A 57,671-nucleotide genomic window follows, 5' to 3' on the forward strand; every position below is an offset into this window, starting at 1 on the left:
CCAGGAGACCCTGCTGGAGGACGACTCGATCTACGACGACGGTGGCGCCTCCTCCGGCCTGCTGACCCTGACCGCGCTGGGCTCCAGCGTCTCCGACGGCTACGCGGCGACGCTCACCATGGGCGTCAGCACCGCCTGACGATCAGGCACTGACGGGCTGCCGCTCCTCGGCGTGCTCGGACTCCGCCGCCTTCTCCTGACGGTAGGCGCGGATCGAGTACGTCAGGGCGGCGGCCCAGACCGCGTACAGCACCACGTACACCGTCGCGCTCAGAGAGCCGCTCGCGGCGATCCAGTCGCTCTTCAGCAGCGTACGGACGTTGGTCACGATGATGACGCCGCCGACCGCCGAGCCCAGGACGCGCGGCGGGACCAGGCGGACCAGCCAGGCGGCGATCGGGGCGGCGACCAGACCGCCGAGCAGGAACGCGAGCACCCAGGTCCAGTTCAGGGCCTGTGAGCCGAGCGAGAACAGGAAGCCGAGGCTGGCGGCGACCGCGACCAGGAACTCGCTGGTGTCGATGGAGCCGATGACCTTACGGGGTTCCATCCGGCCACTGGCCAGCAGCGCGGGCGTGCCGACCGGGCCCCAGCCGCCTCCGCCGGTCGCGTCCAGGAACCCGGCGACCAGGCCGAGCGGGGCGAGGAACCGCTTGCGCAGGGGCTTGCCCAACTGGCCCTTGGGAAGGCCGCGCAGGGTGAAGCGGGACATGACGTAGACGCCGAGGCCGAGCAGGATCAGGGACATCACCGGCTCGGCGACCTCGGTGGAGAGCTTCGAGAGGACCGTCGCGCCGAGGAAGGAGCCCACGGCTCCCGGGACGCCGATCTTCGCAACCACCTTCCAGTCGACGTTGCCGAACCGCCAGTGCGAGGCACCCGACATCAGCGTGGTGCCGATCTCGGAGAGATGGACCGTGGCCGAGGCCGCGGCCGGGTTGGTGCCCATCGCGAGCAGCAGTGTGGTGGACGTCACGCCGTAGGCCATGCCGAGGCTGCCGTCCACGAGCTGGGCGCCCAGGCCCGCGAGGGCGAGCAGTATCAGCGTGCGCATTCAGTGCGTCCCGTCTTTCCCCAGGTTTCCTACCGGGTGGATAGGAATGAACGGGACGCGACACTAGGGCGTCAATCTGAGTGTCTGCTGAGACCGCGATGAGGACGGTTCACAGGAGCGAACCTCAGGGGTTCTCCCAGGCCGCCGGTTCCTCCGCCAGCGCGCGCACGGGCGCGGGCAGCGCGTCGGCCGCGATGTCGGCGACCGTGACACCCTCCAGGATCTTGCGGACGTTGGCCCGCAGGGCGATCCACAGCGGCAGCAGCGGCTGCGCCGAACCGGTGTACTCGAGGCCGGTGGGTCGCTCGCCGCGCACCGAGACGATGGGTCCGTCGACGGCCCGGATCACATCCGCGACGGTGATGGCCGACGCCTCGCGGGCGAGGCGGTAGCCGCCGCCCCCGCCCCGGCGGCTGTCGACGATCCCGCCCCGGCGCAGATCGCCGAGAATCCCTTCCAGGAACTTGTGCGGAATACCCTGTGCCGCGGCCACCGCCTCGGCCTTCACCGGCTCGCCGCCTTGTCGTACGGCGAGCTCCAGTACCGCCCTCACCGCGTAGTCCGCTCGTGCAGAGATCCTCATACGACAATTGTGCGGCGTCCGGCCGTACACAATGGCTCCACCACAATCGCCCCACCACTCACAGCCCCACTACTCACCCCCACTACTCACAGCCCCACCACTCACGGCCCCACCACTCACAGCCCCACCACTCACAGCCGCAGAACTCACAGCCGCGGACGGACAGGCGCGAGGACAGGCACGACCAGGAGGCGCTCCCTTGGAGCTCAGCAGACGAACTTTCCACGCCCTCGCCGGCACCACGGCGCTCGGCTTCGCGCTGGGCGGCAGTGGTAGCGGTACGACGAGCGCGTATGCGGCGCACAGTGTGCCCACCGGGCCCGCGCCGAGGCCGCCGAGCACCGACGGGGCCGAGCACACGGTCGGCTTCGACCAGTACTCGCTGCTGGTCGACGGCCGGCGCCTCGTGCTGTGGTCGGGCGAGATGCACCCGTTCCGGCTGCCCAGCCCGTCCCTGTGGCGCGACGTCCTGCAGAAGATGCGCGCCCACGGATACAACGCGGTCAGCACCTACGTCGCCTGGAACCACCACTCCGCGGGCCCCGGCCAGTACGACTTCACCGGTGTCCGCGACCTGGACCTGTTCCTGCGCACGGCCGCCGAGACCGGCCTGTACGTCATCCTGCGCCCGGGCCCGTACATCAACGCCGAGGTCGACGGCGGCGGCTTCCCGGGCTGGCTCACGGTGACCGAGGGCCGCGCCCGCAGCTCCGACCCCACCTATCTGTCGTACGTCGACGAGTGGCTCACCGAGGTCAACGCCATCGCCGCCCGGCACCAGTTCACCAAGGGCACGGGCACGGTCCTGCTCTACCAGATCGAGAACGAGTACGACGCCTTCGTCGACGAGCCGCTCGGCCGCGACTACATGTCCCACCTGTACAAGAAGGTGCGCGCCGACGGGATCGACGTACCGCTGTTCCACAACGACAAGGGCAGGAACGGCCACTGGATCCCCGGGTCCTTCAACACCGGCGGCGAAGAAGGGCGTTGGCTGTACGGCTTCGACGGGTACCCGGTCCCGTCCCAAGTGCCGCCGGACTGGGGGCACTTCGGGGACGGCGGGCTCAAGGGCGGGGCGACGGCCAGCCCGAAGACGCCCGGGTTCCTGCCGGAGTTCGGCGGGGGCTGGTTCGACCCGTGGGGCGGTAACACATTCCAGGGCAAGGGGTACGCGGAGGCGCGGCGCACCCGGGACGCCGCCTACGAGCGGCGCTTCCACCTCACCAACCTCGCCAACGGCATCACGCTGCACAACGTCTACATGACCTACGGCGGCACCTCGTGGGGCTGGCTGCCCGCGCCGGCCGTCTACACGTCGTACGACTACGGCGCGGCCATCGACGAGGCGCGCAACGCCACCCCCAAGCTCGCCCCGATGCACCAGCTCGGGCATCTGCTGCGGACCGTGCCGGACTTCGCCAAGCTGGACCGGGCGGAGGCCGTCGAGGCCGAGGACAAGCGGCTCGACGTGTACCACCTGACCAACCCGGACACCGCCTCGCATGTGTACGTCGTGCGCAACGACACGGACGAGAAGGTCACCACGACGGTGCCGGACGCCGGGATCGACGTGGCGTTCACCGTGCCGGCCCACGACGCCCGCATGATGGCGACCAATCTGCAGCTCGGGCGGCGCAAGCTCAAGTGGTCCACCGCGCAGCCCATGCTGAGCTGCACCATCGGGCGGATGGACGTCGCCGTGTTCACGGGCCCGCGCGGCGAGATGGCGCAGGTCCTGCTGGAGTGCCCGGAGGAGCCGAGGGTCTACCGGGGCGACCCGGAGGCCGCCTGGAACTACGACCTCGGTGTGCTGCGGGTGACCGCCCCGCTCGGCATCGGCGGGCTGACCCGGGTGCGCGTCGAGGCCGGCGGCGACGACAGGCCGATGCTGCTGCTCTTCGCCGACGACGAGGCCTCGCTGCGGCTGTGGCCGATGGAGACTTCGTCCGGCCCGATGCTGGTGTACGGGCCCGCGATGATGCGGGAGGCCACCGTGGACAACATGACCGTCAACCTGACCGGCGACACCGTCTGGCCGACCGGGCTCGAGCTGTGGGGGCCGCGCGGGCTGGGCCAGATCACCTGGAACGAACGGCCGGTGCGTACGGCCATGACCACCTCCTTCAGCCTGCTCGCCGAGATGCCGACGATCCCCGGACAGCTGCCGGTGCCCGGTGTGCCGGAGGTGAAGCTGCCCGCGATCGACACCGGCTGGCGGCACCGGACCGAGAACCCGGAATCCGCACCGGACTTCGACGACTCGGACTGGACGGTCGCCGACCGGACCGCCTCGTTCAGCATCACACCGGTACCGAAGGGCCAGCCCGTCCTCTTCGCCGACGACTACGGCTTCCACTACGGCGACGTCTGGTACCGGGGGCACCTGACGGGTGCCGACGACCTGGAGTCGGTGTCCCTCGCCTACACCACGGGCACGCAGGGCCTGCTGATGGCGTGGCTGGACGGCGAGCCGCTGGGCACGCACCGGATGCCGGTGCCGGACGACAGCACGGCACGGAAGGGGAGTTGGGCGGACACGGCCGCCTTCGACGTGCCCAAGGGCGGTTCCTCGCGTGTCCTGTCCGTCCTCGTCCGGCGTATGGCGCACGACCAGGACGGCGAGGCGCGCGACACCCACAAGGTGGCCCGCGGGTTGACGTCGGTCACCTTCAAGGGTGGTTCTCCGAAGGTGAGTTGGCGGCTGCAGGGCGAGAAGACGCCCGACCCCGTGCGCGGGCCGCAGAACAACGGCGGGCTGCACGGGGAGCGCGAGGGCTGGCACCTGCCGGGGTTCGCCGACGGCGACTGGAAGGCCGTGGACCTCCCGCGGGCCGACAACCGGCAGGGCGTCACCTGGTACCGGAAGACCTTCAGGCTCGCCGTCGAGTCGGGCGTCGACGCCTCGATCGGGCTCACCCTCGCCGACGACCCCGAGCGCGCCTACCGCGTCCAGATCTTCCTCAACGGCTGGAACATGGGCCAGTACGTCAACGACGTGGGCCCGCAGCACACCTTCGTCCTGCCGAACGGGATCCTGCGCACGCGGGGCACCAACACCCTGGCCCTGGCCGTCCTGTCCGACGGGACGACGGAGTCGGGGCCGAAGGACGTGCATCTGGCGCTGCTGGGCTCGGCGGCCGGAGGAGTACCGGTCGATCCGGTGGACTCCCCCGGCCTGTGAGGTCTTACGCCAGCCGGATCACGTTCCAGGACAGCGGCTCCAGTACGGCGGTCAGCGTGCCGTCCTGGAGGGCCGTGCCCTCGACCGGGTGCGGGGCGACCCGCTCGGGGTCGTCGAGGGTGTTCCTGGCGTCCGGGTCGGCGTCGGCGAGGGCGCTGTGCTCGACGACGGACGTCAGGTTCAGGCCGCTGAGGGCGACTTCGAGGGGCAGTGACTCGGTCTGGCCGCGGTTGACCGCGAAGACCGTGACCGAGCCGTCCTCGCCGCGCACCGCGGTGGCGTGCAGCAGGTCGGCCTCGCCGTACTTCTTCGTCTCGTACGTCGGGGAGTCGACCCGCACGTCGAGGACCTCGCCGCGGCCGTACTCGGCGGCCTGCGCGAACGGGAAGAACGTCGTCTGCCGCCAGGCCGGGCCGCCCGGCTCGGTCATGATCGGGGCGATGACGTTCACGAGCTGGGCGAGGCAGGCGACGGTGACGCGGTCGGCGTGCCGGAGCAGGGCGATGAGGAGCGAGCCGAAGACGACGGCGTCGGTGACGCTGTAGCTGTCCTCCAGCAGGCGGGGGGCCTCGGGCCACTCGTCCTGCCCGAACTCCTTCGCGCGCGCCTCCCACTCGGGCAGGTACCAGACGTTCCACTCGTCGAAGGAGAGGTTGATCTTCTTCTTCGACTTCAGCCGGGCGCCCACGTGGTCGGCGGTGGCGACGACGTTCTCGATGAACGACTCCATGTCGACGGCCGAGGCGAGGAAGGAGTCGACGTCACCCTCCTCCGGCCAGTAGTAGGCGTGCAGGGAGATGTAGTCGACGAGGTCGTACGTCTCCTGCAGGACCGTCGCCTCCCACTCCGCGAAGGTCGGCATGGACTGGCCGGAGGAACCGCAGGCGACGAGTTCGACGTTCGGGTCCTGCTGGCGCATCGCGCGGGCCGTCTCGGCGGCGATACGGCCGTACTCCTCGGCCGTCTTGTGGCCGGTCTGCCAGGGGCCGTCCATCTCGTTGCCGAGGCACCACAGCTTGATGCTGAAGGGGTCCTTGTCGCCGTGGGCGGCTCGGAGGTCGGAGAGTGCGGTGCCCTCGGCGTGGTTGGAGTACTCCTGGAGTTCCAGGGCCTCGGCCACGCCCCTGGTGCCGAGGTTGACGGCCATCATGGGCTCGGCCTGGGGGCCGACCTTGCGGAGGAAGTTGATGTACTCCGAGAGGCCGAAGCGGTTGGTCTCCGTCGAGTGCCAGGCGAGGTCGAGGCGGCGGGGGCGGGTTTCGGCGGGGCCGACGGAGTCTTCCCACTTGTAGCCGGAGACGAAGTTGCCGCCGGGGTAGCGGATGGCGGTGGCGCCGAGTTCTCGGACGAGGTCCAGGACGTCGGTGCGGATTCCGTCCTCGTCGGCGGAGGGGTGACCGGGTTCGAAGATGCCGGTGTAGACGCAGCGGCCGAGGTGTTCTACGAACGAGCCGAAGATGCGGGGGTTGACTTCGCCGACTGTGAAGGCGGGGTCCAGGGTGAAGCGGGCGGTGCTCATGCTTTCCTTTCGGGGGTTCAGTTTTGTCTGCGGGTCGGTGGGGGCTGGTCGCGCCCGCGCGGCGGAGCCGCAAATGGACACAGCCCCGCGCCCCTAAAAGACCTTCGGCCAGCCGTTCTTTGTCCAGCTGAGCCTGTTTAGCCCCAGCTTTGGCGTGCCGTTGTCCTCTGCGTCGTAGTAGTGGTACGCCAGCCAGTCTTGACCACGGTCCTGGAAGATCGACTCACCACCCGTGCCGATGTACCTGCCGTGTCCCTCCAGCAGCAGGTCACCGCCGCCTTCCAGCATCGGTTTGCCCGTGCTATCCGTGTACGGGCCCGTCACCGACGTCGATCTGCCGACCTTGATCTTGTACGTCGAGTTCACGCCCGCGCAGCACGCGTCGTACGAGGCGAAGAGGTAGTAGTAGCGGCCGTGCTTCACGATGTACGGGCCCTCGACCGCGTACGGCGCGTCCGGGCGGGTTGCCAGGTGGTGGACCGTCGTGCCCTCGACCGCCTTGCCCGTCCTCGGGTCCAGCTCCACCATGCGGATGCCCGTCCAGTACGAGCCGAACGACATCCACAGCTTGCCGTCCGCCTTGATCAGGGCGGGGTCGATGGCGTTCCAGGTGTCCGTCGTCTCGGAGGTGAAGACCTTGCCGTGGTCCGTCCAGGTGCCGGGGAGGCCGCTGTTGGACGTCGCCACGCCTATCGCGCTGTGGTTGGTGCCCCAGGACGAGACGGCGTAGTAGAGCCAGTATTTGCCGGACCGGTAGGAGATGTCGGGGGCCCACGGGTCGCCGGTCGAGTTGTACTCGTACCACCAACTCGGCGGCTCGGCGAAGGCGTTGCCCTCGTCCGTCCAGTTCACGCGGTCCTTCGAGAGGCGGGCGCCGATGACGCCGCCCGTCGAGTAGGCCACGTAGCCGCCGGACCTGAGGTGGATGACCGTCGGGTCGTGGATGATCTGCTGTCCGGTGATCGGCTGCGGGTCGGGGTAACTCTCCGCCGCCTGTGCCGTGTTGGGCAACAGGGTCAGGACGATCGCCACGGCCGCCGCGGCGATGCCTCTTCGTAGGGTCACTGTCCCGCCAATCCCGTGTGCGCGACGCCCGCCACGATCTGCCTCTGGAAGAAGATGAAGACGATGATCAGCGGGAGGCCTGCCATCAGGCCGCCGGCCATGAGCTGGGCCCACTGGATGCCGTAGGAGTTCATGACGGTCGCGATGCCGTTCGGCATGGTCATCAGGTCGGGGTTGTTGGTCACCATGTACGGCCACAGGAAGTTGTTCCACGAGGCGATGAAGGTGAAGATGCCGACCGCGGCCAGGGAGGGGCGGGAGAGGGGCAGGACGATGGTGAAGAAGACCCGCCAGCGGCCGGCGCCGTCGATGAACGCCGCCTCCTCCAACTCGCGCGGGATGCCCTGGAAGAACTTGTAGAGGATGTAGACCATCGCGGCGGGCGCGCACTGCGGCAGGATCATGCCCCAGTAGGTGTCGACCATCCCCATCTGCTGGACGGTGGTGAAGAGGGGGACGCCGAGGACGGCCGGGGAGATCATCAGGCCCGCCATGACCACGCCCATCAGGGCGGACTTGCCCTTGAACTCGGTGCGGGCGAAACCGTATCCGGCGAGTGCGGCGACGGTGACCACGACGGCCGTCACAAGGACCGACACCACAAGGGAGTTGACGAACCAGTTCGAGATGTTGCCGGTCTCCCAGAGGGCCTTCCAGGCCTGGCCCGTCCAGACCTCCGGCAGCCAGTGCGGCGGGATCTCGGCCGCCTCGGCCTCCGACTTGAGCGAGGTGAGCAGGGCCGCGGCGATCGGCGCCATGAAGAGGGCGGAGACGGCGACGCCGAGCAGCGTGAGGACGATCTGGCTGGGCGTCCAGGGATTGCGGGGCTTGAGCCGTATCTGAGTGCTGCTCATCGGGTGCCCTCCTCACGGTTGCGCAGCAGCGCCATCCGCGCGAGGGCGACGGCCGCGATGATCACGAAGAAGATGATGGACATCGCGGAGGCGTAGCCCACGCGGTAGCTGGTGAAGCCCTGTTCGAGGGTGTACTGCACGAACGACCTGGTGCTGAGCTCGGGTCCGGGACTGAAGTCCATCATCACGACGGCCTGGTCGAAGAGCTGGAGCGAGGCGAGGGCCTGGAGCGCGATCACCAGGCCGGTGATGTGGCGCATCATCGGCAGCGTGATGTGGACCATCCGGTGCCAGGCGTTCGCGCCGTCCAGCTTGGCGGCCTCGTAGAGGTGGTCGGGGATGCCCTGGAGCGCGGCGAGGTACAGCAGGAAGCTGAAGCCCACCGTCCACCACAGTGTCGCGATGACGATGGCGAGCATCGCGTACGACTTGTCGGTCAGCCAGGGTGTGGTGAGCCCGAAGGTCTCGTTGAACAGGCCGATGCCCTGGGTGAACAGCCACTGCCACATGTTGGCCGCGACCGTCGACGGCAGCAGGAACGGCGCGAAGAAGCACAGCCGCCACAACCATTTGCCGCGCTCGATGTGGTGCGCGAGCATCGCGAGCAGGAAGGCCAGGACCGTGATGCACGGTACGACGAGCAGGGTGAAGTAGGCGCTGTGGCCGAGCGCGTCCCACATCGCCTGGTCGTTCAGGGCCTCGCGGTAGTTGTCGAGGCCGACGAAGCTCGCGGCGTCGCCGGAGATGTTGGCGTCGGTGAAGCTGAGGTAGACGCCGCGCAGCAGCGGCCACACCACGAACAGTGCGAAGAGCGCCAGGAACGGGGCGACGAACCAACCCCCGTGCTGGAAGCCCTGCTTGCGGCGGACGGTCGCGGTGGCGGCGGCGGTCTTCGCCCGCGCCGGTGCGACGACAGTCTGAGCACTGGTCGTCATGCGACAGCACCTCCCTGCGCTGCGGTCTTGCCGTCCATCGGGTTCTTCGAGGCGAGGAGCTTGGTGAGGTGGCTCTTCATCGTCCGCGCGACGGCGTCCGGCTTGGCCGAGCCCATCGTCGAGGAGACGACGACCGGGCCGAGGTCCTGGGCGAGGACGCCGGTGGAGCCCGCGAACCACACCTTCGGCTCGGTGGCCTGGTGGTCCATGGCGCTGACGTACTCGTTCTGTGGTTCCAGCTTCTTGTACGCGGCCGTGGACAGCGTCGGTGTGTACGCGGGGATGTGGCCGCCGGCCGCCCACTGCAGGGCGTGCGTGACGACGTACGCGGCCAGTTCGTGCGCGGCCTCGTTGGTGGCGCCGCCGCGGCCTGACTGGTGCGGCAGGACGAACGCGTGCGACTCGGCGTGGGTGGCCTGCTTGCCGAAGACGGGCGGCAGCGGGGTCGCCCCGTAGTCCAGCTTTGCCCCGGAGAAGACCGGCACCGACCAGTTGCCCTCCCAGGTGAAGGGGGCGCCGTTGATGAACTGTTCGCCGGTGGGGGCGCCCGGGATGACGTAGCCGTCCGTGACGTGCTGCCGGAAGAACTCCAGGACCTGGGTCGCCTTGTCGACGTCGAAGAGGACTTCTGTGTTTGCGGGGGCGTCGTCGTTGAACCACCGACCACCGAGCTGGGTGTAGAAGGCGACGAAGAACCACCACTGGAAGTTCTGGTCGTTGGTCCACAGACCGATGGTCTGCAGGCCCTTCTTCTGGACGCTCTTGGCCTTCTTCAGGACGTCGAACCACTCGTCGGTGGAGGTGACCGGGATCATCCGGCCGTCGTCGCCGAGCAGGTCCGCCTTCTTCAGCACGTCCTTGCGGTAGAAGCAGAGCTGTACGTGGATGTCGAGGGGGAGGGCGTAGAGCTTGCCGTCGATGACGCCTCGGTTCCACAGCGCCGGGTTGTAGTCCTCCTTGCGCACGCCGTACTTGGCGAGGAGGGCCTCGTCCCACGGGTCGAGGAGCCGCCCCGGCGAGAAGCCCGCGACCCGGCCCATGTGCATGACGCCGAGCTCGGGGGCGCGGTTGCCCGCGGCGGCCATGGCGAGCTTGGTGTAGAAGGGGTTGCCCCACTGGAGCGTCGAGTCCTTCACGTCGATGCCGGGGTTCTCCTTACGGAAGGCGTCCAGCATCGCGATCATGTTGGCGCCGTCGCCGCCGCTGAAGAGGTTCCAGTAGCGCACCCTGGTGTCCGCGCCGGAGGCGAGCGCGTCGGCGCCGGTCCCGAGCGCGGCGAAGCCGAGGCTGCCTGCCACGGCCAGGCCTCCTGCGGTGGCCAAAAGTTGCCTGCGGTTCAGGTCAGGTCGTCCCATTGCCTGCCCTTACTGTTCGAGATATCGAAATGCGCTCGTAACTTCGAACGGGACCGTAAAGTTGAAGCGCTTTCTAGTCAATGGTTCGTGCACGAAAATCGATCGGTCGCGGACATTCCCGGCCGCACGACGGTCACCGGATCGCATGACGCGGACACATCGGTCCGCGTAGTCTCGAACGGCCCGCCGCACGGCGGGGAGACAGGGGGTGCGATGGACATCTCGGGCGCGCGAAGGAGGGCGGCCCGGATCGGTTCGGCGCTGCGGCGCTCGACGACCGGCTCCGCCATGCGCGGCCTGGCGGCCGAGCTCTCCACCGCACTGCGTGCGAGACCCCGCCCCCCGTCCGACGTCCGCGCGCTGTGCGCGGCGCTGTGCGAGGAGATGAGCGCGCGGCGTGGCGGCCGGCCCGTCGAGCTGCGCTTCGAGCGGTTCCCCGACGAGATCGAAGTGACCGGCCTGTGGGTGGAGTTCCAGGACTTCGACCTGGTCATCGTCGAGGAGCGCGCCGAGGAGATGCAGCAACTGGTCATCCTCGGCCATGAGTTGTGGCACATCCACGCGGAGCACGACCATCACCACCGGCCCGGTACGGCGGCCGCCCACGCCCTGGCCGGCAAGCCGGAGTGGCGGGACATCGCCCTCACGGTGGCCGCCCGCAACGGCTCCCGGGAGCGGGACGAGGCGGAGGCCGACGACTTCGGGCACCGGCTGGCCGCCGCCTTCCGGCCGCTGCTGTCCGGGCGGGACGCGGCCGACGCGCAGCTCGACCCCGTACAGCGGTCCCTCGGCTACCGCGGGCGAGGGAGTGCGGAGCGGTGACGGCGTCCATCGAGCACCCGGCACCCCTGGCGCTGACCCCCGTGGGGTTCGTCAACGAGTTCTACCCGTCCTTCTGGTGGATCCCGGCCGGGATCCTGGCCGCCGCCCTGGCGATCAAGCTGCCCAGCATCATCCGGCTCTGGAAGGACCCGTTCCTGCGCGCGGTCGGCGGGCTGCTGCTGCTCGCGTGCGCGGTGTTCGTGTTCGTGGCGCCGTCGACGATCGCCCGGGTCAACCGGCTCACGGGCGTCTCCAACATCTCCGCGCCCTGGGTGTACTCCCTGCTCACCGCGTTCGGCGGCGCCTGTCTGCTGCTGATCATCGCCTGGCGCAACGGCCTGTCCGACCGCTCGCCCCGCACCCGCCGCGCCATGCGCTGGGTCGTCGTCGGCTACCTGGGCGTGATCGTCGCGCTGTGGGTGCTGTTCTTCCTCGCGGACGTGCCGGTCGAGCGGCTGCGGGACATCGACACGTACTACGCCAACACGCCGTACATGCGCGAGCTGATCCTGCTCTACCTGCTCGCGCACACCAACTCCAGCCTGATCACCAACTGGCTGATCTGGAACTGGATCCGCACCGACGGACTGGACGCCTGGCTGCGCTGGGCGCTGAAGTTCCTGGGCGTGGGCTACGCGCTGCAGTTGGTCTTCGACGCGGCCAAACTCACGGCCCTCGTGGCCCGTTGGGACGGCCGGAACCTGGACTGGCTGAGCACGGCCGTCGCACCGCCCATCGCCTGCCTGTCGGCCATTCTGGTGGCCGGGGGCTTCATCCTTCCGCACGCCGGCCAGTATCTGCACGACCGCTGGCGGATCCGGCTCGCCCACCGCGAACTGCGGCCGCTGTACCTGCTGATGAAGACCGTCAACGGCGGCGGTGCCCCCTTCGCCCTGCGCTCCACCCCCGAGCTGCGGCTGATCCACCGCGAGACCTTCATCCGCGACATGCTGCTGCCGCTGGCCCGGTTCACCGACGAGGATCTGCGCCGGCGCTCCCACGATGCCGCGCTCGCCCTCGGTTTCGCGCCGGACCGGGCGAAGGCGCTGGCCGCCGCGGTGACCATCCTGGACGCCGTGGAGACCAGGGACCGGGCCGAGGAACGCGAGAGCGAGGGCGACCCCGACACGACGGACCTGCTGCGGGAGATCGGGGCGGTGTCCCGGGCGCTCGGACACGGCGACGACATCAAGGCGGTACGGGCCCGGGCGGGCGCCTCGATGGACGACGCCCGCGTCTCCAACTGACGTCTCTCCGCGTGAAGTTCCCGCGGGGCTCCGGACGTTGCTCCCCCATAGGCAACGCCCGGAACACCCGGGGCGGGCCGAGGCGGGCCCCCGCGATCGGCGAGCGGGTGCAGCGCTCGCCGCCCCCGTCGGGGGCGGGCCTCGGCCTGATCCGACCGCGTCAAGAGGCGGGTGCGCGGCCGGAAGTCGTACAAGCGGAATGCGCCGTACTGCACCGCGATCATTTCCCCCACCGCCCCCGGCTGTCAACTATTACTGCGAAAGATGGCAGCTATTGCTGCCCCGAGCTGGCCGCGACCGGAGCCGACCCGGTACCCTCCCGTCATCCCTCACAGCCGGACCACGCACCCAGGGAGAACGGGGAGAACTCGGTGAGCGACGCCCGCACTTCCCTCGCCCAGGCCTGCGAGCGCCTCGACGATCTGACCGGCCGGCCCGGCCGGCTGGCCGAGGTCCTGGACGTGGCCGACCTCTCGTATCGCACCGGCATTCCCGCCGAGACGGTCGCCGGACTGCTCGCGGGCGAGAGCGCACCGGAGACCGACCTGAGCGACCGGGTGCGACAAAGGCTGGATTTCGTACGCGAGAGCAGGCGTCGGCCCGACGGCAAGCGGTACTCGCTGGACGAGCTCGCCAGGATCGCGGGCACCAGCCGGCAGTGGCTGAGCGAGTGGCGCAGGAGCGGACTGCCCAGCCTGGAGCACGCCGACCGGATCCGCCGCTTCTTCGACCTGCCCGCGGGCTTCTTCACCGCGGACGAGGCCGAGGCCCTGCACACCGCGCTCCAGCCGGTGCTGCGGGAGCTGGAGGCGAAGACGGACCCGCTGGCCCCGCTGCGCACCCCCGGCTTCTACCGGCTGGCCCGGCGCGCCCCCCACATGTCGCCCCGCAAACTGCAGGCCCTGGCCGAGTGGGCCGAGATGGTGACGGAGAAGAACTCCGCGGACGACGACGACATCTGAGCGACCCCGGACCGAACTCCGAGTGTCCTCGAGTCGGCGACTTTTCGGCCACCCGGGCCCGGCTTCCGTACCCCGTTCCTCCGCGTTACGTGTCTTTCCTCCCCGCCGGCTTTCCGTGCCCATGAGACTCGAGGTGGCTGAAGCCACACCTGTCTTGGCATATTGCAGATCGAACTTCCGCGCAGCCACGGGGAGAACCGTGCGTACGAACAGGGAGATGCGTCGCCTCGCCGACGCCCTCATCGACCCCATCCGGGTGCCGGTTCCCGCCGATCCCGAGGTCCTGTTCGAGGCGGTCGTCGAGTCGGCGACGCGGTGGCGGGGGCGCAGGATCGTGGTCCACCGGGAGGTCTTCCCGCCCCACACCGCCAGCGGCCTGTGGCTGGAGCGCGAGACGCACGACGACGTCATCGTCGACAAGCGGGCCGCCGTATGGCACCAGATCGTGATCTTCTGCCACGAGGTGTGGCACATGCGGCAACGGCAGGACGGCGCACCCTCCGGGGGGCAACCGGCCGCCGCCCGCACCGACTTCACCCTGGCCGACGAGCAGGAGGCCGACCGCTTCGGCATGCTGATGGGCCGCCGGCTGCGCACCTGGCTGGAGGCCTCGGCGGACTCCGTGTACGCCACGCGGGACGACGACGCCCAGGACCTCGCCGGACGCATCGGGGCCGCCCTCAACTACCGCGGGACCCGCAGATGAACGGCCTCACCAACTACGTCAGCGCCGGTGTCCTCTGGCTCGGCCTGCTGATGAAGGCGCCGGACCTGGTCCGCCACCGGCACGACCCGTATCTGCGGACCATCTGCGCGGTGCTGGCCCTGGCCGGCCTCTGCTTCGTCCTCGGGGCCGCGCCCTCGGTCGGCGCGATCAACGAGGTCAGCGGTGTCCCGAACCTGGCGGCGCCGCTGACGTACATCGCCATCACCGGGTACAGCGCCGCCTCACAGGTGCTGATCGTCCAGTGGCGGGGCGGTTCGCCGGAGCGGGTGCGGCGGACCGTGCGGTGCTGGGTCCTCGCCTACGCCTGTGTCGTCGTCGGCATCGTGACGATGTTCGTGCTGGGCGACGCCCCCGTGGAGCGCCGCACCGACCTGGACAGCTACTACGCGAGCACCCCGTACATCCGCGAGATGATCCTGCTCTACCTCCTCGGGCATCTCACCGCCGTCAGCGTCACCACGATGTCGGCCCTGCGCTGGGCCCGACAGGTGCACGGCTGGCTGCGGGCGGGCCTGACGACGCTGGGCATCGGCGCCCTGTGCGGCACCGGGTACAGCGGAACCAAGCTCGTCGGCGTGGTCGCCCGCTGGTTCGGCCACGACTGGTCGGCGCTCGACCGGTCCGTCTCGCCGGCCGCGGCCGGCCTCGGCGCTCTCCTGACGGTCTGCGGCGTCCTGATCCCGTTCGCCGGCCCCCGCCTGACCGAGTGGCGCGCCGCCCGGCGGACGTACCTGCGCCTCGAACCCCTGGAACGCGAACTGGACGACCTCCTCACCCGCCGCGCCCTGCGCCTGCCCCGCCCGCGCTGGGCCTCCCCCGCCACCCGCCTGGTGTGGCGCCGTACCAGCATCCACAACGCGCTGAGCCATCTCGACGCCTACGTCGACCGGGAGTTGTACGACGAGACGCTGCGGGCCGCGCTGGACACTACCGGCGATCCGGAGCGGGCCGCGGCCACGGCGTGGGCGACGGTCATCGTGGCGGCGGTCGCCGCGTCGGGCCGGCACGAGACGGACCACCCCGCACCGGTCCATCTCGCCGGTGAGTCCGACTGGTTCCTGGACCGGGCGCCCGATCCGGACGCGCTGGTGCGCATCGCCGACGCGCTGGCCGCCGCCCCGCTCGTCCCCGACACCGTGCCGGGGAGCAGGGCGATGACGGCCGAACGGAGTTCCCCCGCATGAGTCTCGTCGTCTATCTGGCGGGCTGCGTCCTCGCCCTGTCCGCCGCCGTGCTCTTCCGCCGCCCCCGTACGGCCGTGCGCAACCCCCTGACCGTGTCCACCTGCGTGGCGATCCTGCTCGGCTCGGTCGTCTTCGTCTGCTCGGCGCCGATGACCCTGGCCGCCGTCAACGACCTCACCGGCGTCCCGAACTTCGGCGCCCCGCTGACGTACGGCATGCTCACGGCGTACAGCTGCTCGCTGCTGATCCTGCTGGTCAACTGGCGGGGCGGGCCGCCCGAGCGGGTGCGGCGGCTGGTGCTGCGCAGCATCGCCGTGTACGCCCCGCTGGTCGTCGCCGTGGTCGTGCTGTTCGCGCTCGCGGACGCGCGCACCGAGCGGCTCACCGACCTCGACACCTACTACGCGAACACGCCGTACATGCGCGAGATGATCCTGCTCTATCTGCTCGGGCACAGCGCCGTCATGGTCGCGATGTCCGTGGTGTGCGTGAAGTGGGGCCGCGAGGTCACCGGGCTGCTGCGGGCCGGGCTGCGGCTGATCCTCGTCGGCGCGCTGCTGGACCTGGTGGGCTTCCAGCTGACCAAGTACACGGCCGTGGCGGCGCGTTGGACGGGCCACGACCTCGACTTCCTCTCCACCAGCGTCGCCCCGCCGATGGCCTCGCTCGCCGCGCTGGTCTGTTCGGTCGGCTTCGTCCTGCCGAGGCTGCTGCCGGCGGCCACGGCACACTGCCGCGGGCTGCGGGACCACCGGCGGCTGGGGCCGCTGTGGTCCCGGGTGGGGTTCGTGTCCACGGCCCCGAAGCCGCCCGCGTCCTGGTGGCAGCTGCCCGAGGAGCGGCTGCACTGGCGCGAGGTGGCCATCCACGACGCGCTGCTCGCGCTCGCACCGTACTTCGACGACCGGGTGCGGGAGCGGGCACTGTCGGCCGCCCTGGCCGCCGGCCGGGCCCCGCACGAGGCACGGGTCGTCGCGGAGGCGGCCATGCTCGCCGCGGCCGCGGGCCGGGCCGCCGCGCGGGAGGAGCCGTTCGAGACGCCGAGCACCTACCGGCTGCACGCCATGGAGGACTCCGGCGCGGGCGGGCTGGTGGAGTTGGCGCAGGTACTGGGGCGAACTCCCGCCACGAACACGGTGAGTGAAGGTACGGTGAGAGCCTTCCATGGCTGAATGCCTTGGCTGAATCCATTGTGTGGCGGAGGGCTCTTGCGGCTGCTTGTCTCGATGGGTGCGTGCCTGTCGGACTCCGTCGGGGCCGAGAGCCGTCATGGCCGGCCCGTTGAGCCGTCGCCGTTCACGACCGAGCCCTTCACGGTCGAAGAGCCTTCATGGCCTGAGAGCCTTCATGGCTGAGTACGAGGAGCCCCATGTCGCGTAGAGCTGTCGTCATCGGTGCCGGGCTGGCCGGCATGCTGGCCGCGGCGGCCTTGTCCACCGTCGCGGACGAAGTGGTCGTCCTGGAACGCGACGAGCTCCCCGACGGACCGGAGCACCGCAAGGGACTCCCCCAGGGCCGCCACGCCCACCTCCTCATGGCCGGCGGCCTGGCCGCCATGGAGGACCTCGTCCCGGGCGTCAGCATGCGCAAGCACCTGCTCGCCGCCGGAGCCCACGAGATATCGATCGGCTCGGGCATGGTGGCGCTCACCCCGGAGGGCTGGTTCCGCCGCTGGCGCCACGCGGGGCCGCAGATGCTGACCTGCAGCCGGGCCCTGCTCGACTGGGCGGTGCGGGGCGCGGTGCTGGCGAACACCGGGGTGGTGGTCCGCAAGGGTCAGGTTCTCTCACTGACCGGGAGCGCGGCCCGCGTTGACGGCGTACGGCTCTCAACGGCCGCCGGGGAAGAGGAACTTGCCGCCGACTTCGTGGTCGACGCGAGCGGACGCGGCTCACGGATCGTCAACTGGCTTGCCGAGCTCGGCATTTCGGACATCACCGAGAAGAAGGTCGACTCCGGCCTCGTCAACGCGACGCGCATCTATCGCACCCCTGCAGGCGCGTCCGGCTTCCCCTTGACCATCATCCAGGCCAACCCCTACCTCTCCCTGCCGGGCCGCAGCGGCATGGTCCTGCCCATCGAGGGCGACCGCTGGATGGTGAGCCTCGCCGGCACCCGGGGCGGCGAGCCGCCCTCGGACCCGGACGGCTTCCTCCAGTACACCCTGGACCTGCCCCACCCCCTCGTGGGCCGGCTGATCTCCGGCGCCGAACCCCTCACCGACGTCCACGTCAGCCGCAGCACCAGCAACGAGCGGCGCTACCTGGAGAAGGCCCGCCAGTGGCCCGAGCGTTTCGTCGCCCTCGGCGACGCGCTGGCCACCTTCAACCCGGCGTACGGGCAGGGCATGTCGGTGGCGGCGCTCGGTGCGCAGGTACTCGCCCGGGAGCTGGGTCGCGCCGGCCTCGCGGGGGCGGGTCTCTCCCGGCAGGTCCAGCGCGGGGCGGCCCGGTCGGTGGACGCGGCCTGGACGATGGCCGTCAGCCAGGACATCTGGTTCCCCGGCACCCGGGGCGGGGCGCCGGGCGTCGCGGACCGCCTGGTCACCAGGTACACACGCCGCTTGATGCGGACCGCGACAGGATCGTACGGCGCGGCCTCGGCACTGTGGGACGTCACGAGCCTCACGGCCGGGCCCACGCGGTTGCTGCGGCCGGGGGCGGTGCTGGCGGCGCTGAGCGGCCCGCCGCTGCCCGCGGCGGCGGGACCGCCGTTGACGGCGGCCGAGCGGGAGGTGCTGCGGGGCTTGGACCGGACGGCGGGGTGAGACGGGCCGCGGGGTGAGACGAGCCGCAGGCTGAGGCGAGCCGCGGGTTGAGGCGAGCCGCGGGTTGAGGCGAGCCGCGGGTTGAGGCGAGCCGCGGGTTGAGGCGAGCCGCGGGTTGAGGCGGGTGGGCAGTGGCCTGCCCACCCGCTCGTTCAACTACCGGAAGGATTACGGCGGTTCAGCCGGCGAAGGCCGGCTGGGCCAGCCCCTTCCCCGCCCCCGGTACCACCAGCAGCGACCCCGCCACCGGGTGCGGAGCCGTCAGCCCCACGCGCGCTGTGGTGATGTAGAGGTCGGTCAGGTCGGCGCCCCCGAACGCGCACGCGGTGATCCGCGGGGTCGGGAGGGTGATCACCCGGTCCAGGTCGCCCGACGGGGCGTAACGGCGTACCGCTCCCCCGTCCCACAACGCCACCCACACACAGCCGTCGGCGTCGACGGTGAGCCCGTCGGGGAACCCGGCGCCGTCCTCGATCTCGACCAGCGGCCGCCGGTTGAGGGCTCGCCCGTCCTCATGGTCGAAGACGTCGACCCGCCGGGTCGGCGAGTCGATGTAGTACATGAGCCGCCCGTCCGGACTCCACCCCGTGCCGTTGCTGACGGCCACGTCGTCGAGGACGGTCTCCGCGGAGCCGTCACCGGTGATCCGGGACAGCGTGCCGCCGCCCGGGGCCTCGTCGTAGCGCATGGTGCCGGCCCAGAGGGAGCCGTCGGGGGCGACGGCGGCGTCGTTGGCACGGCGGCCGGGGACGGGATCGTGGTGCAGCCACCGGAAGGAGCCGTCGGGGTCGAGGAGGCCGACACCGTCACGGAGGTTGAGGACGAGGCCGCCGCCGGCGCGGGGCTTGGCCGCGCCCACATGCTGGTCGGTGGTGCGGACGGTACGCCGCCCGGTCGACGGGTCGTAGGAGTGCAGGCGCGAGCCCAGGATGTCGAGCCAGAGCAGCCGGCCGGTCGCCGCGTCCCAGGTCGGTCCCTCGCCGAGGGTGGCCTCGGCGCGGACGGCGACGTCGTAGCCGTAGGTGTTCGTGGTGGTCATCCCACGCTCCGGTAGCCGAGGAGCTCGGACAGCTCGGCGGCGCCCTTGGCGGCGAGCTGCTCGAGTTCTACGCGGCGGTCGTCGCTCCAGCGGATCATCGGCACGGAGATGGAGAGGGCGGCGACGACCTGACCGGTGCGGTCGCGGACGGGGGCGGCCACGCAGGACACGTCCGGGTTCGACTCACGGCTCTCCACGGCGACGCCGCGCTGCCGGATCTCGGCGAGGGCCTCGCGCAGGGCGCCGGGATCGGTGATGCTGTTGGGCGTCATGGCGACCAGCTGGGCGTCGGCCGGGATACGCGAGGTGAGCTCCGGCTCGGAGAGGGAGGCCAGCAGCATCTTCCCGACCGAGGTGCAGTGCGCGGGCAGCCGCCGTCCCGCCGCAGACACCATGCGCACGGCGTGCGTGGAGTCGACCTTGGCGATGTAGATGACGTCGGTGCCCTCCAGGATCGCCACGTGCACGGTCTCGTCGCAGGTCTCGGCGACGGACCGGGCGACCTGCTGGCCCTCGGCGGCGAGGTCGAGCTGCTCGGCGTACCGGCTGCCCAGCTGGTACGGGCGCACCCCGAGCCGGTAGCGTCCCGGCTGACCGGGCACCTGCACGATGTACGACCGCGCGGCGAGCGTGGTGACCAGCTCGTGCACGGTGGTGCGCGGCAGCTGCAGCCTGCGCACGATGTCGGGGGCGGAGAGCGTCCCGTCCCCGTCGAGGAAGAGCTCAAGAATGTCGAGAGCCCGGGTCACGGCAGGTACGAGGCGTCCCACGACCGGTCCCCCTCCCTTGCATCTAAGGCGTCTGCGTTCGAAATTTCAACAGACGATCGGCATGACGAACACAGGTTAGTCATGACGGGTTTGCCCGGGCAATGGGCGTGCGGGCCGCGGGGCCCGTTTCCGCAGGAAGCCTACGGGTATGGCCTGCCGGTACTACTGTTTCCGTGTGCGGCACGTCACATTGCGTCGCATGTGTGAGTGACTGGGGTGGGAACTTGCGCGCCCTCGAGGTGCGCGCTTTTTCTGGGGGGAATCCTGTGCACGAAATGACCAAGGGGTCCAATGCTGCTCTGACGGTCCTGAGCGAGAACGTCGGCTCGGTGATCGTCAGCCTGGGCTGGGGAAGCCCGACCGGCGACGGCGACGCGGACGTGTCCGTCCTGCTGCTCGACCCGAACGGCAAGGTACGCAGCGACACCGACTTCTACTTCTACAACAACCCGGTGGCCGCCGACGGGAGCGTGCAGCTGCTGGGCAAGACGCCGGCCGAGGACGGGAACGAGGACCGGATCGGCTTCGATCTGACCGCGGTCCCGCCCGAGGTCGACCGGATCGTGGTGGCCGCGAGCCGGTACGGCGGGGCGCACTTCGGCGAACTGGACGACCTCCGGGTGACGTTGGCCGACGCGGTCGGCGAGAACCTGCTCCGCTTCGCCGTCGGCGACGCCGGGGCGGTGAGCGCGATCATCTTCGGCGAGTTGTACCGGCGCGGGGAGGAGTGGAAGTTCCGCGCGGTGGGGCAGGGGTACGACTCCGGGCTGGCGGGGCTGGCTACGGACTTCGGGGTGGACATCGATGACGATGAGGCTGCGGAGGAGGCCTCTGAGGCGGAGGCTGAGGCTGCCGAGGAGGCCGCTGAGGCAGCCGAGGTGATCGTCGGCGGTACGGCGGTCGAGAGCAGCGGACCGGCGGGGGCGCTGGATGCCGTCCCGGCTCCCCGTAAGCCGGACGACGCGGTGGGGGCGCAGAGGCCGGCTGCACGGCCGCGGACCGCGAAGAAGAAGGTCTCGCCGCCCAGCACGCCGCAGAAGTCCTTGGCGGAGAACGACTCCTGGAAGCCTGCCAGGCTCTTCCCCGTCTCGGCGCTCAAGAGCGACCGGGACCGGGAGATGCGCGCCACCTCGGTGCTGTTGTCGGTGATGGCCCAGGTGCCACGGTTCGGCAGAAGGCTCACCGCCGCGTTCGGTGCACCGTCCGGCCGCATGGAGACGTTCACCGAGGTGACCCTGCCGCATGGCGACACACCCCGGCGTCCCGACGGAGTGATCCGCATCGAGCGTGCGGGCAAGTTGTGGACGGCACTCGTCGAGGCGAAGACCAACGGCAACGCCCTCAAGGCCGACCAGGTGCAGGCCTACATGGACATCGCCGCCCGGCGCGGCTACGAGGCCGTGATCACGCTGTCGAACGACGTCGCGCTGGAGGGCAGTCCACTGGTCGATGTCAAGATCGACCGGCGCCGCAAGCACCAGGTGGCGCTCTGGCACCTGTCGTGGGCCGAAGTGGCCCACCAGGCACAGCTGTTGATCCGGCACGAGGGAGTCGGCAACGCGGCGCGCACCTGGCTGCTCCAGGAGCTGCTGCACTATCTCCAGCACGAGAACTCCGGTTGCCACGGTTTCCAGAGCATGGGCTCGGCATGGGTGCCGGTACGCAACGGCATCGGCGACGAGACCCTGTGCCAGGGCGACCCGCGAGCCCTTGAGGTGGTCGAGAACTGGGAGCGGCTCATCCGCCAGGTGTGTCTCAGGCTCGGCGGCGAACTCGGACAGAAGGTGCTGCCCGTCCAGCGCGCCAAACGAGGCACCGACCCCGGTACCCGCCGGGTCCAGCTGGCCGACCGGCTGTGTCTGGAAGGGAGGCTCCAGGCGGAGCTGCGCGTCGAGCAGGCCCCCGGCCTGCTCACGATCGGCGCCGACCTGCGCACCGGCCGCCTGCGCACATCGGTCGAGATCCCTGCACCCGAGCAGGGCTACCCCCTGACCTGGGCCAAGCGCCTCATCCGGCGCCTCGCCGAAGCACCGGCGGACCTCCACATCGAGACCCTGGTCGAAGGCGAGGGCGGGGGCCCTCGCGGCACCCTGGAACGACTCCGCCCCGAACCGGCGGACCTGCTCCCACGGAACGGTGCCGCCACCACGATCACCGGTTTCCGTCTGTCCCTCATCAAGAACATGGGGAGCAGCCGGGGCAACGCCGAGTCCGGCTTCATCCGGAGCGTCGACGATGCGGTGCGTCGTTTCTACGGCGCGGTGGTGGTCTGCCTTGACGGTCCGGCGGTGCGGCGGGCCGCGTCCAGGGAACGCGGCGGGGTCTGAAGGGGAACGGGAACGGGGAACGGGGGAACGGGGATGTTCAAGGGGCGGCTGGCCGGGATTGGCGTCGGCAAGTATGCAGCGGGGGTGCACAAGCCTCTCAAGTACGCGGTGGACGATGTGGAGGCGTTGTCCGAGCTGCTCGGTGAGTCCTTCGCCAGGGAACTGCTGAAGAACCCCACAGAGCGGAAGGCGCGGGCCTTCCTCGAATCGCTCAGGCGCCCGCCGCCTGAGGACGGCTCCACAGGCGGTCCGTTGGTCGTGGTGTGGAGCGGGCACGCGTTGAAGTCAGCGACGGGCTTACGGCTGCTGGCCAAGAACAGCGGCGCGGACGCGGCTTCCGGGCTCGCTGTCGGTGATGTGGTCGCTTCCTGTGCTCTGTCCGGCGCGAATCAGCTCCTGTTCATCTTCGACACGTGTTTCTCGGGGGACGCGATCTCGGCCGGAGACGTGGCGACACAGATCATGCGCGAGACACAGGAAGCCGGACAGGTGTGGGTGGGTGTCGTCTCCTCCTGTCTGTCTCCGGAAACAGCTCGGGACGGTCTGTTCGGGCAGCGGTTGAGGAAGGTTCTGGAGTCGGGACCGGACATGCCCGAGCTACAGGTGCGGTGGTCTTCTCACAACCAGTACGTGCGGGGCGACGACGTGTGCGACGCCGTGCTGAAGGAGTGGAACAGCGGGGCGCAGTCGCCGGACTTCCAGTCCAGGGGGAGTGCTTGGTGGATGTTTCCGAATCCGTTGTATCGGGCCGGGGCGCCCGAGCAGGTGGTTGAGCATCTGCTTCGGGCTGCGCGCAGTGGTGCGGAGTTGGACGAGCAGTCGTGGTTCACCGGGCGTACCGAAGAAGTGAACGAGGTCGTCGAGTGGGTGCGCAGGAGGCGGCCCGGGCTGTACGTGGTGACCGGGTCGGCGGGTACGGGCAAGTCGGCGATTGTGGGGCGGGTCGTCAGTTTCTCCAATCCCAAGGAGCGGAAGCGGCTCCTTCGGGATGGGCACCCCTGGAGCCATGAGCTGCCCGAGGAGCGGTCCTTGTCCGCGCACATACACGCCCGCGGACTGACGGCGGACCTCGCAGCGGATCATCTCGCCAAGCAGTTGGTGCAGCGTGGCGTGCTTGCGGCGCAGGCGGCACGACGCAACGCGAGCGAGTTGGTGGGCGAGGTGCAGCGTGCGGTCGAGGGCGGAGCCGATCCGCCCATTCTGGTCGTCGACGGCCTGGACGAAGCTCGTGGCCAAGCCTTCAAGATCGCCGATGACCTGCTGCCGCGCCTGGCCGCGCATGCGACCGTGATCGTGTCCACACGGGATATGCAGCGTGGTGACGGACGCCTTCCTCTGGTGGCAACGCTGGCCCCCGAAGGCCCAGGAATTGACCTTGACGATCCCGACGTCCAGCAGCGAGGCAGATCGGATCTAACCGAGTATGTTCGGCAGCGTCTGAGTGACGTCAACTCTCGTATGGATGGGGCGGCGATCGCGGCTCATCTGTTCGGACCGGACGCAGCCGAAGCACAGCACACGTTCCTTCTCGCCAGGCTGGTGACGGACCAGCTGTCCGCGGTTCCGTTGGACACCTCGGTTGAGGGGTGGCAAGAGAAGGTCAGCCACTCCGTCGAGGACGCGCTCGACACCGACTTGGCTGCGGTTCTTCCAGCACCAGACCGACAAGGCGAGGAATGGCCCCTGCCGTCGGCCCTCGCTCGGGCCATACTGCGCGCTCTGACCTGGGGGTACGGTGCCGGCTTCCCAGAGGAGGAATGGCTGAGCATCGCCAACACAAACACGCCGGACGGCGCCGAAGTCACCCGGGAGAACATCACCTGGATCCTGGACCAGCTCGGCCGTCACATCGTGCAGGACGGCGAGGCGGGAACCGCGGTCTACCGAATGGCTCATCAGAGTCTCGCCGATCATCTACGTCCTGCCTTCCGTAGTTCGTGGGGGCAGCCCTTCAATCCCGATGCATTGGCGGTAGCCGAGGCATTGCTCGCCCGATACAGAGCACACCTCGGGGCGGGTATTCCGGCGGAGGGGTCCTCGTACCTCTGGTTCTACGGCTGGCGTCATGCCGCGGATGCTGGACCGGACGGTCTCAACTTGTTGCGCTCGCTGGCAGTGGAGAGCACCGCTCTCCTTCCTGACGTAGGCATGGCGGCAACGCTGATCACCGGTCGGTTGCAGCATTGGGGACGGTGGACCGAAGCAGTCGCTCACGCCGAGGAAGCCTTCCACCTGTACCACTCGCTGGCGGAGGAAAATGCAACCCACCTCCCTAATCTCGCCGACGCCCTGAACAACCTCAGCGTCACTTACAGCGAAGTCGGACGCCGGGCGGAAGCACTCGACGCCGCCCAAGAAGCAGCCCGCCTGTACCGCACACTGGCGCAGGGAAACCCAGCCCATCTGCCCGACCTCGCCGTGGCTCTCAGCAACCTGGGCAACCGCTGCAGAGACGTGGGACGCCAAGCGGAAGCGCTCGCCGCCGCTGAAGAAGCCGCCCACCTGTACCGCGCACTCGCTGCGGAAAACCCAGTCCGCCCCGCCCATCTCACCGGCGCCCTCGCCAACCACTACAGCGAGCTGAGCCGCCGAGCCGAAGCACTCACCCCCGCCAAGGAAGCCGTTCGCCTACGCCGTGTCCTGGCCGAGGAAAACCCAGGCCGTCCCCCCAGCCTCGCCAGGGCCCTGAACAACCTCGGCAACCGCTACAGCGAACTGGGGCTCCTGGCCGAAGCACTCGCTCCCACCGAGGAAGTCGTTCGCCTACGCCGTGTCCTGGCCGAGGAAAGCCCAGCCCATCTGCCTGACCTCGCCATGGCCCTCAACAACCTCGGCAACCGCTACAGAGCCATAGGCCGCCTGGCCGAAGCACTCGCCGCCGCCGAGGAAGCCGCCCACCTGTACCGAGTACTGGCCGAGGAAAACCCAGCGCACCGGCCCAACTTCGCCATGACCCTGAACAACCTTGGTGCAAATTACGCCGACGTAGGTCGATGGGCCGAAGCGCTGTCCCCTGCCGAAAACGCAGTCGCCTTGTGGCGCGCGCTGGTCGAGGAAAGCCCAGCGCACCGCCCCAACCTCGCCGACGCCCTGAATAACCTCGGCAACCGCTACAGCGAACTGGGACGCCCGACCGAAGCACTCGCTGCTGCTGAAGAAGCCGCCCACCTGAACCGCGAATTGGTCGAGGAGAACCCAGCCCACCTGCCCGATCTCGCCATAGCCCTGTACAACCTCGGCAACCTCTACAGCGACGTGGGGCGCCGGGCCGAAGCACTCATCCCCACCGAAGAAGCCCTTCACCTGTACCGCGCACTGGCCCAGGAAAACCCAGCCCACCTCCCCAATCTCGCCAACGCCCTGAACAACCTCGGCAACCGCTACAGCGAACTGGGACGACCAACCGACGCACTACCCCCCACCGAAGAAACCGTTCTCCTACGCCGTGTCCTGGCCGAGGAAAACCCAGCCCATCTGCCTGACCTCGCCATGGCCCTCAACAACCTCGGCAACCGCTACAGCCAAATGGGACGACCAACCGACGCACTACCCCCCACCGAAGAAGCCCTTCACCTCTATCGCACCCTGGCCGAGGACAACCCAGCCCGCGTACCCAACCTCGCCAGCGCCCTGAACAACCTCGGCATCCGCTACAGCGAACTGGGACGACCGACCGACGCACTGCCCCCCACCGAAGAAGCCGTCAGCTTGTGGCGTGTCCTGGCCGAGGAAAACCCAGCCCATCTGCCTGACCTCGCCATGGCCCTCAACAACCTCGGCATCGCCTACAACGAACTGGGACGACCAACCGACGCACTACCCCCCACCGAAGAAGCCCTTCACCTCTATCGCACCCTGGCCGAGGACAACCCAGCCCACCTCCCCAACCTCGCCAGTGCCCTCAACAACCTCGGCATCCGCTACAGCGAACTGGGACGACCAACCGACGCACTACCCCGCACCGAAGAAGCCGTCAGCTTGTACCGCACCCTGGCCGAGGAAAACCCGGCCCACTTTCCCGACCTCGCCGGTGCCCTCAACAACCTCGGTAACCGCTACAGCGAACTGGGACGACCCTCCGAAGAGGCGTGGACAATTGTGCTCAGTCAAGTCACGCCGGCCATTGCCGCATTCCTTCTGTTGTCGCGCTCGTTCAACGCAAGGCCTGGCGACCCAGCCGTGATCGCATGGCTCGTCAAGGTCGAACAGACAGCTGCCACTGCCACGGACTTCGACCTTGCCGGCATCCTGCACTCGGAAAGCCGTCGACACCGAACCGCCGATCAGGAAACGTTCGACAGAGCCTGGCACCGGCTCACCGGCACCGAGCCCCCTCCCTGGCTCACAGTCGACCCCGAGCTGCTGGCGCAGGCCGAAGCCTGGGTTGAAACCGCAACCTACGACGCCGAACGAGGCCATCTCGCCGCGCACCCGGAACTCCTCTCACCGGCCGCAGACATCGCCGTGGACGAAGCGCTCATCAGCATCCGGGACGAAGACGCTCAGCGTTACCGTGACCTGCGCCGACAGGCCCAGAGCACCGGCGTCGACGCCGCCTACCGTCCCCTCCTGAGCACAGTGCTCGCCCACGAGTTCCTGACCGCCGCTCCAAGCGACCAACGCGCGCTTCTGGAAAGCCGCCGCGACGACCTTCTGGACGACATCGTTCGCGATGTGCTGGCCCACTATGCCTCCGACGACGCCCCGGAGACCGCCCGCCTGGCCTATCGAGCAGAAGCCCTGCTCAACCTCGCAGAACTCGACGCGCAGACCTCCGCCTTCGAAGCCCTCGACGACCCTTCGAAGTTCCCCAGTCTGCTCAGCAAGGCGGCCCGCCACCCCGACGCCCCCGCGCTGGAACCCACCGCGCGCCTCGCCCTGACCACCGCCACAGACGACACGCTCGCCGCCACAGCCGAATACCACCTAGCCCTGTCCGCAGCCATCAACAACGACCTGGACTACGCCGAAGCCGCCCTGGCCTCCGCCTGCGACCGCCTCCCCCAAGCCATCCCCACCTGGATAGCCGACCTCGCAGACATAGCCCGCCACCACCCCGCCGCCCTAGTCCTCATCCCCCGCCTCACCGAACGCCTCTCCGCCGCACCCCCCGAGGACCCCCATGCCCCACCCGCCAACGCCCCCAACTGACCTGGTAGTAGTCCTCCCCGGCATAACAGGCACCACCCTCCGCACCCCCGACGGCCTCGTCTGGTCCCCCTCCGCAGGCGCCCTCCTCACCGCCATCAAAACCTTCGGCCGCTCCCTGACCCGCCTCCAACTCCCCGAAGGCATCAAGGACGAGCACCCGAACGACGGCGTCCACCCCGTCGCCCTCATGCCCGACCTCCACGCCCTCCCCGGCGTCTGGCCCGCGGTAAAGGGATACGACCTCCTCCTGGAACGACTCCGCTCCCTCGGCTACCGCGAGAGCTCGCCCGACCCCGACGCACCCCCCGGAAGCCTCCTCCCCGCCCCGTACGACTGGCGCCTCTCCAACCGCTGGAACGGCCGCCACCTGGCCACCCTCGTAGAGCCGGCACTGGAACGCTGGCGCGCCCAAGGCGGCCCCTACGCAGACGCCCAACTCGTCTTCGTCTGCCACTCCATGGGAGGCCTGGTGGCCCGCTGGTACATAGAGCAGTGCGGCGGCGCCGAGTTCACCCGCAAGCTGATCACCTTCGGCACCCCCTACCGCGGCGCGGCCAAGGCGCTGGAGCAACTGGTGAACGGCGTACGCAAACGCATCGGCCCGCTCTCCGTGGACCTGACCGCCTTCGCCCGCAGCCTCCCCTCCCTCCACCAACTGCTCCCCGAATACGCCTGCATCGAGCCCACGGCCCCCGGCCCACTCGCCAAGACCACCGAGATCGACATCCCGGACCTGGACACCAAGCAGGCCACCGACGCCATGCGCTTCCACACCCAACTCCGCGATGCCGAAACCGCCCGCCCCGCCTCCCTCACCGCGACCCACGCCCTCGTCGGCATCCGCCAGAACACCCCGACCACCGCGCGGATCACGAGAACCGGCGTCGAAATCCTCGGCACCTACGAGACACGGAACCTCTTCGGCGACGGCACCGTCCCCATCGTCGGCGCCTCCCGCCACGACGTCCCCCTGGACAGCAACACCCTCCGCCGCATCCCCGACCAGCACGGAAACCTGCACCGCAACCCCGCCGCCCTCGACGAACTCGAAGGCATCCTCACCGCCGCCGACATCGTCGTACGCGCCCCGGAGACGACACACCTGAGCGTCGATGTGCCCGAACTCATCACCGTCGACGAGGACTTGACCGTCCAGGTGGCAACAGCGAACAACAAGAGAACCGCCGTCCGACTCACCATCTCCAACGAAGCAGGCCGCCTCGAACAGGCCCGCGTCGTCACCGCCGGCCCGGAACCCGTCGAAGCCACCTTCGACGGACTCGCCCCCGGCGCCTACACGGTCGACGCCACAGGCGCGTCCCCCGCCTCCCGCATCGCTCCCGTCAGCAGCGACATCCTCATCTGGGACTGATCAGGGCAACTCCCCCCTCAACCGCCGAGCCCGCAACACCAGCTCCAGCTCGAACCGTCGATCCGGATTGTCGATCTCATCCCCCCACAACTCCCGTATCTGCCGAAGCCGATACCGGACCGTCTGCGGATGAACACCCAGCCGGGCCGCCACCTCCGGCGCCCCGCCCCGCGTCTCCAGCCAGGCAAGTAACGTTTCCGCAAGTCGTCGCGCGTGTGTGGGGCCGCAGTGGGCCAGGGGGGCCAGGCAGCGCAGGGCCAGGTCGTCGATCAGTTCCTCCGGCTGGAGCAGGACCAGCGCCTCCGTGTGTTCCGTGCAGTACAGGACCTCGCCGGAGGGCAGCAGCCCGCGCTCCATCAGCCGGACCGCCGCCTCCGCCCAGCGCAGCGACTTCGCCGCGTCGGCGAGGGGGACCGGTGGGCCGATCGCGCCCGACCAGCCGGTCAGTGCGCGGTGCAGGAGTTCCGGGCGGCCCGCCGCGTCCGGTTCCGGGACGACCATCCGGGGCTGTTCGTACTCCATGTCCAGGAGCACGCCCTGGCCGACCGCCGGGGCGACCGCCTCCCGTGCGGGGCGCAGGAGCACTCCCACCGCGGCCTTCTCGGGCAGGGGCCAGCCGATGCGGGCGGCGCGTTCCGTGAGGGCGTCGGCCGGGTCGCCCCGGTGGCGTTCGGCCAGTAACAGCTCCATCAGGCGGCGCTGCAGGCGCAGCCGCTCGCCGGCCTGGCGGGCCGCCGCCTCCGCGTAGCCGCGCACGGACTGGTCGACCAGGCCGTCCAGGTACTCGTATCCCGCGTCGACGAGTTCGTACATCGCCGGGGGTGGGATCTCGACCCGCTGGCCTATGTCGGCGAAACGGCGCCAGGCCAGTCGTACGCCCATGCGGTAGATCGCCTGGAGAGAGTCCAGGCTGCGGCCGTTCAGGCCCTCCCCCCGCCCGAACTCCTGGAAGACGCCCGGCGGGACCGTCAGGCGGTCCTCCGCCGTTTCCAGGTGCTGGACGAAGACCTCTATCGCTCGGCGGATGCCGACCAGGGCCATCGGCTCGCCGGACTCGTCGAGGACGACCGGCAGGTGCGGGTACTCACGGCGGATCTCGCGGAGGATCTCCTCGGCGAGGGCGGGGGCCTCCGCCATGGCGATCGCGGCGAAGCGGCGGACCTGGAGGCGGGGGACGTCGTGCCAGGCCGAACGGGTGTTGACCGTGGCCGGGCGAGCGGCGGCAGCCACCGGTCAACTCCCCTGACCCGCTTGCTCGTACGTGATCAGGGGCGTGTTGGGCTGGTCGGGCGTCGCTTCGAGCAGTGCGACCACGCCCAGCGCGGCTCCCACCGCGAGGGCGGCGGCGAGCGCGACGGTCAGTGCGGCAGCGAGCAGTCTGGACATCGCAGGGTCAGCCTCTCTGTCCGGAGCGGTCTGTCGGAATCCGCCCGGAGGTTGTCCCACCAACCGCCCGGTGGTTGTCCCACCCGGCGCTCCACCCTGCCTGTCGCGCCCAGTGTCGACAAGAGATTGACACCTCGTCAAGAGCAGCCTACGGTCCTCGGCCCATAGAGCGGCCCGAACTCCGTCATCTCACGCCCCTGGAGTGCCCGGATGCGCCGTACAGCCTCACCTCTCTCTTTGATTCTGCTGGGACTCGGCACGTTTCTGCTGGTACTGGCGCCCTTGCTCGCCTGGTATGTGACGCCACGGGCCGCCGTGAATCCGATCGACATCGACCAGACCGCCGTCTACCGCGGCACGGGCAGCGTCTTCGACACCGAGGAGCTGGAGACCGTGCCCGACCAGCGGATCACCGTCACCCAGCGGGTGCGGGCCAACGTCGAGGACAGCGAACGCAGTGGCCGCGCGGCCGTGTGGGACGTGACCACCACCGTCGACACCGACAAGTCGCTGCCGGCCGCCGATCCGCACGACGCGCTCGAATTCACTCCGCATCGGTGGGTGATGGACCGCAAGACCACCAAGCCCGTGCACTGCTGCGGCGAGAAGCCGTACATCGAGGGCGAGGCCTATCTGAAGTTCCCGTTCGACGTGCAGCGGCGCTCCTACCAGTGGTGGGACAACACCCTGGGATCCACGGTGACTTTGCGCTACCGGGGTACCGAGAAGGTTCAGGGGTACACGGGTTACCGGTTCACCGGCACCGTCGCGCCGTCGAAGGTCGGCACGCGGCTGGTGCCGGGCAGCATCGTCGGCCAGGACAGCCGGCCGCAGGTCCTGGCCGAGGAGTGGTACTCCAACCACGGCATCGAGCTGATCGTCGACCAGCGCACCGGCCGGGTGGTCTACGCGCAGGTGGGCCCGAAGCGGACGCTGCGGGCGCCGGGCGCGAAGAAGGACGCCGTGGTGCTGCTGGACAGCCGGAAGATCGCGTTCACCACCGCGACGCAGAAAGAGGCGGTGCGGCTGGCGAAGCGGGACAGCGGTCAGCTTCGCGCGGTGAGTGAGACGTTGCCGATCGGGGCGGCTGTGGCCGGATTCGTTCTGGTGGTCGTGGGTGGCGCTTTGGTCGCAAAGGGGCGTAGGCGCCCCGATTCGCCACACACGACCGATACGCCACAACCCGTCCTCACGATGTGATGTGACGTCAGCTCTAATAAGGCCGGAAATTGTCACTTGCGTGAGTAGCCACGGCGAACGTGTGGGCGAAAACTGTCCACCCACCCGAGCACAACCCATCCACACCCTCCTCCCAGGAAGAGCTCAGTCCCCCCACAGAAGAACCACTGCAAATCCCACCAGTTCCACCCTGTTTCCTGTCTCCCCCACACTGAGTTCCGCACCCTGAGACGAGTTGGAGCACCCATGCCCCAGCACGTGCCTTCTTCGCTGCCTGCCGCGTTCCCCCGGGCCGCGCAGCACCACCCTCCGGCGTTTCCCCCACCCCCGCGCCGAATCGTTTTTCTCGCCCATCGCGACCTGGACAATCCGGCCGCCGGCGGCTCCGAGCTCCTCGTCGACCGACTGGCCGACGGACTGACGGGTCTCGGCCACCAGGTGACCCTGCTGTGCGGAGGCCCGGCCTCGTACCGGGACTACCGGGTCGTGTCGGCGGGCGGCGAGTTCGGCCACTACCTGCGGGCCCGTACGGCCTTCACCCGGCAGGTCGGCGACTGCGACCTGCTGGTCGAGGTCTGCAACGGGATGCCGTACCTCGCACCCCTGTGGCACCGCGGTCCCACGCTGTGCCTGGTCAACCACGTCCACACCGACCTGTGGAAGATGCGGTTCGGCGGCCCGCTGGCGCCGGCCGCCCGGATCGGGCGAAGACTCGAACACTGGGCGCTGGCCGGTGCCGCCGCCCGGCAGCGGAGCCTGTTGGTCGCGGTCTCGCCCTCCACCGCGCACGCGCTGCGTGCGATCGGTGTCGAGCGGGACCGGATCCGGATCGTGCACAACGGGGTCGAGGAGCCGGGCCCGCGTGCCGACCGGTCGGCCGAGCCGTTGTTCGTCGCCGTCGGGAGACTCGTCGAGTACAAGCGGATCGATCTGCTGCTGAGACTCTGGGAGCGGGTGCGGCCGGTCACCGGCGGCCGGCTTCTCATCGTCGGGGACGGGCCCGAGCGGGGTCGGCTCGAGCAACTCGCCGGTCCCGGTGTGGAGTTCACCGGTCATGTGTCGGAGGCGGAGAAGCATCGGCTGCTGTGTGCGGCGTGGCTGCTGCTGCATCCTTCGGCTGTGGAGGGCTGGGGTCTGGTGGTCACCGAGGCCGCTGCGCGCGAGACTCCGGCCATCGCTTTTGACGTGCCTGGACTCCGGGATTCCGTCGTGGACGGGGAGACGGGTGTGCTCGCGCACGGGGAGTCGTCCTTCGCCGCGGCCTGGTGCACGCTCGCCCTGTCCGGGCATCGGCGGGAGTTGATGGGCAAGGCGGCTCGTGATCGGGCGGCTCGTTATCGCTGGCACCGGACTGTCAGACAGTTTCGTGCGGTGGCCTCCGAGGCGGTGAGGGGCTGGGGGTCGTGACGCGTATGCGCCGCGGCGGTAAGGCCGTTTCGCGGGTGCCGGTCCGTCGTGGCTGGTCGCGCATTTCCCCGCGCCCCTTTAGGGGCGCCCCACATGACCGGCATGTGAAAGATCCCTCCTTTCAGCGCTCCCTCGCCCTCTTCCGTGCCTTCCTCCACGAACAGGACGACCCCGAATCCTGCTACTCGCTCCTCGCTCGTGACGCCGTCGATCAGGTCGAGGCCTACGACGGGTCCGTCGCCGGGCGGACCGTCGTGGACGTCGGTGGGGGCGGCGGGTACTTCACCGAGGAGTTCCGGAGGCGGGGTGCGTCCGCCTATCTCTTCGAGCCGGACGTAAGGGAGTTGGGCGAGAAGACGCCCGACTCGGCCGTGATCGCCGACGGCTACCTGCTGCCGCTCTACGACGGGGTCGCCGACGTCACCTTCTCCTCCAACGTTCTTGAACATGTCGCCGATCCGCAGACCTTCCTGAGCGAGCTGGTGCGGGTGACGCGGCCCGGCGGGCTGATCTACGTGTCGTTCACCAACTGGCTGTCCCCGTGGGGCGGTCACGAGTGGGCGCCCTGGCACTACTTCGGTGCCGAGCGGGCCCGCGCCCGCTACCGGCGCCGTACCGGAAAGCCCGCCAAGCACACCCTCGGCGAGAACCTCTTCGCCGTGCACATCGGCGCCACCCTGCGGCAGGTGCGCGCCCGCGACGACGTCACGGTCGTCTCGGCGCGCTCCCGCTACTGGCCGTTCCTCGCGGAGACCGTCGTCAAGGCGCCCGGGATACGCGAAGTGGCCACCTGGAACCTCCTCCTCATCCTCCGGCGGTGTCCACCATGACGACGTCCACGGTCCAGGCCCCTCCCCCGGCGGCCGTCCCCACCACCGCGATCACCTCGGGCCCGCCGGAGGGCCCGAGGTCGCGGCGCTGGCTGCTGGGGTTCTGGGCCGTGGTCTTCGTGCTGTTCCTGGCGGTGCACCCGGGCCGGCAGACCTTCGACACCAAGCTCGGGGTCACCGTCGATCCGGGCCGATTCCTCGCCGATCTCGGGCAGTTGTGGCACGACCAGGGGTCGTTCGGCGGGATCCAGGACCAGTACGTCGGCTATCTGTGGCCGATGCTGCCGTTCTACTGGCTGGGCCACGCCGTGCAGTTGCCGGTGTGGCTGATCGAGCGGTTGTGGCTGTCGCTGGTCGTGTCGGTCGCCTTCTGGGGTGCGCTGCGGCTGGCGGAGCGACTGCGCGTCGGCAGCGGTGGGTCGCGGCTGGTGGCCGCGGCCGCTTACGCGCTCTGGCCGACCTTCACCATCGTCATCGGCTCCACCTCCGCCGCCGCGCTGCCCGGCGCCTTCCTGCCGTGGGTGCTGCTGCCGCTGACCAACGAGCGGTACAGCGCCCGGATCGCGGCCCTGCGGTCGGCGCTGATCATCCCGTTCATGGGCGGGGTCAATGCCGCCTCCACGCTGGCCTGTCTGCTTCCCGTCGGGCTGTATCTGCTCTCCCGTCCGCCCGGGCCCCGGCAGCGCAAGCTGATCGCCTGGTGGGTGCCGGGCGTGATCCTGGCGACGGCCTGGTGGGTGATCCCGCTGCTGCTGCTCGGGATCTACGGCGAGAACTTCCTGCCGTACGTCGAGAGCGCGCGGACCACGACCGAGACCATGTCGGCGACCGAGGCACTGCGCGGCGGCGGGAACTGGGTCGCCTATCTGCACCTGGGGGAGGCCTGGCTGCCGGCGGGGTGGACCGTGGCGTCCTCGGTGATCGTGATCGTCTGCTCGGCGCTCGCGGCCGGGCTGGGGCTCGCGGGGCTGGCCCGGCGGGACATGCCGGAGCGGCGCTGGCTGGTGCTGACCGCGATGACAGCCGTGCTCGTCCTGCTCGCCGGGTACGGCGGCCCGTTCGGCGCCCCCTTCCACGGGGCCGTGCAGGACTGGCTGAACGGCGGGCTCGCCCCCTTCCGCAACATCTACAAGTTCCAGGCGGGCCTGGCGCTCGCACTGGTGCTGGGCCTCGCCCACCTGGTGGGTATGGCCGCCGAGGCACGCGGGGCGCGTGAGGTGCGCGGCCGCCGGTTCGCACCGCTGATCGCGGCGGTGCTCGTCCTCCCCGGGCTGATGTGGCCGTATCTCAACGGGTCGATCCTGAACCCCGGTTCCTTCCAGGAGCTGCCCAAGTACTGGTCGGCCACCGCCGACTGGCTGAAGGAGTACTCCCCCGACTCGCGCACCCTCGTCGTCCCCGCGACCGCGCACGGCGTCTACACCTGGGGCTCCCCCATCGACCAGCCCCTCGACGTCCTCGCCGACTCCCGCTGGGCGCAACGGGATTACGTCCCCTTCGGCACCGCCGGCAACCGGCGCGCCATGGACGCGGTCGAGCAGGCGCTGCTGACGGGAGGCGACATCCCGGGCCTGGCCGACTACTTGAGCCGGGCGGGTGTCTATTACGTCGTCGTCCGCAACGACCTCGACCCCGACCAGATCGGCTCCGTGTCGTCCTCGGTCGTGAAGCGGGCCCTGGAGCAGTCCGGGTACGAGCGGGTGACGGGCCTCGGGCCGGTCATGACCGGTGGTGTGATCGCGCACGACACCCCGCTGCAGGTCGAGGGGCTGTACCCGCGGCAGCGGGCGGTGGAGATCTACCGGCCGGCGAGCGAGGCTGTGCCACGGCCCGGACAGGCGGGGCTGATGCCGGTCGCCGACACGGCCCAGGTCTCCGGCGGCCCTGAGTCACTGCTGCCGCTGGCGACCGAACTCCGGGGCCGGGCAACCGTATTGACCGGTGACAACCACTCCGGGCTCGGCACCCCGTCGCTCCAGATCACCGGCGACGGGCTGCGGCGCGCGGACACCCGGTTCGGGCTCGTCAGCGCGAACACGTCGTACACGTACACGCGCGACGAGCGCAACGCGTCCGGCGCCGCCCAGGACGCCGGCGAGCAGCCGCACCAGCTCCTGCCGAGCACCGGTCAGGATCACCAGACGGTGGCCGAACTGCGCGGCGCCCGCTCGGTGACGGCCTCCTCGTACGGCAACTGGCTGTTCCATCTCCCGCAGTTCGACCCGGTGAACGCCTTCGACGGCAACCCGGACACCGCGTGGGCGGAGGGCGTGGCGGGCTCGCCGAACGGGCAGTGGCTGCGGATCGGCTTCACGGGCTCCTACGACATGCCGTCGTCCTTCAAGGTCACGCCGTTGCCGCAGGAGAGCGTGCGGTCGGCGGCGACCGAGGTGCGGGTCGAGACGGAGAACGGGTCGGTGAGCAGTTTCCTGCGGCCGGACGGCTCGGCGCAGAGCATCAAGGCACCTGTGGGGACGACGAGTTGGATGAAGCTGACGATCACCGACTCCGTGGCCCGGCGGACCGGCCTCGCGGGCGCGGGCTTCTCCGAGATCGACCTGCCGGACGTCCAGGTGACCCGCATGCTGCGCCTGCCGACCGACGCCGACAACTCCGACGCGGCCGCCGAGATCGTCTCCCTGCACCGCGTCCCCGACCCGGCCGGGATCTCCCCGACCGGCACGGAGGCGGGCCTGCACCGCCGCTTCACCACGGCGACATCGGGGACGTACGAAGTGAAGGCGAACGCGGTGCCGGTGACCGGTGAGGAACTCGACCGGCTGCTGTACGAGGTCGCGCCCGACCAGCGCAACCGGATCACGGCGACGGCCGACTCGACATCCGCCCTCGGGGCCGGCCTGTCCGCGCGCAACCTCACCGACGGCGACCTGACGACGGCCTGGATCGCGGGCGACCGGCCCTCGATCCATCTGCGATGGGACGGCAAACAGCCCGTCGGCGAGATCGTGTTGCCGCCCGCGGGCGGCCTGTCCACCCGCCCCACCGAGGTCGACATCAGCTCGCCCGACGGCGCGGCGATCGCCGGCGTCGACGAGAACGGCGTGGTCCGCTTCCCGGCGATCACCACGGACCGCCTGGACATCACGGTCACCAAGACGGCCGCGCTGACCCTGCACAACCCGGTCGCGGACGAGGACCTGCAACTGCCGGTGGGACTGACGGAGGCGTACATCCCGGCGCTCGACCAGTACCGCACCCCGCAGCCGAAGGAAACCCGCCGGTTCTCCCTCCCCTGCGGAGAGGGGCCCGTGGTGGCGGTGGACGGGGAGTTGTACCGGACGAGCATGTCGGGGCGGATCCTGGACCTGACGGAGCGGCGGCCGGTTCAGGTGACCCTCTGTCAGGAGGACCGGGAGAACGCCGAGTTGAGCCTCCCCGCGGGCTCGCACCGCGTGGAGGGCGGTGACGCCGGACCGCTCGCGCTGACCGACCTGACGCTGACGCGCGGCACGGTCACCGAGCCCACCGCGGCCGCTCGCGATCTGGGGATACGGGACTGGCTGGGCGACGAGCGCGCGGTGACCGTCGCCTCGGGCGCGGCCGCGTACCTGACGACGTACGAGAACTACAACGACGGCTGGAAAGCCACGCTGAACGGCAAGGAGCTGTCACCGGTACGGCTCGACGGCTGGCAGCAGGGCTGGCGGATCCCGACGGGGGAGGGCGGCACGGTCGAGCTGTCCTACGAACCCGCGACGGCCTACGACGGTGCGCTGATCGGCAGCGGGGTGGCACTGGCGCTGCTGGCGGGCCTCGTCCTGTGGCGGCGGCGCGCCCCGAACCCGGACGAGCCGCAGCCGGTCCCGCCGCCGCCCGGTCTGTGGCTCGGCACGGTGGCGCTCACGCTGGTGGGCGCGGTGATCGCGGGCTGGTTCGCGCTGCTGGTCCCGGCGTTGGCGCTGCTCGCGTACCGGCGGCACGCCTGGCTCGTGCCGATCGCGTTCGTCGCCCTCGCGGGGGCGGGGATCGCTGCCGCCGCGGGGGCCGGGGAGCCGGTGGCTTCGGAGGAGGGCGCGTTCGGGCCGGCGGCCCAACTGCTCGCGTTGATCGGGTTGTTCGCGGCGTTGGTGAGTCTGCCGGAGCGGCGAAGCGAGCCGGTGCATCCGGCTCCCGAGTCGGAAGCACCGACCCAGCAACTCCCGCCGGTCCAGGTCGAGAAGGGGAGGAGCGAACCGGCATGACCGCACCTGTGCGTATTCCGTTCCCCGTGGTGGACGAGGTGTCCCGGCACTGCCTCCAGGAGGAGGAGCCGGAGACGGTCCACATCGAGGTGCACCTGCCGGGGCACCTGGATCCGGCGCGCCTGCGGAAGGCGTTCACGGAGGCGTTGGGGCGCCATCCCCGGATCCTGATGCGGGAGGTTCCCGGGGGGTGGTACCGGCGCCGGTACGAGTGGGAGCTGACTGCGGGGGCGGATGTGGAGGTGGTGAGTTTTCCGTCGCCGGGGAGGAACGCGTTGCGGGATGCGCGGACGCGGGCACTGGTGGAGGCCCCGCCGTTGTCGGTGTCGCCGCCGATACGACTGGAGGTGGTGGAGGGAGTGGGCAGGGCGGAGGGCAGCGAGGCAACAGACATAGTCGGACTGCAAGCCCCCAAGGGGCGCGGGGCTGTATCAATAGGCGGCTCCGCCGCGGGGCGCGACCAGCCCCCACTCAGCCGCAGCCAAATGACCGTCCTCTTCCTCACCATCAACCACACCGCCCTCGACGGCCCAGCCTGCCTCCGCATACTCGCCACAGCCGCCGAAATCTATGGAGGCAAGGACAACTCCCCGGCAGCACCCCCGCTCCGGCCCCCGGAAACACCCGAGGAAGCCCCCGAGGCCCCCTCGAACTGGTCCCGCCCGGCCCACGTAGCGCAAGGCACCCCCGAACCCTCCCCCGGCAACGGCCTCCTGGTCACCGAACTCCCCCTGCCCCAGCGCCCCAAGGGCTCCCCGTACACGGTGAACGACCAGCTCATGGTCACCACGGCCCTGACGATCGCCCACTGGAACCGGGAGCACGGCGCCCGCCCCCGCCCCCTGCGCATCACGATGCCCGTGGACGACCGCCCCCGGGACACGACGATGCCCATCGGCAACGGCACCCGGCTCGTCGAAGTCCCCTTCGCACCAACCGAGTTGAGCCACGACCCGGCCGACATGCCCGACCTCCTGCGCCGCACGGCCCAACGCACGCGCGCCCTCAAGTCCCTTTCCCGCCCCCAACTCGGCCACGGGGCAGCCCTCCTCACCGCCCCGGTGACCCCGGTCGCCTGGCGTGCGGCCCTCACCCGAGGCCTGCGCCGGGCGGCCGCGCCCTGGACGTCGACGACCCTGCTCAGCAACATCGGCCGCATCCCGTACCCGCTGGACTTCGGCGAGGAGGCGGGCCGCGCGCACGCGGTGTGGTTCTCGGCGCCGGCCCGGATGCCCCGCGGGCTCACGGTCACGACCGCGTCGACCGCCGGCCGTCTGCACCTCGCCCTGCGCTGGTCGCGGGCCCTGCTCAGCCACGGCGACGGCGCCCACCTCCGGGACCTGTTCGAGCACTATCTGCACACGACGGAGGTCGGCCCGTGAGCAGCACCAGCGCACCACCCCGCCGAAAAGGCCTGCGCGACTTCTACGAGAACCCGTCGGTCCCCGTCGCCTCCGGCACCGCCCGCTCCCTCCGCCAGGCCCGCATGCTGGCCACCGCCATGGGACCGTCCACGACCACCCCCCGCACCGTCCTCGACATCGGCTGCGGCGACGGCACCGCGGCCGCCACCGCCGCCCCCCTTCTCACCGGCCACCGCCTCGTCGGTGTGGACTGGTCCCAGGACGCCCTGAAGCGCGCCCGCACCCACCTGCCGTACACCGTCCGCGGTGAACTCACCGGCGCAGGACTGCCGTTCGGGACGGAGTCCGTCGACGCGGTGCTGTTCAGCGAGGTGGTCGAGCATCTCGTCGATCCGGACGCCGCGCTCGACGAGATCCGCCGCGTGCTGCGCCCGGAAGGTCATCTCATGCTGTCCACACCGAACCTGGCCGCCTGGTACAACCGCGCCCTGCTGCTGGCGGGCGTGCAGCCGGTGTTCTCGGAGGTGAGTCTGAGGGCGATCCACGGCAGGCCCGGGCGGGAGGTCGTAGGGCATCTGCGGCTGTACACGGCCCGTGCGCTGCGGGAGTTCGTCGCGGCGGCCGGCTTCGAGGTCGTACGGCTGGAAGGGGCGCCCTTCCACGGCGTACCGCGTCCGTTGCGCGGTCTCGACCGGCTGGCGTGTGCCAGACCGTCCCTCGCGTCGATACTCCTCCTCCACGCACGAAGGACGTAGGCCATGTGGTGGGGAGTGGCCGCGGCCCTGTTGGCGAACACCCTGTACAGCGTCGGATTCGTCCTGGAGAAACGCGCGCTGACCGCCCTGCCTCAGATCTCCATCCGCGAGCCAGTGAGGCTGCTCGGGCTGGTGCTGCGCAGCCCGCTGTGGATCGGCGGCTCGCTGTCGCTGGCCGCCGGGTTCGGGGCGCAGCTCGCGGTGTACCGGACGCTGCCGATCGCCGCCGCGCAGGGCATCTTCGTCTCCGGGCTGGTGCTGCTGGTGCTGCTGTCGGCGCGGCTGCTCGGCGAGGAGACGACGGGGCGGGAGCGGTACGCGCTCGGGGCGATCCTGCTCGCGCTGCTCATGGTCGTGCTGTCGTTGAAGGAAGACGGTTCAGGTGCAGACCATGTCAGCCGCAGCGCCCCCTACCAACTGATCCTGCTGGTGTGCGTGCCGTCGCTGGCCGCGGGGGTGTGGCTGTACGGGTCGGCCGAGCGGCGCACCCGGCACCGTCACCGGATGCCGACCACCGGCGTCGAGTACGGCGTGGCGGTGGGCCTGTTGTACGGCGTCAGCTCACTCGCGATCAAGGGTGTGTCGAACTATCTGTCGTCGAGCTATCTGTCGTCGAGTGGTTTCGGTGGAGCGATACTTGAACTTTTGAGGTCTCCGTATCCGTATCTCCTGTTGTTCACCGGGGCGTTCGGCCTGGTGATGTCGCAGGCGGCGCTGCAGCGCTGCCGGGCCTCGCTGATCGTGCCGGTGTGCACGACGGTGACCTGCCTGTACACGGCGGTGCTCGGCACGCTCTCGTTCGGCGAGTCGCTGCCCAGCGATCCACTGCGGCTCGCGCTGCGTCTGGCGGGCACGGTGCTCGCCGTCGCCGTACTGCTGTCCATGCCCAAGCATGATCCAGCACCCCAACCCCCCATTGGCGCCAAGGAGTTGACACCCCCATGAACCCCGACGACCCGCTGCTGCAGATCCTGGCCTGTCCGCTCGACAAGGGGCCGCTGCACCTCGTACCGCCGGACGAATCAGTGTCCGCCCAGGAGTCCCTGTACAACCCGCGGCTGCACCGCCGCTACCCGGTCGTCGACGGCATCCCGCAGCTGTTGCCGTCCTCCGGGGAGCAGGTCTCGGACGACGAACACGAGGAGCTCCTCAAACGGATGGCCCCATGAGCCCCGAGAAGTCCACGAGCAGACCCACCCTGGCGGCCCGCCTGGCCCCCCATCTCCCCCGGCCGCTGGTCGCCGCGGCCGCCCGGGCCATCTACCCGCGCTTCGAGCCCGAGCTGGCGCGGCTGGCCGACCTGTGCCCGGCGGACTGCGGGACGGCGGTGGACGTGGGCGGCTGGTACGGCCCCTGGACGCGGCGGCTGGCCGGGCGGGCGCGTCGCGTGGTGACCGTCGAGCCGGTTCCGCATCTGGCGCGGCTGCTCACCTCCGCGGCCCCGGCGAACGTCGAGGTCGTCCAGGCCGCCGCCACGGACCGCCCGGGCATCGCCCGGCTGTGGCTGCCGCCGGACGACGCGGGCGACCGGGGTGTGTCGTCCCTGGTCCGCCGGGACATCCACGGCCACGCCCTGGACGTCCGCTGCGTCACCCTGGACGAGCTGGGACTCAAGGACGTCGGCTTCATCAAGATCGACGTGGACGGCAGCGAACTGGGCGTGCTGCGCGGGGCGACGGGCATCCTGGCCCGCGACCGGCCGGCGCTCTTCGTCGAGCTGGAATCCCGTATCCAGCCGATCGGCCCGGTGGTGACCTACCTGTCCCTGCTCGGCTACGACGGCTGGGTGCTGCCCCGCCGCACCTGGGTGCAGTTGGCCGCGTTCCCGCTGGAGGCCCATCAGGCGACGGCCTCCTACGTCGTCTCCCACGGGCTGCTGCGCCGCGTCCTGCCCTTCCGCCACCGCCCCCGGTACGTCAACTCGGTCCTCTTCCTTCCCGACGGCCGCCGGCCGGGTATCCAGCATGCGGAGCCGGAGGGCGCGACGGTGTCGAGGGGGAGAGCACGCGGAGGCCCGAAGGGCTGAGCACGGTCTCCCCCTCGACACCGGCTGAGGCGCCCGGAGGCGGAGCACCGCCGTCGCCGCACCGGACGCGGACGGGGTACGGCGGGAGGCCGTCGCCGAGTTCACGTGGGGGCTGCAGCGCGTGGCCGTCGTCGGCGCCCGACGCGCCTCCGGTACCGGGCGCGGACATCGGTCCCGCCCCGTACGCCGACTGGCTGTGCACGGTCTTCGACCGCTGGTACGGCGCCCCTCGACGTGACCGGAGTCCGGCTGTTCGAGGAGATCATGGTGTTGCTGCTCGGCGGCAGCGCCCGCAGCGAGTCGGTCGGGCTGACGCCCGTCGACCTCGTCGTCGTGGAGAGCGACGGGGCGATCGAGCAGGCCGACTCGCTCAAGGTGAGCTACCCCGGGGCCCCGAGACCGGGTTGCACGTGTTCCGGAACTCCTTCGCCGACGCCGCCGTGCATCCCGCCTTCCGCGCCAGACAGCGCGGGTTCGCCGGGCTCGGCCCGGTCTGCCGCTCCTGTGTCCGCTCCCGCGTCTGCGGCGGCGGCCTGTACGCCCACCGATACGCCCCAGCGGCCGACCCGGTATTCTCGGCGCCCTCGGTGTACTGCGACGACCTGGCGGTCCTGGTCGACCACATCGGCGCGCGGCTGCGCCGGGACGTGGCCGAACTGACCGCGCCCCGAGGGAAGGCATCCCGATGAGAGCAGCGGCTCCCGCCCCCGGCCGGGCTCTCGGCCGCCACGCCGTCCCCGTCACCACCTTCACCGCCCTGTCCCGGGCCCGAGGCGGAGCCGACGCCGTGGACCTGCTCCGGCGCGGCCAGCTCAGCAAGCGGATGCTGATGGTGCGGGCTCTGCGGCACGCGGCGCACGGGCGGCCGGAGGACAGCACCGTCGAGGCGGCCTACCGCGGGCTGTTGGAGTTGTCGCGGCGGGATCGTGAGGCCTGGCGTGGGGTCATGCTGCAGCCGTATCTGGACGAGGGGCTGACCCGGGCCGTCACGGCGCTGGAGCGCGGTGAGCCCGTCGATCTGGGGTGGCTGGAGCGGCTGGCGTCGGATCCCGGGCGCGAGCCGTGGCACCGCGTCCGCGCCGTCTGTGACGGGCGGGTTCTCGAACTGCGGCTCGCCGACAGCGGGCCTTTCCGTGAGGTCCACGGCCACGTGCTCGCCGAACCCCTCACCACCGGACAGGCAGAGGACTGGACGGAGGCCCTGCGCGCCGCGTGGCCGGTGCTCGTGCGTCGGCACCCCTGGCATGCGGAGGCGATCGCCGCCGGCCTGACCGCCGTGGTCCCGCTGCTGCCCAACTCCGACGGCACGGCGGTGAGTTCGGCGGCCCGGCGGGCCTTCGGGGCCGTCGCCGCCTCGCTGCCGGACGACCCGGTGCTTCTCGCGCTGACCCTCGTCCACGAGTTCCTGCACGTCCAACTCGGCGCCCTGCTCGACCTGTTGCCGCTGCACGGACCTCGGACGGGCGCCCGGTACCACGCCCCGTGGCGCCCCGATCCGCGGCCCGCCGGAGCGCTGCTGCAGGGGACGTACGCGCATCTGGGCGTGACGGACTTCTGGCGCACCGAGTTCGCCGCCGGGACGGGGGGCGAGCGGGCCCGGCGCGAGTACGACACCTGGCGCGGGCACACCGACACCGCCGCGGGCACCCTGCTCGACAGCGGTGAACTCCTGCCCGCGGGGCAGCGGTTCGTGCGCGGGGTGCGCGACGCCGTACGCCGCAGGCCCGTGGTGACCGGGGCGCTGCGCGGCCGAGCGGACCTGGCCGCCGATCTGCGCCGGCTGGGGCTCGAGGCCGGGGACACCGTCCTCGTGCACTCCGCCCTGCACACCGTCGGGCCCGTCTCGGGCGGCGCCGGCACCGTGGTGGACGCGCTCCTTGACGTGCTCGGGCCCGGCGGGACCCTCGTGGCGTACACCCAGACACCCGACAACTCCCACCCGTCCCGATGGGGTCTCACCCGGGGGTACTCGGTGCCGGAGGAGCGCTGGGAGGAGGAGCGGGCCCGGGTGCCCGCGTTCGACCCGCACACCACCCCGAGCTTCGGCGTCGGCGTTCTCTCCGAGGCGGTGCGCACCCGTCCCGGCGCCCTGCGCAGCGCCCATCCGCAGAGCTCGTTCGCGGCGCTCGGCGCACAGGCCGAGTACGTCACCTCCGACCACGCCCTCGACTGCCACCTGGGCGAGGAGTCGCCGCTGGCCAGGCTGGAGAAGCTGGGCGCCCGGGTGCTGCTGCTCGGCGTCGGCTTCGGCGTGTGCACCGCCTTCCACCTGGCGGAGTACCGCATCCCGGGCCACCCCCGGCACACATACTCCTGCGCGATCGCCGCGCCGCCGCCGGAGGGCCGTCGCTGGTACGAGTACGCCGATGCGCTCCTGGACTCCTCCCCGTTCCCGGAGCTGGGGGCCGGGTACGAGACCACCGGGGCGGTGCGCTCCGGACGGATCGGCCGCGCCGACTGCCGGCTGTTCGACCTGGGCCAGGCTGTGGCGTACGCGGTGGGGTGGCTGGCGCAGAGGCCCGCCGTGGAGTGAAGGCGGCGCCGCCGACAGGTCAACGGCCCGGTGTCAGTGGGGTGGGGGACGATGGTTCCCATGCCCTCCGGAAAGCCCCCGGTCAACCCCGGTCCCTTCACCGCCCGCGACTTCCAGCTGGTGCTGCTGCGCCGCATGGCCGACCACAACCCGGATCTGGTGGACGAGGCCCGCCGCGCACTGGGCGTCTCGCTCGCGGACATGCGCGAGGCCAACAAGCGCTGGCAGGCGATGGTCCGCTCCCCGCGCGCCCGCGGCGCCGCCTCCCGGTACCGCTCCGTCCTCGGCACACCCGAGTCCGTCATCACCCGCAAGGTCGGCGACCTGGAGTGCGAGGCCTGGCTCTGGCCGCTCCCCCTCTGGCCCGACCTGCGCTTCGAGGTGCTCCTCGCCCCGAACGGCGCCGTGTGGAACGAGTGGCTGGTCCGCGCCCCCGGTGCCACGGCCCCTTCGCTTCAGACCCTCGACGACCTCACCCCCTGGTCCTGCACCGTCGACGAGGCGGCCCGCGCCTTCGCCCCCGCCCGCCCGTTGGAGGGCACGGCCCCGACCCGCTGGGGACTCGCCTTCACCGCACCGGACGCGGACGGGGTACGGCGGGAGGCCGTCGCCGAGTTCACGTGGGGACTGTTGCAGCGCGTCGCTCGCCGCGAGGCGCTCCGCCAGTAGTGCCGCGATGGGTCGTCGTTTTGCTGCGGCGCCGTCGTGGAAGGTCGCGCCGTTCCCCGCGCCCCTTGGGGCGCGCTGCCGAACCCGGAGCGGACCTGCTCAGGAGCCCCTGAGCCACGTCCCGGAGGCTGGGCGCGCCTCCGGGACGCGGCGTGCGGGGAGGGAAAGGGGCTGTGTGTACCGCGTTCGGTTCACCAGGGGCAGTACTCCGCGAACGCCTCCGTGACGTCAAGGCCGTCGAGGTCGGGGACGCCGTCCAGGCCCAGCTCGAACCACACGTCCTTCCCGTTCGGCGTCGGCGTGCTGCCCCAGCGCAGTGCCATCGCCTCGACCAGGCGCAGGCCGCGGCCCGACTCCCGGCCCATGGACACCGGGCACAGGTGCGGGTGCCGGGTGCGGTGGCGGTCCGCGACCTCGCAGCGCAGCAGGCCGCTGTGCAGGAACAGTCTCAGCCGTACGGCGCCGGGGGCGTGCACGAGGGCGTTGGTGACCAGTTCGTTCACCAGGAGGACGGCGGTGTCGGCCCGGTCCTCGGCACCCCATGCGGTCAGCCGGTCGATGGTGATCGAACGGGCCTGGCGCAGGGACTCCCGGTCGGAATACAGCACGGTGCTGAGGCGGGCGGTACGGGGTGGGGCCGGTGGCGGCAGGAGCATGGCGGTTGCGGTCCTCAGTGGTCCTCGCGGATTCCTCCAAGGTGCGGCACGGGGTACCCACGGCGCGCGGTGAGAACTACCCGTCCGCTACCTGTTCCGCGTCCCCGGATACCTGCTCGATCACAGATCGCCACGGTACGGGCGCGATCGATCGACCGTGGCTCTTTTCCCGTCCGAAGGTCACCCGGGGGACGGAAAATGCCGGTCATCCGGTAGATGGCGCTCCCCATGGACCTACCGTCCGCAGAGACGTACCCGTAGGGCCCGACCGAGCTATCCGAGCCATCCCATGGAGGCGGCCCCGATGACCGAGATGAGCGAGCGGACAGAGCCTGCCGGACGGTTGGACTTCCCCGAGCGGAGCGTGCCCGTCGAGCGGCTGGAGAAGGGCGATCACGCCTGTATGGCGCTGCCCGCCGGGGGATCGCCGTGGAAGGTCTTCACCGCGTACACCCGCACCAGCCTGGCCCGCAAGGAGAAGGTCCTGCTGGTCATGAACCCCGACGACATGAACGACGACGACGTCATCGCCCTCCTGGACGCCGGCACCGGCCGGGTCGCCGAGGCCCGCAGCAACGGCCAGCTCTCCCTCAAACGCACCACGGAGATGTACGTCCCGGACGGCCGCTTCCGGGAGGACCGCACGATCGAGCTGTACACGGCCGAGGTCAACAACGCCTACAGCGAGGGCTGGTCGGGCCTGCGCCTGACCGCCGACATGAGCTGGGCGCCCCGCGTCGGCATCGACCACGAGCGGCTGCTGGACTACGAGTCCTCGGTGGCGCCGCTGTTCGCGGACCCGCTGTTCACCGCGATCTGCTGGTACGACCAGGAGCAGTTCGACGACAGGCTGGTCAACAAGATGCGCAAGGTCCACCCCCTGCGGGTCATGGAACAGCTCGACTCCCTGGACGTCACCGACACCGCGGACGGCAGGCGGATCGCCGGTGCCGCGGAGCTCGGCACCCGGACGGAGTTCGTGGAGAGTCTCCGGCTGGCGTTGGAGCAGCACCGCGACACCCCCGGGCCCAGCCGCTTCGTCCTCGATCTGCGGGACTGCTGCTTCATGGAGGCGCACTGCGCCTGGCAGTTGATCAACCTCGCGAGGTCGCTGCCGGCCGGCAGCGAGGTCACCGTGCGGTGCGCGGAGCTGCTCGGGCTGGTGCTGCGGCAGCTGGGCGCCGACGAGGTGCCGCAACTGGTGCTCGTCGTGGAGGAAGAGGAGATGTCCCTGTGACCGAGGCGAGCGAAGACCGGCTGATGCGGATGGAGTTCGGCGGAGCCGACCTTCCCCTGGTGCGCAGCCTGGTCGCGGAGTCCGCGATCGGGGCGGGCCTGGCCGGCTCCGCGGGCGGCGCCTTCGTCCAGGCCACGCTGGAGATCGCCGTGAACGCGGTGGTCCACGGCGGAGGCCGCGGGACGATCGAACTACGGCTGGTGGACGGCGAGTTGAGGTGCGAGGTCGCGGACGAGGGGCCCGGGCTGCCGGAACAGGCGACGCCCGAGGGCGACGGCCAGGGTCTGCGGCTCGCGGAGGCCCTGACCGGCCGGCTCGAACTCCACAGCGGGCCGGGGCGCCGGGGCACGACGGCCGCGCTGGCGGTACGGGTGCCGGTCGCCGCGAACTGAGCCGCCCCCTCCCCCCTACGCCTCCCCACCGTCCCCGGGTCGCCGCGTGCTGAACCACGCCGCGACCTGGCTGCGGTTGCCGAACCCGAGCTTCACGAGGATCCGTTCGACATGGCCCTCGGCGGTGCGCCGGGCGATGACCAGGGTGTCGGCGATCTGCTTGTTGGTGCGGCCCTCCGCGATGAGGGCCGCCACCTGCAACTCCCGTGGCGTCAGCAGGGCTTCGTCCGCCGCCGCGACCGGGGCCCTGGACACGGCGGACTCCCCTCGCAGCTCCCCCAGCGCGTAGGCGACCGCCTCGTCGCGGGTGAGTTCGGCCCCGCGCCGGTGCGCCAGCTCGTAGGCGTGGTCGCCCAGCACGCGCCGGGCGTGCCGCTCAGGAGTGCGCAGCCGACCCGGCTCCCCCCACTCCAACGGGTTGCCTCCGATGTCCCGCCAGATCCGGTGCACCGCCCCCCGGAGCACGGCGGCCCGCTCGGCCCGGCCCGCCAAAGCCTCCGCGGCGGCGAGCAGATCGAGACTGCGGGCGAGGCTCTGGTGCTGCCGGCCGGTGTACGGCAGTCGCAGGCACGCACACGCGTGCTCGGCGGCGCTGTCGTACTGTCCCGCCGACCAGTGCGCCAGCGCCAGCGTGCGCAACGCCCAGGCCCGCGCCCACTGTTCGCCGTGCTCCGCGCAGAGCGCCACGGCCTCGGTGCACAGCGGGATCGCCTCCTGGGCCCGTCCCCGGGAGACGAGCGTGCAGGCGAGCTCCACCCGGGTGAGGACGATGAAGCCGGCCATCGTGGAGCGGGGCCGCCCCGTGCCGAAGACACCGGACGGTACGGGCGGCGGCGTCGGCACCGGCAGCTCCTCGTCCGCGGCCGCCGTACGGCCCGGGTCGGCGCCGGCCAGGACGGCGGCCGAACGGGTGTGGACCAGCGACATCAGCGCGCCTCCCCACATGGCCCGGGTCAGCGCCACGTCCGGCTGTGCCCCCGCCCGCAGCGCCCCGTCCATCCAGTGCCGTCCCTCGCCCCAGGTGCCGCCCGCGACCCAGTGGAACCACAGGGAGGAGGCCATCCGCAGCCCGTGCTGGGCCTCGCCGGGTGTGGTGAGGCAGAAGTCCAGCGCGGCACGGAAGTCGTCCCGGTCGTTCCGGAGCCGTTCGGTGATCTCCTCCTGGTCGGGCCCGAACCAGTTCCGCTCGAACTCGGCGGCCAGGCGCGCGAAGTGGTCCCGGTGCCGGCGCCGGGTGGCGGTCACCTCGCCGAGGTCCTCCAGTTTCTCCCGCCCGTAGTCGCGCAGCGAGACCAGCAGCCGGTAGTGGACCTGGGCGCCGTACTCCTCCCGGACCAGGACCGACTTGTCGACCAGGCCGACCACGGCGTCCAGGACGTCCGTGGCGTCGACGCGCTCCCCGTTGCAGACGGCCTCCGCGGCGGCCAGGTCGAAGCTGCCGACGAACACCGACAGCCAGGCCCACACCAACTGCTCCTGCGGCGTGCACAGTTCGTGGCTCCAGTCGACGGCGGAGCGCAGGGTGCGGTGCCGGGGCGCGGAGACCGGGCTGCCGCCGGTGAGCAGCTGGTAGCGGTCGTCGAGGCGGGCGACGAGCTGGTCCACGCCGAGCGCGCGCACCCGTACCGCCGCGAGTTCGATGGCGAGCGGCAGCCCGTCGAGCCGCCGGCACAGTTTGGCGACCGCGTGCTGGTTGCCCGCGCCGACCGTGAAGCCCGGGACCACCGCGGCCGCCCGGTCCGCGAACAGCCGTAGTGCGGGGAAGCGTTCGGTGGCCGACACGTCGGTGGTGATCTCCTCCGGCGCGGGCGCGGGCAGCGGCGGCACCTCGAAGAGCCGTTCGCCGACGAGCCCGAGCCGGTGCCGGCTGGTGGCGAGGATCCGGACGCCCTCCGTGGCCGTCAGGACCGTCCCCGCGAGGACGGCACAACTGCGCAGCAGATGCTCGCAGTTGTCGAGGACGATCAGCGTCTGCCGCTCCCGCAGATAGTCGACGAGCACGTCCAGCGGCGGCCGTACGGTCTCGTTGCGCACCCCTAGGGTGTCGATCACGGCATGCGGCACGAACGTCTCGTCCTGCAGCGTCGCCAGCGGAACCAGCCACACCCCGTCGGGGAAGGCCCGCACGACCTGCTGCGCCACATGCCCGGCGAGCCGGGTCTTGCCGACCCCGCCCGGTCCCGTCAACGTCAGCAACCTGCCGACCGACAACAACCTCCTGACGTCCGTCGTCTCGTCCCGCCGCCCCACGAAGCTCGTCAGCTCCGTCGGGAAGCCGTAAGTGCGCCGCGACTCTGATCCGCCCACGACCGGTCACGCCCTCTGCTGTGTTTCCCGCACCTGCTGTTGTATCCCGCAGGGTAGGCACCGGGACCTGGCCGGACGCCCGGTTCCCGCAATTGCCGCCTCTACGGGTGACCGGGACTTGCGGCCGCCCTCAGCACCGCCTCCACCACCCGCGGCAGCGAGTCCGGATGCAGGAACAGGAACAGGTTCGGCTCCACCAGCTCCAGCTCCATCACCCGCGGCTCCCCGTCCTCCCCGTCCACGAGGTCCACGCGCGCGTACAGCAGCTCGGGAGCATCCGGTACGGCGGCCAAGGCGGCCTCGGCGACGGCGAGTTCGGCCGGGGTCGGGGTCCAGGGCTCCAGGCCGGGGTGGGCGACCTTGGCGGCGTCGTAGGCCGTGCCGGGCGTCAGGACGGCCCGCTTGCGGCTGGCGTGGAGCAGGCGCCCCCCGTAGAACTGCAGCGCCCGCTCCCCGTTGGCGTCGATGCCCTTCACATACGGCTGCACCATCGCGGTGAGCCCTTCCGCGTGCATCCGTTCCAGATGCCGTACGGCCGTCTCGTGCTGCTCGGGCGTGTAGCGGGCGGCGTAGCGGGCGCCGGCCCCGGAGGTGGGCTTGACGACGTATTCGTGGTCGCCGGGGAGGTCGGCCGGGTCGCCGGGCGCGAGGTACCGGGTGGGCACGACCGGTACCCCGGCCGCCGCCAGGTCCCCGATGTACCGCTTGTCGGTGTTCCAGCGCACGGTGCCGGCCGGGTTCGCGAGCCGGGTGACCTGGGCGCACTTCTCCGCCCACGCCACGAACTCGGCCACCCGCCAGCTGTAGTCCCAGGTGGACCGGATGACGGCGAGGTCGTAGGCGCCCCAGTCGACACCGGCGTCGTCCCAGTACTCGGCCTCCGCCTCGGCTCCCGCCGCGCGCAGCGCCGCCAGCAGCATGGGCAGGTCGGCATCCTTGCTGGGCTCCGGCCGGGGGTCGTAGGTGACGAGGGCGACTCGGGGCACGGTGGGGGTCCCTTCTGGGGGCGGCTGGTATTTCCGCAGGCTAACCGCGACGGCCGCAACCGTTCCAACCCATTTGACTCTCCCCCTCGGGGAAGCCCCAGCATCGGTGGGGGCCACGGGGGGACGGACGGGAGTGCACATGGAGTGGCTGACCATCGGCGCCTTCTCGAAGGCGTGCCGGCTGTCGCCGAAGGCCCTGCGGCTGTACGACGAGCTGGACCTGCTGCGTCCCGCGCGGGTCGACCCGAACACCGGATACCGGTACTACGCGGCCGGCCAGCTGGAACAGGCCCGGCTGGTGGCGTGGCTGCGGCGCCTGGGCATGCCGCTGGCCCGTATCCGCGAGGTGTGCGCCCTCGGACCTTCGGCCGCCGCCGAGGAGATCCGCGCCTACTGGACGCGGGTCGAGGCGGAGACGGCCCAGCGGCGCGATCTCGCCGAGTTCCTGATCGACCACATGACGGCAGGACCGCGAAAGGACCCCACCATGCTGGAACTGCGCCACTCCGCCCACTCGGACCCCGGCCGGGTCCGCCCCCGGAACCAGGACACGGCCTACGCGGGCAGCCGGCTGCTCGCGGTCGCCGACGGCTTCGGCCCGCGGGGCGCGCCCGCGAGCAGCGCCGCCGTGGAGGCACTGCGGTTCCTGGACACCGAAGAGCTCCCGGCCGGGAACGTCCTCAACCTCCTGGACGAGGCGGTACGGGGCGCGACGGAGGCGGTCCAGGACGCGGCGGGGGACCCTGCTCAGGACGCGGGCACGACCCTGACCGCCCTGCTGTGGACGGGCTCTCGGCTGGCGCTGGTGCACATCGGCGACTCCCGCGCGTATCTGCTGCGCGACGGCGGCCTGTTCCGGATCACCGACGACCACACGCTCGTCCAGTCACTGATCGACGAGGGCCGCCTGACACCGGAGGAGGCCGACTCCCACCCCCAACGCTCCCTCCTTCTCAAGGCGCTCGGCACGACCGCCCCGGACCTCCGCCTCCACGAGACCCGGCCCGGCGACCGCTACCTCCTCTGCTCCGACGGCCTGACCTCCGTCGTCCCCGAGGCCCGCATCCGCCGGCTCCTCGCCTCGGGCCCGGACCCGGACGAGGCCGTCCGCACCCTGATCGCCGCGGCGAACGACGCGGGCGGTCCGGACAACGTGAGCTGCGCGGTGGCGGATGTGGTGGAGACGGCGACCTGAAGCTCGACACAATCACCACCATGTCGATCTCCGGAACGGACGCGTACGACAAGGAAGTTCACCTCCCCCCGCTCGTCGAACGAGCCCTGTCCGCCGCCCGCGCCCACGGCTTCCCCTACTCCTGCCGCCCCGAACAGGGCCGCCTGCTGCACGCGTTGGCGGGCGGTGCGCGGCATTCCATAGGGGAGACGGGCACAGGGTGCGGAGTCGGCCTGGCGTGGCTGGCGTCGGGGGCCGGTGAGGGCGTACGGCTGATCAGTATCGAGCGGGACCCGGAGCGCGCCCGCATCGCCGCCGAGGTGTTCGCCGACCGCCCGGAGGTAGAGATCCTCACCGGCGACTGGTCCCGCATCACCGAGCACGGCCCCTACGACCTCCTGGTCCTCGACGGCGGCGGCACGGGCAAGACCCCGACCGACGCCCCTGCCGACCCGGCCCGCCTCCTCACCCCAGGCGGCACGGTGGTGATCGACGACTTCACCCCGGCGACGGAGTGGCCGCCCCTGCACGAGGGTGCCGTGGACCGCCCCCGGCTGTACTGGCTGGAACATCCCGCACTGAACACGATCGAGATCCCCCTGGCCGACGACCTGGCCACGCTGGTGGGGACGCGGATCTGGGAGACTGGGGCCCTGTGACTCGCTCCGATCTTGCTCGCCGCATCCATGCCGTCTCCCATCTGACCGGGACATTCACCCTGCGTTCGGGGCGTACCGCCTCCGAGTACTTCGACAAGTACCGCTTCGAGGGGGATCCGGTTCTCCTCGACGAGATCGCTCGCGCGATGGTCCCGCTGGTGCCGGCCGGCACCGAGGTGCTGGCCGGTCTGGAGATGGGCGGCATCCCCGTCGTGACGGCACTGGGCCGGCACACGGGCCTGCCCTGTGCGTTCGTCCGCAAGGAGGCCAAGCCGTACGGCACCTGCCGGCTGGCCGAAGGCGCGGAGGTGGCCGGACGCCGGGTGCTGGTGGTCGAGGACGTGGTGACCAGCGGGGGTCAGATCGTGCTGTCGACGGCCGAGTTGCGCGCCCTCGGAGCGGACATCGGTGCGGCTCTGTGCGTCATCGACCGCGAGCAGGGCGGTACCGAGACTCTCGCGGCCGAGGCCATCGAGCTCGTATCCCTGCTGACCGCTGCGGACCTGCGCGGCGCCGCCCGCGCCGAGTAGGTGTTCCGTACTCGGCGCGGGCGGGCTGGTTCCTCAAGAAGGTGTCACCGTACGGCCGGCTCCGGCTCCGGCTTCGGTTCCGGGTAGAACTCCCGTGACCGCCCCTTCTTGTCCCGCAGCCCGGCCAGCAGGCTGCCCGGGTACTCCACCGCCCAATAACTCACCGTCGCGACCAACGCCCCGGACGCGAGGACGATCAGGACGGCCATCGGGAAGCCCGCCCGGGAGTGCGGGATCGCTCCGGCGTCGTACAGGGCCAGCATGAGGGGCTCGTGCCAGATGTAGAGGCTGAAGCTGATCAGGCCGACGCCGGTGAGCCAGTCCGCACGCAGGAGGCCGTGCCAGCGGGGGCGGGCGGCCGTGCGGACGTGGAGCGTGGCGTAGAGCAGGGCGAACCAGAGGAGGGCGGCCAGCGGGTGGTAGTACGTGTGCCACGTGTTCTCCGGTGCGGAGAAGTACGACAGCGCGTACAGGCCGGTCGCCGACAGCAGCGCCAGTGCCGTCGCCCGGCGCGCACCGATCCGGCCCCGCTCCCCCAGTGCCACCAGCAGCACCGCGAGCCCCATCCCCGCCGCGAAGCCGCCGAAGCGGGCCTGGGGGCCGAAGTACACGGGCCAGTCGGTGTGCGGGATACCGAGGACGTGGTGGGCGACCGCGATCCAGGCGACCGGCAGCAGGTAGAGCGCGCCGCACCCCGACGCGCACAGGGCGACCCGGGCGCGCCGGGTGCGCAGGCGGCGGCAGACGCGGATCGCCAACGGGCCGACGGCGACCAGGGTGACGTAGAACGCGATCTCCAGGGAGAGCGACCAGGTCGGGCCCAGGGTGTAGAAGATGCGCTTCTGGTCGAGGACGTGCGTGAACGTGAGGTGTTCCAGCAGGTCGCGCCAGTCGCCGGGGAGAGTCGGGTTGCGCAGCGACCAGACCAGGAGGACCGCGATGGCGTAGAGGGGGAGGATTCTCGTCGCCCGCCGGAAGAGGAAGTCCCGGCCCGGGCGGGTCCGGTCCTCGCCGTCGATCGCGGCGCGGGCGTAGGAGAGCGTGAGCAGGTACGCCGACATGACGAAGAAGAGGTCGATGACCTCCAGGGAGATCAGTGCGCCCAAGTAGGGGTTGTCCAGCGGCGGATGGGCGCCTGTCGCGTCGTAGACGTAGTACTGCTGCCAGATGTGGAAGACGACCGTGCTGAGGGCGGCGAGGCCCCGGTAGCCCTGGAGTTCGACGGTGCGGGACTTCTGCGACTGCGTCACCGCTGCCCCACCGCCTTCGCCGCCGCACGCGGTGTCACTCGCCAACGGCGGTCCCCCAGCAGCTCCTTGAGGTGCGACTGCCGGGCCACGATGTTCTTGAAGTGGGTGTAGAAGACCGTCGAGACGAGGGCGTGCCGCCAGAACCAGCCGCGCCTGCGCCGCAGTTCGGGCAGGGCCAGGCGGCCTGCGAACGCCGTCTGCACGAAGCCGGCCGAGAGGGTGAAGCCGAAGGCGAGCAGGCAGGCCGGGGTGGCCCAGTGGATGCGATCCGCGCCGCCCGCGCGCAGGACCGAGTGGAGCAGGATCGGGAGGATCTGGAGCGACAGCCACGGCTGCACCTCGCGCCAGCCCAACAGGACGACGAGGCCGGCCTTCTGACGTGGCGTGAAGTCCGGGTTGCGCAGTGCCTGCCACAGGTGGCGAAGGGACACCTGCAGCCAGCCCTGCGCCCAGCGCGAGCGCTGGTCCCACAGGGGCTTCAGCCGGGTGGGCGCCAACTCCCTTGAGATCAGTGTCCGGTCGGTCGCGATCCTGGCACCCTCGGTCAACGCGCGTAGCGTCGAATCGATGTCCTCCGTCAGCATCGAACCGTGCATCCGGATACGGGCCAGCAGGTCGGTGCGCCAGAAGCCGTTGGAGCCACCGAAGATGCCGAAGCCGTAGAGCCGGGTGCGGCCGGGGTGGCTGACGGCGTAGATCGCCTCGAACTCGGCGGCCACCTGCCGCGCCACCCAGGAGCTGTCGCCGTTGCGGATCACGCAGTGGCCCTGGACCACGTCGTACCCGTTCGACAGCCAGTCCCAGGCACGGCGGAACGCGTCCGGCGCCGGATGGTGGTCGGCGTCGAAGATACCGACGAACTCACCGCGCACCCGCGTGACGGCGGCGTTGATGTTCTGCGCCTTCGAGGTGCTCCCGGCCACCGGGAGCAGCACCAACCTCCGGTCGCGGAGGGCGATTTGACGCAGGGCGTCCTCGACGGGCAGCGGGTGAGGGGTGTTGTACGCGAGGACGATCTCCAGCTCGCTCGGATAGTCCAGCCGCAGGAAGGACTCCACCGTCTCGACGATCGTCGCCGCCTCGTTCGGCAGATACGCGGCGATGACCGCGCTCGCGGGCGGATACGGCGTCGCGGGTGCCGCAGGCCGGGTCGGCGCGTCGAGTGAGAAGAGGCACTCGAGGAGGATCAGCGAGGCGGACAGGACCAGCCCGGCCACCACGACCCAGTAGACCGTCGAGGCGACGTCCCAGCCGAGCACCGCGTACGCCTGCTCGTACAGCGCGAACGGCACGCCCACGCCGACGATCAGCGCGAGCAGCGGCGAGAGGGCGAGCAGGAGCGGTCGTACGGCCTTCCGGGTGCGGCGGCGCGGCGCGGCGGCCCGCATCCACGGCTTGTAGCGGACGGGCCGCAGGTCACGGTGGCGCAGAGCCTCGGCCACGGCGTCGGCGGCCTGCTCGATGGCCCGCTCGTCGGCGTCCGCGAGGGGCAGCCAGCCGACGGCCGGGGTCAGCCGTACGTTCTCGTCGGCGACGACGAACCGCGTGCCGGCCACGGTGGTGGCGAACTCCTGGAGCGCGCGACGGGCCGTCTCCTCGTCGACGCCCGGCATGAGGACGAGGAGGCGTCCCTCGTCGTCCCAGCCGAGCCGGTCGTTGCCGTCGCCGAGCCGCTCGGCGACCGCGGCGAGCCGATCGGCGACCTCGCGGCGCACCCGCGCCCCGAACCGCTCCTCCAGCGTGTCCGCCTCGGCCACGGCGACCACCGCGAGGACGCCGTCGCGGCGTGCGGGGCTTCCGGGGCGGCGAAGTTCGCGGTCGAGTTCGTCGCGGAAATGGGGCGCGGAGTGCAGGCCGGTGCGCGGATCGAGCGCCAGCCGGTCGACGGGGACCGGCACCCGGTGCAGCTTGGCGGCGATCCGGGCCGACAGCTCGACCGGGTCGGCGGCCTCGGGCAGGCAGTCGTCGGCGCCGCTCCTCAACAGCCGTGCGACGCCTGCGGGTTCGCCGTCGGCGGTGACCATGAGGAGCGGAAGCACCTGACCCCGGGGGCCGGTGCGTATCTCCCGCACGACCGCCACGGCCTGGTCGACGCCGCCGAGTCCGTCGAGGGCCACGATCGCGTCGGGCGGGGCCTGTTGGACGCTGCGGCCGACTTCGCCGGGGACGGCGTGGGTGACGGCGTAGCCGGTGGATTCGAGGGTGCGGGTGAGCTTCTCGCGTCTGGGGCCGGGGGTGCCGACGGCCAGAACATGGCAGGGCAGAGCGTTCCGGGGCGCGGGTGCGCGCCTCAGTTCGGTGTGCATGTATGTGGGTCCAATCCTGTTCGGATGTGGGGGGAGGACCTGGTTGTCTCTACGCGCATTGAGCCTCACAGGGCGCTGTGACAGTGCCCCATCGGCGGTGTAACACCCACATTGCAATTACATGCTCACGACAAGAAGGTGAGCGGTCTACTGCTCCTCGGACTCCGCTTCCGGCTCCCAGTCCAGCAACCGCACCTTCGCGACCGTACGGACGTGCCGGCGCATCGCGGCGGCCGCCTGCCCGGGTCGCCCGACGGCGATCGCGTCGAGGATCGCGTGGTGCTGGGCAAGGGAGCGTTCGGGGCGGTGCGGCTGGCGGAGGGACTCGGTGCGGCTCTCGGCGATCTGGTCGGCGATGGAGCGCATGAACTCGGCGAGAAGGCTGCTGTGCGCGGCCGCGGTGACCGCCGCGTGGAAGAGGCGGTCGCCCTCGATGCCGTGGCCGCCCTCCTCGATCTCGCCGGCCATGCGGGCGAGGGCCAGCCTCATGGCTTTCAGGTCCTCGTCCGTGCGGCGCTCGGCGGCGAGTTCGGCGAGTTTGGTCTCGAGGGCCTCGCGGGCGTCGAGTACGTCGGGCAGGCGCCGTCGGCGTTCGACCAGCTGCTCCACGGGCTCCACGTCGAGGCTGTCCCGGACGAGGTAGGTGCCGCCGCCGTGCCGCGCCTCCACCAGGCCCTGGACCTCCAGGACCACGATCGCCTGCTTCACGGAGGCGCGGCTGACACCGAGCCGTTGGGCCAGGTCGCGCTCGGGCGGGAGCCGGTCGCCGGCGCGGAGGCCGCCGTCGGCGACGTACTGACGCAGCCGGTCGAGCACCTGCTCGTAGAGGCGCTGCTTGGTCATGGGGCGCAGGGCGTCGGTCATCGGGTCCCCCCTCTCGTCGGGAGGTTAACACCGCGCTGGGCT

At 70.8% G+C, this 57,671-nt stretch carries 45 protein-coding genes and 2 pseudogenes; 30 read left to right on the forward strand and 17 right to left on the reverse strand.

Going from position 1 to position 57,671, the window contains the following annotated elements:
- Positions 1-139, forward strand: a pseudogene (locus IG08_RS59215) (intradiol ring-cleavage dioxygenase); the annotation flags it as partial.
- Positions 140-142: 3 nt separating this feature from the next.
- Here IG08_RS59215 and IG08_RS0124255 read toward each other — a convergent pair.
- Positions 143-1,054 carry a sulfite exporter TauE/SafE family protein gene (locus tag IG08_RS0124255; protein WP_030606068.1) on the reverse strand — a complete coding sequence of 304 codons (912 nt, stop codon included), beginning with the start codon at positions 1,052-1,054 and terminating at the stop codon, positions 143-145.
- Positions 1,055-1,178: 124 nt separating this feature from the next.
- Positions 1,179-1,637, reverse strand: coding sequence for an RrF2 family transcriptional regulator (locus IG08_RS0124260; RefSeq protein WP_030606069.1), 459 nt, complete (start codon positions 1,635-1,637; stop codon positions 1,179-1,181).
- 199 nt (positions 1,638-1,836) lie between these two features.
- Here IG08_RS0124260 and IG08_RS0124265 point away from each other — a divergent pair, with 199 nt between their 5' ends.
- Positions 1,837-4,821, forward strand: coding sequence for a beta-galactosidase (locus IG08_RS0124265; RefSeq protein ID WP_030606070.1), 2,985 nt, complete (start codon positions 1,837-1,839; stop codon positions 4,819-4,821).
- A 4-nt stretch (positions 4,822-4,825) separates the two neighbouring features.
- Here IG08_RS0124265 and arfA read toward each other — a convergent pair whose 3' ends face one another.
- The 5 genes from arfA to IG08_RS0124290 form a co-directional block, all read right to left on the reverse strand.
- Entirely contained in the window at positions 4,826-6,340 is a 1,515-nt protein-coding gene (gene arfA / locus IG08_RS0124270) for an arabinosylfuranosidase ArfA (protein WP_030606072.1), read from the reverse strand.
- Positions 6,341-6,433: 93 nt separating this feature from the next.
- Positions 6,434-7,405 (reverse strand): arabinan endo-1,5-alpha-L-arabinosidase, encoded by a 972-nt coding sequence (locus IG08_RS0124275; RefSeq protein WP_030606074.1) that lies wholly within the window; start codon positions 7,403-7,405, stop codon positions 6,434-6,436.
- Complete coding sequence (locus tag IG08_RS0124280; RefSeq protein WP_030606076.1) at positions 7,402-8,259, reverse strand: carbohydrate ABC transporter permease; 858 nt, start codon at positions 8,257-8,259, stop codon at positions 7,402-7,404. The genes IG08_RS0124275 and IG08_RS0124280 overlap by 4 nt, the downstream gene beginning before the upstream one ends.
- Positions 8,256-9,194 (reverse strand): carbohydrate ABC transporter permease, encoded by a 939-nt coding sequence (locus IG08_RS0124285; protein WP_030606078.1) that lies wholly within the window; start codon positions 9,192-9,194, stop codon positions 8,256-8,258. Before IG08_RS0124285 ends, IG08_RS0124280 begins: the two co-directional genes overlap by 4 nt.
- Positions 9,191-10,549 carry an extracellular solute-binding protein gene (locus IG08_RS0124290; RefSeq protein WP_030606079.1) on the reverse strand — a complete coding sequence of 453 codons (1,359 nt, stop codon included), beginning with the start codon at positions 10,547-10,549 and terminating at the stop codon, positions 9,191-9,193. Before IG08_RS0124290 ends, IG08_RS0124285 begins: the two co-directional genes overlap by 4 nt.
- A 213-nt stretch (positions 10,550-10,762) precedes the next feature.
- Between IG08_RS0124290 and IG08_RS0124295 the strand changes: the two genes are divergently transcribed.
- The 7 genes from IG08_RS0124295 (at position 10,763) to IG08_RS0124325 (ending at position 18,258) form a co-directional block, all read left to right on the forward strand.
- Positions 10,763-11,371 carry a hypothetical protein gene (locus IG08_RS0124295; RefSeq protein WP_030606081.1) on the forward strand — a complete coding sequence of 203 codons (609 nt, stop codon included), beginning with the start codon at positions 10,763-10,765 and terminating at the stop codon, positions 11,369-11,371.
- Entirely contained in the window at positions 11,368-12,618 is a 1,251-nt protein-coding gene (locus IG08_RS0124300) for a DUF6545 domain-containing protein (RefSeq protein WP_390898593.1), read from the forward strand. Before IG08_RS0124295 ends, IG08_RS0124300 begins: the two co-directional genes overlap by 4 nt.
- Before the next feature lie 371 nt (positions 12,619-12,989).
- Complete coding sequence (locus tag IG08_RS0124305) at positions 12,990-13,580, forward strand: transcriptional regulator (protein ID WP_030606086.1); 591 nt, start codon at positions 12,990-12,992, stop codon at positions 13,578-13,580.
- Between the two features lie 199 nt (positions 13,581-13,779).
- Positions 13,780-14,286, forward strand: coding sequence for a hypothetical protein (locus IG08_RS0124310; RefSeq protein WP_030606088.1), 507 nt, complete (start codon positions 13,780-13,782; stop codon positions 14,284-14,286).
- A complete protein-coding gene (locus IG08_RS0124315) occupies positions 14,283-15,491 on the forward strand; it encodes an MAB_1171c family putative transporter (RefSeq protein WP_030606090.1) in 1,209 nt (402 codons plus the stop codon). The genes IG08_RS0124310 and IG08_RS0124315 overlap by 4 nt, the downstream gene beginning before the upstream one ends.
- The gene (locus tag IG08_RS0124320; protein WP_030606092.1) at positions 15,488-16,663 is read left to right on the forward strand and encodes an MAB_1171c family putative transporter; all 1,176 of its coding nucleotides are present in this window, start codon (positions 15,488-15,490) and stop codon (positions 16,661-16,663) included. The genes IG08_RS0124315 and IG08_RS0124320 overlap by 4 nt, the downstream gene beginning before the upstream one ends.
- A 197-nt stretch (positions 16,664-16,860) precedes the next feature.
- Positions 16,861-18,258, forward strand: a complete 1,398-nt coding sequence (locus IG08_RS0124325) for an FAD-dependent oxidoreductase (protein ID WP_030606094.1) — start codon at positions 16,861-16,863, stop codon at positions 18,256-18,258.
- 178 nt (positions 18,259-18,436) lie between these two features.
- On the opposite strand, the gene IG08_RS0124330 is transcribed toward IG08_RS0124325, so the two are convergent.
- Both IG08_RS0124330 and IG08_RS0124335 read right to left on the reverse strand, forming a co-directional pair.
- Positions 18,437-19,297: an SMP-30/gluconolactonase/LRE family protein gene (locus tag IG08_RS0124330; RefSeq protein ID WP_030606096.1), complete on the reverse strand. Its 861-nt coding sequence runs from the start codon at positions 19,295-19,297 to the stop codon at positions 18,437-18,439.
- Positions 19,294-20,067 carry an IclR family transcriptional regulator gene (locus IG08_RS0124335; protein WP_030606097.1) on the reverse strand — a complete coding sequence of 258 codons (774 nt, stop codon included), beginning with the start codon at positions 20,065-20,067 and terminating at the stop codon, positions 19,294-19,296. The genes IG08_RS0124330 and IG08_RS0124335 overlap by 4 nt, the downstream gene beginning before the upstream one ends.
- A 275-nt stretch (positions 20,068-20,342) precedes the next feature.
- Between IG08_RS0124335 and IG08_RS0124340 the strand changes: the two genes are divergently transcribed.
- From IG08_RS0124340 to IG08_RS0124350, 3 genes are read left to right on the forward strand one after another with little or no spacing between them, the layout of a single operon-like run.
- Complete coding sequence (locus IG08_RS0124340; protein WP_199820900.1) at positions 20,343-22,394, forward strand: TerD family protein; 2,052 nt, start codon at positions 20,343-20,345, stop codon at positions 22,392-22,394.
- 33 nt (positions 22,395-22,427) lie between these two features.
- Positions 22,428-27,545 carry a tetratricopeptide repeat protein gene (locus tag IG08_RS55940; RefSeq protein ID WP_052424860.1) on the forward strand — a complete coding sequence of 1,706 codons (5,118 nt, stop codon included), beginning with the start codon at positions 22,428-22,430 and terminating at the stop codon, positions 27,543-27,545.
- Positions 27,517-28,917, forward strand: a complete 1,401-nt coding sequence (locus IG08_RS0124350) for a lipase/acyltransferase domain-containing protein (protein ID WP_030606103.1) — start codon at positions 27,517-27,519, stop codon at positions 28,915-28,917. The genes IG08_RS55940 and IG08_RS0124350 overlap by 29 nt, the downstream gene beginning before the upstream one ends.
- On the opposite strand, the gene IG08_RS0124355 is transcribed toward IG08_RS0124350, so the two are convergent.
- Both IG08_RS0124355 and IG08_RS60735 read right to left on the reverse strand, forming a co-directional pair.
- Positions 28,918-30,147, reverse strand: coding sequence for a PucR family transcriptional regulator (locus tag IG08_RS0124355; RefSeq protein ID WP_030606106.1), 1,230 nt, complete (start codon positions 30,145-30,147; stop codon positions 28,918-28,920).
- Positions 30,148-30,150: 3 nt separating this feature from the next.
- Positions 30,151-30,303, reverse strand: a complete 153-nt coding sequence (locus IG08_RS60735; RefSeq protein WP_010042314.1) for a hypothetical protein — start codon at positions 30,301-30,303, stop codon at positions 30,151-30,153.
- 210 nt (positions 30,304-30,513) lie between these two features.
- Between IG08_RS60735 and pgfA the strand changes: the two genes are divergently transcribed.
- The 13 genes and pseudogenes from pgfA to IG08_RS0124420 all read left to right on the forward strand — a co-directional run bounded on the left by pgfA (position 30,514) and on the right by IG08_RS0124420 (position 45,268).
- Positions 30,514-31,503 carry a cell envelope lipid trafficking protein PgfA gene (pgfA, locus tag IG08_RS0124365; protein WP_030606108.1) on the forward strand — a complete coding sequence of 330 codons (990 nt, stop codon included), beginning with the start codon at positions 30,514-30,516 and terminating at the stop codon, positions 31,501-31,503.
- Positions 31,504-31,728: 225 nt separating this feature from the next.
- Positions 31,729-32,889: a glycosyltransferase family 4 protein gene (locus tag IG08_RS0124370; protein WP_030606110.1), complete on the forward strand. Its 1,161-nt coding sequence runs from the start codon at positions 31,729-31,731 to the stop codon at positions 32,887-32,889.
- Positions 32,890-32,993: 104 nt separating this feature from the next.
- Positions 32,994-33,719 carry a class I SAM-dependent methyltransferase gene (locus tag IG08_RS0124375; protein ID WP_030606112.1) on the forward strand — a complete coding sequence of 242 codons (726 nt, stop codon included), beginning with the start codon at positions 32,994-32,996 and terminating at the stop codon, positions 33,717-33,719.
- Entirely contained in the window at positions 33,716-37,921 is a 4,206-nt protein-coding gene (locus tag IG08_RS0124380; RefSeq protein ID WP_063757787.1) for a DUF3367 domain-containing protein, read from the forward strand. Before IG08_RS0124375 ends, IG08_RS0124380 begins: the two co-directional genes overlap by 4 nt.
- Positions 37,918-39,303 carry a condensation protein gene (locus IG08_RS0124385; protein WP_030606115.1) on the forward strand — a complete coding sequence of 462 codons (1,386 nt, stop codon included), beginning with the start codon at positions 37,918-37,920 and terminating at the stop codon, positions 39,301-39,303. The genes IG08_RS0124380 and IG08_RS0124385 overlap by 4 nt, the downstream gene beginning before the upstream one ends.
- Positions 39,300-40,040, forward strand: a complete 741-nt coding sequence (locus IG08_RS0124390) for a class I SAM-dependent methyltransferase (RefSeq protein WP_030606117.1) — start codon at positions 39,300-39,302, stop codon at positions 40,038-40,040. Before IG08_RS0124385 ends, IG08_RS0124390 begins: the two co-directional genes overlap by 4 nt.
- Before the next feature lie 15 nt (positions 40,041-40,055).
- Positions 40,056-40,985, forward strand: a complete 930-nt coding sequence (locus IG08_RS0124395) for a hypothetical protein (protein WP_043455078.1) — start codon at positions 40,056-40,058, stop codon at positions 40,983-40,985.
- The gene (locus IG08_RS0124400) at positions 40,982-41,209 is read left to right on the forward strand and encodes a Trm112 family protein (protein ID WP_030606121.1); all 228 of its coding nucleotides are present in this window, start codon (positions 40,982-40,984) and stop codon (positions 41,207-41,209) included. Before IG08_RS0124395 ends, IG08_RS0124400 begins: the two co-directional genes overlap by 4 nt.
- Positions 41,206-42,066 carry an FkbM family methyltransferase gene (locus IG08_RS0124405; protein WP_078655721.1) on the forward strand — a complete coding sequence of 287 codons (861 nt, stop codon included), beginning with the start codon at positions 41,206-41,208 and terminating at the stop codon, positions 42,064-42,066. The genes IG08_RS0124400 and IG08_RS0124405 overlap by 4 nt, the downstream gene beginning before the upstream one ends.
- Positions 42,067-42,476: 410 nt before the next feature.
- Positions 42,477-42,755 carry a hypothetical protein gene (locus tag IG08_RS61515; RefSeq protein ID WP_234342967.1) on the forward strand — a complete coding sequence of 93 codons (279 nt, stop codon included), beginning with the start codon at positions 42,477-42,479 and terminating at the stop codon, positions 42,753-42,755.
- A gap of 257 nt (positions 42,756-43,012) precedes the next feature.
- Positions 43,013-43,753 (forward strand): annotated as a pseudogene (locus IG08_RS63070) (aKG-HExxH-type peptide beta-hydroxylase); the annotation flags it as partial.
- 12 nt (positions 43,754-43,765) lie between these two features.
- On the forward strand, positions 43,766-44,599 hold the full coding sequence (locus tag IG08_RS63075) for an AAC(3) family N-acetyltransferase (protein ID WP_420823291.1): 834 nt from the start codon (positions 43,766-43,768) through the stop codon (positions 44,597-44,599).
- A gap of 51 nt (positions 44,600-44,650) precedes the next feature.
- Positions 44,651-45,268 (forward strand): hypothetical protein, encoded by a 618-nt coding sequence (locus tag IG08_RS0124420; protein ID WP_106981016.1) that lies wholly within the window; start codon positions 44,651-44,653, stop codon positions 45,266-45,268.
- Between the two features lie 191 nt (positions 45,269-45,459).
- Here the strand turns inward: IG08_RS0124420 and IG08_RS0124425 are convergent, their stop codons facing one another.
- Positions 45,460-45,924: an ATP-binding protein gene (locus IG08_RS0124425; protein ID WP_052424861.1), complete on the reverse strand. Its 465-nt coding sequence runs from the start codon at positions 45,922-45,924 to the stop codon at positions 45,460-45,462.
- A gap of 304 nt (positions 45,925-46,228) precedes the next feature.
- On the opposite strand from IG08_RS0124425, the gene IG08_RS0124430 reads away from it, so the two are divergent.
- A complete protein-coding gene (locus tag IG08_RS0124430) occupies positions 46,229-47,161 on the forward strand; it encodes an MEDS domain-containing protein (protein WP_106981017.1) in 933 nt (310 codons plus the stop codon).
- Positions 47,158-47,553, forward strand: a complete 396-nt coding sequence (locus IG08_RS0124435; protein ID WP_078655723.1) for an ATP-binding protein — start codon at positions 47,158-47,160, stop codon at positions 47,551-47,553. The genes IG08_RS0124430 and IG08_RS0124435 overlap by 4 nt, the downstream gene beginning before the upstream one ends.
- Before the next feature lie 15 nt (positions 47,554-47,568).
- On the opposite strand, the gene IG08_RS0124440 is transcribed toward IG08_RS0124435, so the two are convergent.
- Both IG08_RS0124440 and IG08_RS0124445 read right to left on the reverse strand, forming a co-directional pair.
- Positions 47,569-49,860 carry an ATP-binding protein gene (locus tag IG08_RS0124440; RefSeq protein ID WP_030606135.1) on the reverse strand — a complete coding sequence of 764 codons (2,292 nt, stop codon included), beginning with the start codon at positions 49,858-49,860 and terminating at the stop codon, positions 47,569-47,571.
- Positions 49,861-49,961: 101 nt separating this feature from the next.
- Complete coding sequence (locus tag IG08_RS0124445) at positions 49,962-50,846, reverse strand: ATP-grasp domain-containing protein (protein ID WP_030606137.1); 885 nt, start codon at positions 50,844-50,846, stop codon at positions 49,962-49,964.
- A 139-nt stretch (positions 50,847-50,985) separates the two neighbouring features.
- Here IG08_RS0124445 and IG08_RS0124450 point away from each other — a divergent pair, with 139 nt between their 5' ends.
- From IG08_RS0124450 to pyrE, 3 genes are read left to right on the forward strand one after another with little or no spacing between them, the layout of a single operon-like run.
- On the forward strand, positions 50,986-52,041 hold the full coding sequence (locus tag IG08_RS0124450) for a MerR family transcriptional regulator (RefSeq protein ID WP_030606139.1): 1,056 nt from the start codon (positions 50,986-50,988) through the stop codon (positions 52,039-52,041).
- A gap of 20 nt (positions 52,042-52,061) precedes the next feature.
- On the forward strand, positions 52,062-52,679 hold the full coding sequence (locus tag IG08_RS0124455; RefSeq protein WP_030606141.1) for an O-methyltransferase: 618 nt from the start codon (positions 52,062-52,064) through the stop codon (positions 52,677-52,679).
- On the forward strand, positions 52,676-53,209 hold the full coding sequence (gene pyrE, locus IG08_RS0124460; protein WP_030606143.1) for an orotate phosphoribosyltransferase: 534 nt from the start codon (positions 52,676-52,678) through the stop codon (positions 53,207-53,209). Before IG08_RS0124455 ends, pyrE begins: the two co-directional genes overlap by 4 nt.
- A 44-nt stretch (positions 53,210-53,253) precedes the next feature.
- Here the strand turns inward: pyrE and IG08_RS0124465 are convergent, their stop codons facing one another.
- From IG08_RS0124465 to IG08_RS0124475, 3 genes are all read right to left on the reverse strand, one after another.
- On the reverse strand, positions 53,254-54,459 hold the full coding sequence (locus tag IG08_RS0124465) for an acyltransferase family protein (RefSeq protein WP_234342968.1): 1,206 nt from the start codon (positions 54,457-54,459) through the stop codon (positions 53,254-53,256).
- Entirely contained in the window at positions 54,456-56,765 is a 2,310-nt protein-coding gene (locus IG08_RS0124470; RefSeq protein ID WP_052424863.1) for a glycosyltransferase, read from the reverse strand. Before IG08_RS0124470 ends, IG08_RS0124465 begins: the two co-directional genes overlap by 4 nt.
- A gap of 147 nt (positions 56,766-56,912) precedes the next feature.
- On the reverse strand, positions 56,913-57,629 hold the full coding sequence (locus IG08_RS0124475; RefSeq protein ID WP_030606148.1) for a FadR/GntR family transcriptional regulator: 717 nt from the start codon (positions 57,627-57,629) through the stop codon (positions 56,913-56,915).
- Positions 57,630-57,671: the final 42 nt, after the last annotated feature.

The organism is Streptomyces fulvoviolaceus (assembly GCF_000718165.1).
GTDB lineage: Bacteria > Actinomycetota > Actinomycetes > Streptomycetales > Streptomycetaceae > Streptomyces > Streptomyces fulvoviolaceus.

Excerpts from the sequence above, each read along its gene's own strand:
- IG08_RS0124255 (WP_030606068.1), bottom strand. The coding sequence starts at position 1,054 with ATGCGCACGCTGATACTGCTCGCCCTCGCGGGCCTGGGCGCCCAGCTC.
- IG08_RS0124260 (WP_030606069.1), bottom strand. The coding sequence starts at position 1,637 with ATGAGGATCTCTGCACGAGCGGACTACGCGGTGAGGGCGGTACTGGAG.
- arfA (WP_030606072.1), bottom strand. The coding sequence starts at position 6,340 with ATGAGCACCGCCCGCTTCACCCTGGACCCCGCCTTCACAGTCGGCGAA.
- IG08_RS0124280 (WP_030606076.1), bottom strand. The coding sequence starts at position 8,259 with ATGAGCAGCACTCAGATACGGCTCAAGCCCCGCAATCCCTGGACGCCC.
- IG08_RS0124285 (WP_030606078.1), bottom strand. The coding sequence starts at position 9,194 with ATGACGACCAGTGCTCAGACTGTCGTCGCACCGGCGCGGGCGAAGACC.
- IG08_RS0124290 (WP_030606079.1), bottom strand. The coding sequence starts at position 10,549 with ATGGGACGACCTGACCTGAACCGCAGGCAACTTTTGGCCACCGCAGGA.
- IG08_RS0124295 (WP_030606081.1), top strand. The coding sequence starts at position 10,763 with ATGGACATCTCGGGCGCGCGAAGGAGGGCGGCCCGGATCGGTTCGGCG.
- IG08_RS0124315 (WP_030606090.1), top strand. The coding sequence starts at position 14,283 with ATGAACGGCCTCACCAACTACGTCAGCGCCGGTGTCCTCTGGCTCGGC.
- IG08_RS0124320 (WP_030606092.1), top strand. The coding sequence starts at position 15,488 with ATGAGTCTCGTCGTCTATCTGGCGGGCTGCGTCCTCGCCCTGTCCGCC.
- IG08_RS0124325 (WP_030606094.1), top strand. The coding sequence starts at position 16,861 with ATGTCGCGTAGAGCTGTCGTCATCGGTGCCGGGCTGGCCGGCATGCTG.
- IG08_RS0124330 (WP_030606096.1), bottom strand. The coding sequence starts at position 19,297 with ATGACCACCACGAACACCTACGGCTACGACGTCGCCGTCCGCGCCGAG.
- IG08_RS0124340 (WP_199820900.1), top strand. The coding sequence starts at position 20,343 with ATGACCAAGGGGTCCAATGCTGCTCTGACGGTCCTGAGCGAGAACGTC.
- IG08_RS55940 (WP_052424860.1), top strand. The coding sequence starts at position 22,428 with ATGTTCAAGGGGCGGCTGGCCGGGATTGGCGTCGGCAAGTATGCAGCG.
- IG08_RS0124350 (WP_030606103.1), top strand. The coding sequence starts at position 27,517 with ATGCCCCACCCGCCAACGCCCCCAACTGACCTGGTAGTAGTCCTCCCC.
- IG08_RS60735 (WP_010042314.1), bottom strand. The coding sequence starts at position 30,303 with ATGTCCAGACTGCTCGCTGCCGCACTGACCGTCGCGCTCGCCGCCGCC.
- pgfA (WP_030606108.1), top strand. The coding sequence starts at position 30,514 with ATGCGCCGTACAGCCTCACCTCTCTCTTTGATTCTGCTGGGACTCGGC.
- IG08_RS0124370 (WP_030606110.1), top strand. The coding sequence starts at position 31,729 with ATGCCCCAGCACGTGCCTTCTTCGCTGCCTGCCGCGTTCCCCCGGGCC.
- IG08_RS0124380 (WP_063757787.1), top strand. The coding sequence starts at position 33,716 with ATGACGACGTCCACGGTCCAGGCCCCTCCCCCGGCGGCCGTCCCCACC.
- IG08_RS0124385 (WP_030606115.1), top strand. The coding sequence starts at position 37,918 with ATGACCGCACCTGTGCGTATTCCGTTCCCCGTGGTGGACGAGGTGTCC.
- IG08_RS0124400 (WP_030606121.1), top strand. The coding sequence starts at position 40,982 with ATGAACCCCGACGACCCGCTGCTGCAGATCCTGGCCTGTCCGCTCGAC.
- IG08_RS0124405 (WP_078655721.1), top strand. The coding sequence starts at position 41,206 with ATGAGCCCCGAGAAGTCCACGAGCAGACCCACCCTGGCGGCCCGCCTG.
- IG08_RS0124420 (WP_106981016.1), top strand. The coding sequence starts at position 44,651 with ATGGTTCCCATGCCCTCCGGAAAGCCCCCGGTCAACCCCGGTCCCTTC.
- IG08_RS0124425 (WP_052424861.1), bottom strand. The coding sequence starts at position 45,924 with ATGCTCCTGCCGCCACCGGCCCCACCCCGTACCGCCCGCCTCAGCACC.
- IG08_RS0124430 (WP_106981017.1), top strand. The coding sequence starts at position 46,229 with ATGACCGAGATGAGCGAGCGGACAGAGCCTGCCGGACGGTTGGACTTC.
- IG08_RS0124450 (WP_030606139.1), top strand. The coding sequence starts at position 50,986 with ATGGAGTGGCTGACCATCGGCGCCTTCTCGAAGGCGTGCCGGCTGTCG.
- IG08_RS0124455 (WP_030606141.1), top strand. The coding sequence starts at position 52,062 with ATGTCGATCTCCGGAACGGACGCGTACGACAAGGAAGTTCACCTCCCC.
- IG08_RS0124470 (WP_052424863.1), bottom strand. The coding sequence starts at position 56,765 with ATGCACACCGAACTGAGGCGCGCACCCGCGCCCCGGAACGCTCTGCCC.
- IG08_RS0124475 (WP_030606148.1), bottom strand. The coding sequence starts at position 57,629 with ATGACCGACGCCCTGCGCCCCATGACCAAGCAGCGCCTCTACGAGCAG.